This is a genomic window from Dietzia sp. B32 (assembly GCF_024732245.1).
Taxonomy (GTDB): Bacteria; Actinomycetota; Actinomycetes; order Mycobacteriales; family Mycobacteriaceae; genus Dietzia.
The window spans coordinates 457,093-513,685 of the sequence record NZ_CP093845.1; the positions used below are offsets into that span (position 1 = coordinate 457,093).

At 71.4% G+C, this 56,593-nt stretch carries 57 protein-coding genes and 3 tRNA genes (2 of these 60 running past the window's edge); 13 read left to right on the forward strand and 47 right to left on the reverse strand.

From position 1 onward, the window contains the following. The 5 genes from L8M95_RS02200 to rpsB all read right to left on the reverse strand — a co-directional run. Positions 1-283: the 5' end (the start) of a phosphatidate cytidylyltransferase gene (locus L8M95_RS02200; RefSeq protein ID WP_260487712.1), read on the reverse strand. The gene continues 596 nt to the left of window position 1, outside the view; 283 of the gene's 879 nt are visible here — the first part of the coding sequence; its start codon is at positions 281-283; its stop codon lies off the left edge, out of view. A gap of 41 nt (positions 284-324) precedes the next feature. After that, positions 325-882, reverse strand: a complete 558-nt coding sequence (gene frr, locus L8M95_RS02205; RefSeq protein ID WP_260487713.1) for a ribosome recycling factor — start codon at positions 880-882, stop codon at positions 325-327. Between the two features lie 50 nt (positions 883-932). Then, positions 933-1,658 carry a UMP kinase gene (gene pyrH, locus L8M95_RS02210; RefSeq protein WP_260487714.1) on the reverse strand — a complete coding sequence of 242 codons (726 nt, stop codon included), beginning with the start codon at positions 1,656-1,658 and terminating at the stop codon, positions 933-935. Positions 1,659-1,899: 241 nt separating this feature from the next. Continuing rightward, entirely contained in the window at positions 1,900-2,724 is an 825-nt protein-coding gene (gene tsf, locus L8M95_RS02215) for a translation elongation factor Ts (protein ID WP_260487715.1), read from the reverse strand. Positions 2,725-2,932: 208 nt separating this feature from the next. After that, on the reverse strand, positions 2,933-3,829 hold the full coding sequence (gene rpsB, locus L8M95_RS02220; protein WP_260487716.1) for a 30S ribosomal protein S2: 897 nt from the start codon (positions 3,827-3,829) through the stop codon (positions 2,933-2,935). Positions 3,830-4,334: 505 nt separating this feature from the next. On the opposite strand from rpsB, the gene L8M95_RS02225 reads away from it, so the two are divergent. Next, positions 4,335-4,865, forward strand: coding sequence for a M23 family metallopeptidase (locus L8M95_RS02225; RefSeq protein WP_260487717.1), 531 nt, complete (start codon positions 4,335-4,337; stop codon positions 4,863-4,865). 26 nt (positions 4,866-4,891) lie between these two features. On the opposite strand, the gene L8M95_RS02230 is transcribed toward L8M95_RS02225, so the two are convergent. The 17 genes from L8M95_RS02230 to ftsY all read right to left on the reverse strand — a co-directional run bounded on the left by L8M95_RS02230 (position 4,892) and on the right by ftsY (position 21,505). After that, a complete protein-coding gene (locus L8M95_RS02230) occupies positions 4,892-5,860 on the reverse strand; it encodes a tyrosine recombinase XerC (protein WP_396119288.1) in 969 nt (322 codons plus the stop codon). A gap of 122 nt (positions 5,861-5,982) precedes the next feature. Beyond that, entirely contained in the window at positions 5,983-7,179 is a 1,197-nt protein-coding gene (gene dprA, locus L8M95_RS02235; protein ID WP_260487719.1) for a DNA-processing protein DprA, read from the reverse strand. A gap of 5 nt (positions 7,180-7,184) precedes the next feature. Then, the gene (locus L8M95_RS02240) at positions 7,185-8,702 is read right to left on the reverse strand and encodes a YifB family Mg chelatase-like AAA ATPase (RefSeq protein ID WP_260487720.1); all 1,518 of its coding nucleotides are present in this window, start codon (positions 8,700-8,702) and stop codon (positions 7,185-7,187) included. 2 nt (positions 8,703-8,704) lie between these two features. Then, the gene (locus L8M95_RS02245) at positions 8,705-9,139 is read right to left on the reverse strand and encodes a YraN family protein (RefSeq protein WP_260487721.1); all 435 of its coding nucleotides are present in this window, start codon (positions 9,137-9,139) and stop codon (positions 8,705-8,707) included. A 143-nt stretch (positions 9,140-9,282) separates the two neighbouring features. Beyond that, positions 9,283-9,588: a DUF2469 domain-containing protein gene (locus tag L8M95_RS02250; RefSeq protein WP_007632861.1), complete on the reverse strand. Its 306-nt coding sequence runs from the start codon at positions 9,586-9,588 to the stop codon at positions 9,283-9,285. Further along, positions 9,585-10,232, reverse strand: a complete 648-nt coding sequence (locus tag L8M95_RS02255; RefSeq protein WP_260487722.1) for a ribonuclease HII — start codon at positions 10,230-10,232, stop codon at positions 9,585-9,587. Before L8M95_RS02255 ends, L8M95_RS02250 begins: the two co-directional genes overlap by 4 nt. A 53-nt stretch (positions 10,233-10,285) precedes the next feature. After that, complete coding sequence (gene lepB, locus L8M95_RS02260; protein ID WP_396119293.1) at positions 10,286-11,050, reverse strand: signal peptidase I; 765 nt, start codon at positions 11,048-11,050, stop codon at positions 10,286-10,288. A 62-nt stretch (positions 11,051-11,112) separates the two neighbouring features. Then, positions 11,113-11,454 carry a 50S ribosomal protein L19 gene (gene rplS / locus L8M95_RS02265; protein ID WP_260487723.1) on the reverse strand — a complete coding sequence of 114 codons (342 nt, stop codon included), beginning with the start codon at positions 11,452-11,454 and terminating at the stop codon, positions 11,113-11,115. Positions 11,455-11,616: 162 nt separating this feature from the next. Next, positions 11,617-12,399, reverse strand: a complete 783-nt coding sequence (gene trmD / locus L8M95_RS02270) for a tRNA (guanosine(37)-N1)-methyltransferase TrmD (protein ID WP_260487724.1) — start codon at positions 12,397-12,399, stop codon at positions 11,617-11,619. 32 nt (positions 12,400-12,431) lie between these two features. Continuing rightward, on the reverse strand, positions 12,432-12,965 hold the full coding sequence (gene rimM / locus L8M95_RS02275; RefSeq protein WP_260487725.1) for a ribosome maturation factor RimM: 534 nt from the start codon (positions 12,963-12,965) through the stop codon (positions 12,432-12,434). Positions 12,966-13,006: 41 nt separating this feature from the next. Beyond that, complete coding sequence (locus tag L8M95_RS02280; protein WP_260487726.1) at positions 13,007-13,249, reverse strand: RNA-binding protein; 243 nt, start codon at positions 13,247-13,249, stop codon at positions 13,007-13,009. 5 nt (positions 13,250-13,254) lie between these two features. Next, a complete protein-coding gene (rpsP, locus tag L8M95_RS02285) occupies positions 13,255-13,749 on the reverse strand; it encodes a 30S ribosomal protein S16 (protein ID WP_260487727.1) in 495 nt (164 codons plus the stop codon). 195 nt (positions 13,750-13,944) lie between these two features. Continuing rightward, a complete protein-coding gene (gene ffh / locus L8M95_RS02290) occupies positions 13,945-15,513 on the reverse strand; it encodes a signal recognition particle protein (protein WP_260487728.1) in 1,569 nt (522 codons plus the stop codon). 66 nt (positions 15,514-15,579) lie between these two features. After that, positions 15,580-17,955, reverse strand: a complete 2,376-nt coding sequence (locus L8M95_RS02295) for a [protein-PII] uridylyltransferase (protein ID WP_260487729.1) — start codon at positions 17,953-17,955, stop codon at positions 15,580-15,582. A 187-nt stretch (positions 17,956-18,142) separates the two neighbouring features. Continuing rightward, entirely contained in the window at positions 18,143-18,481 is a 339-nt protein-coding gene (locus tag L8M95_RS02300) for a P-II family nitrogen regulator (RefSeq protein ID WP_260487730.1), read from the reverse strand. Positions 18,482-18,509: 28 nt separating this feature from the next. Then, the gene (locus L8M95_RS02305; RefSeq protein ID WP_260487731.1) at positions 18,510-19,877 is read right to left on the reverse strand and encodes an ammonium transporter; all 1,368 of its coding nucleotides are present in this window, start codon (positions 19,875-19,877) and stop codon (positions 18,510-18,512) included. A gap of 158 nt (positions 19,878-20,035) precedes the next feature. Further along, a complete protein-coding gene (gene ftsY / locus L8M95_RS02310; protein ID WP_260487732.1) occupies positions 20,036-21,505 on the reverse strand; it encodes a signal recognition particle-docking protein FtsY in 1,470 nt (489 codons plus the stop codon). A 98-nt stretch (positions 21,506-21,603) separates the two neighbouring features. On the opposite strand from ftsY, the gene L8M95_RS02315 reads away from it, so the two are divergent. The 3 genes from L8M95_RS02315 to L8M95_RS02325 are packed head-to-tail and all read left to right on the forward strand — an operon-like array spanning position 21,604 to position 25,048. Then, entirely contained in the window at positions 21,604-22,335 is a 732-nt protein-coding gene (locus tag L8M95_RS02315; RefSeq protein WP_312027438.1) for a succinate dehydrogenase cytochrome b subunit, read from the forward strand. Further along, positions 22,332-24,308 carry a fumarate reductase/succinate dehydrogenase flavoprotein subunit gene (locus tag L8M95_RS02320; protein ID WP_260487733.1) on the forward strand — a complete coding sequence of 659 codons (1,977 nt, stop codon included), beginning with the start codon at positions 22,332-22,334 and terminating at the stop codon, positions 24,306-24,308. Before L8M95_RS02315 ends, L8M95_RS02320 begins: the two co-directional genes overlap by 4 nt. Beyond that, positions 24,305-25,048, forward strand: a complete 744-nt coding sequence (locus tag L8M95_RS02325; RefSeq protein ID WP_260487734.1) for a succinate dehydrogenase/fumarate reductase iron-sulfur subunit — start codon at positions 24,305-24,307, stop codon at positions 25,046-25,048. Before L8M95_RS02320 ends, L8M95_RS02325 begins: the two co-directional genes overlap by 4 nt. Before the next feature lie 78 nt (positions 25,049-25,126). Here the strand turns inward: L8M95_RS02325 and L8M95_RS02330 are convergent, their stop codons facing one another. From L8M95_RS02330 to L8M95_RS02385, 12 genes are all read right to left on the reverse strand, one after another. Beyond that, on the reverse strand, positions 25,127-25,444 hold the full coding sequence (locus L8M95_RS02330) for a helix-turn-helix transcriptional regulator (protein ID WP_260487735.1): 318 nt from the start codon (positions 25,442-25,444) through the stop codon (positions 25,127-25,129). A gap of 46 nt (positions 25,445-25,490) precedes the next feature. Further along, positions 25,491-29,057: a chromosome segregation protein SMC gene (gene smc / locus L8M95_RS02335; RefSeq protein WP_260487736.1), complete on the reverse strand. Its 3,567-nt coding sequence runs from the start codon at positions 29,055-29,057 to the stop codon at positions 25,491-25,493. A gap of 16 nt (positions 29,058-29,073) precedes the next feature. Next, complete coding sequence (locus L8M95_RS02340; protein ID WP_260487737.1) at positions 29,074-29,364, reverse strand: acylphosphatase; 291 nt, start codon at positions 29,362-29,364, stop codon at positions 29,074-29,076. After that, a complete protein-coding gene (locus L8M95_RS02345; protein WP_260487738.1) occupies positions 29,361-29,852 on the reverse strand; it encodes an OsmC family protein in 492 nt (163 codons plus the stop codon). The genes L8M95_RS02340 and L8M95_RS02345 overlap by 4 nt, the downstream gene beginning before the upstream one ends. Before the next feature lie 4 nt (positions 29,853-29,856). Further along, positions 29,857-30,795, reverse strand: coding sequence for a bifunctional DNA-formamidopyrimidine glycosylase/DNA-(apurinic or apyrimidinic site) lyase (gene mutM, locus L8M95_RS02350; RefSeq protein WP_260487739.1), 939 nt, complete (start codon positions 30,793-30,795; stop codon positions 29,857-29,859). A 1-nt stretch (position 30,796) separates the two neighbouring features. After that, positions 30,797-31,495, reverse strand: coding sequence for a ribonuclease III (gene rnc / locus L8M95_RS02355; RefSeq protein WP_260487740.1), 699 nt, complete (start codon positions 31,493-31,495; stop codon positions 30,797-30,799). Further along, complete coding sequence (locus L8M95_RS02360; protein ID WP_260487741.1) at positions 31,492-32,091, reverse strand: DUF177 domain-containing protein; 600 nt, start codon at positions 32,089-32,091, stop codon at positions 31,492-31,494. The genes rnc and L8M95_RS02360 overlap by 4 nt, the downstream gene beginning before the upstream one ends. A 23-nt stretch (positions 32,092-32,114) precedes the next feature. Continuing rightward, positions 32,115-32,906, reverse strand: a complete 792-nt coding sequence (locus L8M95_RS02365) for a DivIVA domain-containing protein (protein ID WP_260487742.1) — start codon at positions 32,904-32,906, stop codon at positions 32,115-32,117. Positions 32,907-33,034: 128 nt separating this feature from the next. After that, on the reverse strand, positions 33,035-33,508 hold the full coding sequence (coaD, locus tag L8M95_RS02370) for a pantetheine-phosphate adenylyltransferase (protein WP_260487743.1): 474 nt from the start codon (positions 33,506-33,508) through the stop codon (positions 33,035-33,037). Further along, positions 33,505-34,092 carry a 16S rRNA (guanine(966)-N(2))-methyltransferase RsmD gene (gene rsmD / locus L8M95_RS02375; RefSeq protein WP_260487744.1) on the reverse strand — a complete coding sequence of 196 codons (588 nt, stop codon included), beginning with the start codon at positions 34,090-34,092 and terminating at the stop codon, positions 33,505-33,507. Before rsmD ends, coaD begins: the two co-directional genes overlap by 4 nt. 20 nt (positions 34,093-34,112) lie before the next feature. Continuing rightward, positions 34,113-36,401 carry an ATP-dependent DNA helicase RecG gene (gene recG / locus L8M95_RS02380; protein WP_260487745.1) on the reverse strand — a complete coding sequence of 763 codons (2,289 nt, stop codon included), beginning with the start codon at positions 36,399-36,401 and terminating at the stop codon, positions 34,113-34,115. Then, positions 36,398-38,101 (reverse strand): DAK2 domain-containing protein, encoded by a 1,704-nt coding sequence (locus tag L8M95_RS02385; protein WP_260487746.1) that lies wholly within the window; start codon positions 38,099-38,101, stop codon positions 36,398-36,400. Before L8M95_RS02385 ends, recG begins: the two co-directional genes overlap by 4 nt. Before the next feature lie 126 nt (positions 38,102-38,227). On the opposite strand from L8M95_RS02385, the gene L8M95_RS02390 reads away from it, so the two are divergent. Then, a complete protein-coding gene (locus L8M95_RS02390) occupies positions 38,228-39,022 on the forward strand; it encodes an enoyl-CoA hydratase/isomerase family protein (RefSeq protein WP_260487747.1) in 795 nt (264 codons plus the stop codon). Positions 39,023-39,045: 23 nt separating this feature from the next. Here L8M95_RS02390 and L8M95_RS02395 read toward each other — a convergent pair whose 3' ends face one another. The 3 genes from L8M95_RS02395 to thiL are packed head-to-tail and all read right to left on the reverse strand — an operon-like array spanning position 39,046 to position 41,316. After that, entirely contained in the window at positions 39,046-39,750 is a 705-nt protein-coding gene (locus tag L8M95_RS02395) for a uracil-DNA glycosylase (RefSeq protein ID WP_396119304.1), read from the reverse strand. A gap of 3 nt (positions 39,751-39,753) precedes the next feature. Then, positions 39,754-40,275 (reverse strand): gamma carbonic anhydrase family protein, encoded by a 522-nt coding sequence (locus L8M95_RS02400; protein WP_260487748.1) that lies wholly within the window; start codon positions 40,273-40,275, stop codon positions 39,754-39,756. 9 nt (positions 40,276-40,284) lie between these two features. After that, a complete protein-coding gene (thiL, locus tag L8M95_RS02405) occupies positions 40,285-41,316 on the reverse strand; it encodes a thiamine-phosphate kinase (protein ID WP_260487749.1) in 1,032 nt (343 codons plus the stop codon). Positions 41,317-41,431: 115 nt separating this feature from the next. Here thiL and L8M95_RS02410 point away from each other — a divergent pair, with 115 nt between their 5' ends. Further along, on the forward strand, positions 41,432-42,052 hold the full coding sequence (locus L8M95_RS02410; protein ID WP_260487750.1) for a DUF3515 domain-containing protein: 621 nt from the start codon (positions 41,432-41,434) through the stop codon (positions 42,050-42,052). A gap of 46 nt (positions 42,053-42,098) precedes the next feature. On the opposite strand, the gene L8M95_RS02415 is transcribed toward L8M95_RS02410, so the two are convergent. Next, positions 42,099-43,205, reverse strand: coding sequence for a D-alanine--D-alanine ligase family protein (locus tag L8M95_RS02415; RefSeq protein WP_260487751.1), 1,107 nt, complete (start codon positions 43,203-43,205; stop codon positions 42,099-42,101). Between the two features lie 10 nt (positions 43,206-43,215). Continuing rightward, positions 43,216-44,214, reverse strand: a complete 999-nt coding sequence (locus L8M95_RS02420) for an NAD(P)H-dependent glycerol-3-phosphate dehydrogenase (protein WP_260489134.1) — start codon at positions 44,212-44,214, stop codon at positions 43,216-43,218. Positions 44,215-44,323: 109 nt separating this feature from the next. Between L8M95_RS02420 and cofC the strand changes: the two genes are divergently transcribed. The 3 genes from cofC to L8M95_RS02435 are packed head-to-tail and all read left to right on the forward strand — an operon-like array spanning position 44,324 to position 48,038. Beyond that, a complete protein-coding gene (gene cofC / locus L8M95_RS02425) occupies positions 44,324-45,043 on the forward strand; it encodes a 2-phospho-L-lactate guanylyltransferase (protein WP_260487752.1) in 720 nt (239 codons plus the stop codon). Next, the gene (locus L8M95_RS02430) at positions 45,022-47,136 is read left to right on the forward strand and encodes an RNA degradosome polyphosphate kinase (protein ID WP_396119731.1); all 2,115 of its coding nucleotides are present in this window, start codon (positions 45,022-45,024) and stop codon (positions 47,134-47,136) included. Before cofC ends, L8M95_RS02430 begins: the two co-directional genes overlap by 22 nt. Next, the gene (locus L8M95_RS02435; protein WP_260487754.1) at positions 47,133-48,038 is read left to right on the forward strand and encodes a bifunctional NUDIX hydrolase/histidine phosphatase family protein; all 906 of its coding nucleotides are present in this window, start codon (positions 47,133-47,135) and stop codon (positions 48,036-48,038) included. The genes L8M95_RS02430 and L8M95_RS02435 overlap by 4 nt, the downstream gene beginning before the upstream one ends. A gap of 22 nt (positions 48,039-48,060) precedes the next feature. Here the strand turns inward: L8M95_RS02435 and L8M95_RS02440 are convergent, their stop codons facing one another. The 3 genes from L8M95_RS02440 to leuC all read right to left on the reverse strand — a co-directional run bounded on the left by L8M95_RS02440 (position 48,061) and on the right by leuC (position 50,645). Then, on the reverse strand, positions 48,061-48,441 hold the full coding sequence (locus L8M95_RS02440) for an HU family DNA-binding protein (RefSeq protein WP_260487755.1): 381 nt from the start codon (positions 48,439-48,441) through the stop codon (positions 48,061-48,063). Positions 48,442-48,575: 134 nt separating this feature from the next. Continuing rightward, complete coding sequence (gene leuD / locus L8M95_RS02445; RefSeq protein WP_260487756.1) at positions 48,576-49,172, reverse strand: 3-isopropylmalate dehydratase small subunit; 597 nt, start codon at positions 49,170-49,172, stop codon at positions 48,576-48,578. A 6-nt stretch (positions 49,173-49,178) separates the two neighbouring features. Beyond that, positions 49,179-50,645 (reverse strand): 3-isopropylmalate dehydratase large subunit, encoded by a 1,467-nt coding sequence (leuC, locus tag L8M95_RS02450; RefSeq protein WP_260487757.1) that lies wholly within the window; start codon positions 50,643-50,645, stop codon positions 49,179-49,181. 68 nt (positions 50,646-50,713) lie between these two features. Between leuC and L8M95_RS02455 the strand changes: the two genes are divergently transcribed. After that, a complete protein-coding gene (locus L8M95_RS02455; protein ID WP_260487758.1) occupies positions 50,714-51,415 on the forward strand; it encodes an IclR family transcriptional regulator in 702 nt (233 codons plus the stop codon). Positions 51,416-51,463: 48 nt separating this feature from the next. On the opposite strand, the gene L8M95_RS02460 is transcribed toward L8M95_RS02455, so the two are convergent. Both L8M95_RS02460 and L8M95_RS02465 read right to left on the reverse strand, forming a co-directional pair. Beyond that, entirely contained in the window at positions 51,464-52,318 is an 855-nt protein-coding gene (locus L8M95_RS02460) for an ABC transporter substrate-binding protein (protein WP_260487759.1), read from the reverse strand. A 76-nt stretch (positions 52,319-52,394) separates the two neighbouring features. Further along, positions 52,395-52,467: transfer RNA gene (locus tag L8M95_RS02465), tRNA-Glu, on the reverse strand. A 112-nt stretch (positions 52,468-52,579) separates the two neighbouring features. On the opposite strand from L8M95_RS02465, the gene L8M95_RS02470 reads away from it, so the two are divergent. From L8M95_RS02470 to L8M95_RS02480, 3 genes are all read left to right on the forward strand, one after another. Continuing rightward, on the forward strand, positions 52,580-53,278 hold the full coding sequence (locus L8M95_RS02470; protein ID WP_260487760.1) for a TetR/AcrR family transcriptional regulator: 699 nt from the start codon (positions 52,580-52,582) through the stop codon (positions 53,276-53,278). Next, complete coding sequence (locus L8M95_RS02475; protein ID WP_260487761.1) at positions 53,275-54,885, forward strand: MDR family MFS transporter; 1,611 nt, start codon at positions 53,275-53,277, stop codon at positions 54,883-54,885. The genes L8M95_RS02470 and L8M95_RS02475 overlap by 4 nt, the downstream gene beginning before the upstream one ends. 121 nt (positions 54,886-55,006) lie before the next feature. Beyond that, entirely contained in the window at positions 55,007-55,957 is a 951-nt protein-coding gene (locus tag L8M95_RS02480; protein ID WP_260487762.1) for an acyl-CoA thioesterase, read from the forward strand. A gap of 134 nt (positions 55,958-56,091) precedes the next feature. Here L8M95_RS02480 and L8M95_RS02485 read toward each other — a convergent pair. From L8M95_RS02485 to gltX, 3 genes are all read right to left on the reverse strand, one after another. Then, positions 56,092-56,164 (reverse strand) — tRNA-Glu (locus L8M95_RS02485). 54 nt (positions 56,165-56,218) lie between these two features. Continuing rightward, positions 56,219-56,290 (reverse strand) — tRNA-Gln (locus L8M95_RS02490). Between the two features lie 106 nt (positions 56,291-56,396). Continuing rightward, positions 56,397-56,593, reverse strand: the 3' end of a protein-coding gene (gene gltX, locus L8M95_RS02495) for a glutamate--tRNA ligase (protein WP_260487763.1). The gene runs 1,288 nt beyond the window's last position; 197 of the gene's 1,485 nt are visible here — the last part of the coding sequence; the start codon falls outside the window, past its right edge — the gene reads right to left on this strand; the stop codon is at positions 56,397-56,399.

A 56,593-nucleotide genomic window follows, 5' to 3' on the forward strand; every position in this document is an offset into this window, starting at 1 on the left:
GGAACCCCGCCCAGACCATCGCCTGCCCACCGGCCAGGAGCGGGATCAGGGGGAGACTGAACCGCGCCTGCCGCAGACGCTTGAACACCTCCCAGGTACCGATGGCCACCGCGCCCGCAGCGACGAGGTACCAGGCTCGCGGGGTGAACGCGATGCTCGCGATCACGAGCGCACCCAGGCCGACCCCGACCGGGATGGCCCGGGTCAGGTCGCGGCCCGCGCGCGACGGAGGTGCGGCGGCCGCGGCGGTGGGCCCGGGCGGGCCCTGGGGAGCGGTGTCCACGGCGTACTCCTCGGTTCTCGGGTGGTGGTTACTGGAGGAGGTCAGACCTCCATCAGGTCGCCTTCCTTCGCCTTGACGAGCTCGTCCACCTCGCCGACGAAGCGCTGGGTGAGCTTGTCCAGCTCCTTCTCGGCGGCATTGACCTCGTCCTCCCCGGCCTCGCCGTCCTTGTCGATGCGCTTGAGCTCGTCCATCGCCTTGCGCCGGACGCCCCGGACCGCGATACGGCCGTCCTCGGCCTTGCCCTTGGCCTGCTTGACCAGGTCGCGGCGCCGCTCCTCGGTGAGCTGCGGAACGGTGACCCGGAGGACCTGACCGTCGTTGGTCGGGTTGACCCCGAGATCCGAGTTGCGGATCGCGTTCTCGATCGGACCGATCTGCGACATCTCGTACGGCTTGATGATGAGCATGCGCGGCTCGGGTGCCGTGATGGTGGCCATCTGGGTGATGGGCGTCAGCGAGCCGTAGTACTCGCACAGCACGCGGTTGAACATGCCGGGATTGGCGCGACCGGTGCGGATGGCGGTGAGCTCCTCGCGGACGTGCTCGATCGCCTTCTCCATCTTCTCCTCGGCCTCGAGCAGAGTGTCGTCGATCATGTCTGTCTCTTTTCGTTGGGGTCGGTGGCTGTCGTCCGGTGAAGGGCGGGTCAGGAAGTACTGCTCACCAGGGTCCCGATCTGCTCACCGGCGACGGCGCGCGCGATGTTCCCCTCGGTGAGGAGATTGAAGACCAGGATGGGCATGTCGTTGTCCATGCACAGGCTGAACGCCGTGGCATCGGCCACCTTCAGGCCCCGCTCGAGGCATTCGCGGTGTTCGATCCGGGTGAAGAGCTCCGCCTCGGGATTGGTCCGTGGGTCGTCCGAGTAGACGCCGTCCACGGCCTTGGCCATGAGCAGGACGTCAGCCTTGATCTCCAGCGCGCGCTGCGCGGCGGTGGTGTCGGTGGAGAAGTAGGGCATGCCCATCCCGGCGCCGAAGATCACGACGCGGCCCTTCTCCAGGTGGCGCTCGGCCCGCAGCGGGATGTACGGCTCCGCGACCTGCCCCATGTGGATGGCGGTCTGGACGCGGGTCGAGACCCCCTCCTGCTCGAGGAAGTCCTGGAGCGCCAGGCAGTTCATCACCGTGCCGAGCATGCCCATGTAATCGCTCCGGGCGCGGTCCAGGCCACGCTGCTGGAGCTGCGCCCCGCGGAAGAAGTTCCCGCCACCGATGACGATCGCGATCTGCGCGCCGGTCCGGGACACCTCGGCGATCTGCCGCGCGACGGACTGCACCACGTCGGGATCGATCCCCACGCTGCCGCCGCCGAACATCTCGCCGCCGAGCTTGAGCATCACACGTTTGTAGCCGTCCCGCGGGTCGGTCATCCCTCTCCTCGTCCCGGGCGGATCCAGCCCGTGTCGCGCGCGTTCACGCCCCCGCCGTCGAGTGGTCGACGGTGGCGAGTGGTCCGTGGTGGGACCGCGTTCATTCTGCCCTATCGACACGCGCACCACACTCCAGCCCGCCGGGTACGGGCGCACCCGCCCGCACGGACGCGGACGGCGGCACCCGGGAATCCGGGTGCCGCCGTCGTCAGTGAACCCGCGCCGGCGGGTTCGGCCACTGTCAGGCCTGGCCGACCTCGAAGCGCAGGAAGGCCGAGACCTTGGCGCCGGCCTCGTCCAGAAGGGCGCCGACGGTCTTCTTGCTGTCCGTGACGGACGCCTGGTCGAGCAGACAGACGTCCTTGTAGAAGCCGTTGAGTCGGCCTTCGACGATCTTCTGCAGCGCCTGCTCGGGCTTGCCCTCCTCGCGCGCGGTGGCCTCGGCGATCTCGCGCTCCTTGGCGACGATGTCGGCAGGCACCTCCTCGCGGGAGACGTACTGCGCCTTGAGCGCGGCGATCTGCATCGCGGCGGAACGGGCGGCCGCCTCGGCGGCCTCGCCCTCTCCGGTGTACGCGACCATGACGCCGACGGCGGGCGGCAGGTCGGAGGAGCGCTTGTGCAGGTAGACCGCGACGGGGCCGTCGAGCTTGCCCACGCGACGCAGGACGAGCTTCTCGCCGGACTTGGCGGAGAAGGACACGACCGAGTCGGCGACGGTGGAACCGTCGAGCTCGGCGGCGTTGAGCGCGTCCAGGTCGGAGATGCCGTTGGCCGCGGCGACGTCGACGATCTTGTCGGCCAGCGCGATGAACTCGGCACTCTTGGCGACGAAGTCGGTCTCGGAGTTGAGCTCGATCATGACGCCGTCCTTGATGGCGACCAGGCCCTCGGCCGTGGTGCGCTCGGCGCGCTTGCCCACGTCCTTGGCTCCCTTGATACGCAGGACCTCGACGGCCTTGTCGAAGTCGCCGTCGGTCTCCTCGAGAGCCTTCTTGCAGTCCATCATCCCGGAGCCGGTGAGCTCACGCAGACGCTTGACGTCGGCAGCGGTGTAGTTCGCCATGGTGGGGCGACCCTCCTTAAAGGGGTTCGTGATGTGTCGGGAAAAGTGTTCTGAGTCGGTCGGCGGGCGCGATCGCCTCCACCCTAGACGCCGGGGCGTCGGTGGATCGTCCGCCCACCGCCTCCGACACCTCGGGCCCGGCCCCCGGAAGATCCCCGTGGGGATCGTGGGCGGCCGGGCCCGACGGTGCTCGAGCTGGTGGCGAGGATCAGGCCTCGGTGGCCGGCGCCTCGGTGGTGGCGGCCTCGGTCTCCTGGGCGTCGGCCGCGGGGGCTTCGGCGACGGGGGACTCGGTGCCGGTGACCTCGGCAGGCGCCTCGGCACCCTCGGTCGTGGCGGCCCCGGTGACCTGGTCCAGCTGCTCGGCCTCCCACTCGGCGAGCGGCTCGGCCTCTTCACCGGTGGTCTTGCCGGCCTGCGAACGGGCCTTGAGGCCCTCGGCGACGGCGGAGGCGATGACGCGGGTCAGCACGGTGACCGAGCGGATCGCGTCGTCGTTCGCCGGGATCGGGTAGTCCACGACGTCCGGGTCACAGTTGGTGTCGAGCAGCGCGACGACCGGGATGTTGAGCTTGCGGGCCTCACCGACGGCGATGTGCTCCTTGTTGGTGTCGACGACCCACACCACGGAAGGGACCTTGCTCATGTCGCGCATACCGCCGAGGGTGCGCTCGAGCTTGTTCTTCTCACGCGTGAGCATGAGGATTTCCTTCTTGGTGCGACCCTCGAATCCGCCCGACTGCTCCATGGACTCGAGCTCCTTGAGGCGGACGAGCCGCTGGTGCACGGTCTGGAAGTTGGTGAGCATGCCACCCAGCCAACGCTGGTTGACGTACGGCATGCCGACCTTGGCGGCCTCCTCGGCGATGGCCTCCTGGGCCTGCTTCTTGGTGCCGACGAACAGGACGGTGCCGCCGTGGGCGACGGACTCCTTGACGAACTCGTAAGCCTGGTCGATGTACGTCAGGGTCTGCTGCAGGTCGATGATGTAGATGCCGTTGCGGTCGGTGAAGATGAACCGACGCATCTTCGGGTTCCAACGGCGGGTCTGGTGGCCGAAGTGGGCACCTGCGTCGAGCAGCTGCTTCATGGAGATGACTGCCATGATGGGTTGAGGGCTCGTCCGGCTTGGAAGCAGCCGGACCGCGAGGCCCTCGTCCTCGCTTTCTGTGTATCGGGTTATGCCCTCGAAGCCGGGTGGCCTGAAGGCCCTGGTGTCCGCCCCGGGCCGGACCCCCGCCTGGGCGGGGGCACCTGCGGGTCCGGGGTCCGGGTGGCCGGGGCTGGTCGCCCCGGGGCCCGGATGCGGCCTCCCGTCACCGGGTTGCCGCAGGACACGCGAAGTCGATCGACGCAGAGTCGACCGCACCGGAAGCATATCCCCTCCGGCGCGTGCCTCCAAGGTGGGCCACCCACCCAGCACCCGCGCGGGGTGCCACAGCTCGCGCCGGGAACCGCCGGGGCCGACCCTTCCGTCCTCCGCTGGGCCTGGGGATGGTCGTCCACTTCCTCCACAGACTCCGGACTGCCCATGGCGTCCGGCCGCTGCGCCACGGTGGACTGTCGGTATGGAGTTGATCCGGTTCGGCCCACGGGGAGTGCGGGGGCGTGTGTCCGCCGGCTTGGCCTGCGCGGTCCTCGTCGTCGTCCCCGTCGCGGGTGCGGCACCCGGGCCGCCGCCCGGGCACATGCGCAACCCCCTGTCCGGTCCGGTGTCGGTGGCGACCCCCTTCGATCCCCCGGCCCGGCGTTGGCTGCCGGGTCACCGGGGGGTCGACCTGGCGGGAGCGCCCCTCGCCGTGGTGCGAACGCCTGCCGACGGGACGATCCTCTTCGCGGGCGACGTGGGTGGGAGGCCTGTCCTGTCGATCGGCCACGGGGACGGCCTGCGCACCACCTACGAGCCGGTGCGCGCGTCTGTCCGGGTCGGTGATTCCGTCGCCGCGGGCGAGGAGGTCGGCCGATTACTCGCCGGCCACCCCGGGTGCCCGGTCGCGGGTTGTCTGCACTGGGGCGCGAGGGTCGCGACGGGGGGCCCGTCGGGTGACGACGACGAGTACGTCGATCCGCTGACACTGCTCGCCGCCGCCGAACGGCCGATCCGCCTCAAACCCACGCTGCCCGGAGACGGGGCCGGCTGACCCGCGGCCCGCACCCGTCGCTCCTGTCAGGCGCGGGGATGGGCACCCCGGTAGGCGGAACGGAGCCGGTCCGCCGAGACGTGCGTGTAGATCTGTGTGGTCGCCGGAGTGGAGTGCCCGAGCAGCTCCTGCACATGCCGTAGGTCCGCCCCGCCCTCGAGCAGGTGCGTCGCCGAGCTGTGCCTCAGTGCGTGCGGTGAGACCCTCGGCGCGCCGGGAGTGGCGTCGGTGACCTCGTTGACGATCCGCCGTGCCGTCCTGGGGTCGAGTCTCCCTCCCCGCGCCCCGACGAGCAGGGACGGGCCGGACCGGGCGGTGGCCAGTGCCGGTCGCCCGCCCTCGAGCCAGGCGCGCACGGCACGCTCCGCGGGGGCGCCGTACGGGACGGCACGTTCGCGGTCCCCCTTGCCCACCACCCGCAGCAGCCGCCTTTCGGTGTCGATGTCGTCCACATCGAGCCCACACAGCTCGGCCACCCGGACCCCGCAGGAGTACAACAACTCCACCACCAGCCGGTCGCGGAGGGCGATCGGATCCCCCTCGCTCGCACCGAGCTCGGTCGTGCGCATCGTCTCGGCGGCCTGGGCGACATCGAGAACCTCGGGCAGGTGGCGCCGGGCGCGGGGCGCCTCGAGACGGGCTCCGATGTCGGTGTTCACCAGACCTGTCCGGGCGGCCCACCCACTGAAGGAGCGGGCGGCGGCCACCCGGCGGGCGACCGTCGACCGTGCCGCCCCGGCGCCGACCTGCGCGGCGAGCCACCCGCGCAGGGCCGGGAGGGTGAGCGCCGCCCGCAGGTCCGCGGCGGTGGTGCGTCCGCCGGCGTCGCCCGCGAGGTGGGTGAGGAGACCACGGACATCGGACTGATAGGAACGGACAGTCGCCTCGGACCGGCCTCGGCTGGTGCGGAGGTACTCGACGAAGTCGTCGACCACGCCTCCGAACAGCGCCGACGGGCCGCCCCCACCACTCTCCGTCGTGCTCACCTGCCCCATGAGTACCAATTGTCACCGGCTTCTCGGAGGCGCGCAAGCGTGCCGGGCCGGGCATCTGGTCACGGTGGTGCAAGGGGCGGTGGTGCAGTGCTGCGGTGGTTCAGCAGTGCCGAGGGGAACCGTCACCCCACCGGGAAGCTCATCTGCACCCCGCCGCCGGCCCTGCGCCACCCTTCCGGGCCCCGCACCGCGGCCCCAGTGGACAGGAGCCGACCGAGCACCGCCCTCGTGGTGACGGGTGCGATGCCCGCCGACGCCGCGATCTCGGCAGGCGCAGCACCCCCTCGGGTGGGCAGCGCCTCCATGATCCGTCTGGTGGAGTCGTCCAGACCGTCCCACGCCCCGTCCTCGCCCCGGGGCACCGGGGATGTCTCCCCCATCCGGCCAGCGAGCTCGACCACGTCGGACGAACGCCCGACCAGCACCGCACCCCGCTCCCGGAGCAGCAGATGGCACCCCACCGAGGCGACCGAGGTCACCGGCCCCGGTACCGCTCCGACCGGACGGTCCAGCGCTGACGCCCACGCCGCCGTGCTGAGGGCGCCGCTGCGGGCGGCCGCCTCCACCACCACCGTGGCGCCGGTCAGGGCGGCGATGATCCGGTTCCGGTCGAGGAAGCGGTAACGGGTCACCCCGGTCCCGGGCGGTTGGGCCGAGACCACCGCGCCGGTCGCCGCGACCTCCCGCAACATCGCGTCGTTGCCTCGCGGGTAGAGCCTGTCCACCCCGCCCGCCAGCACCGCGATCGTGGTGCCGCGGACGCCGAGCACAGCACGGTGAGCCGCGGCGTCTATCCCGAAAGCGCCTCCCGACACCACGGTGAACCCCTCGGCGGACACCCCGGCGCACAGGTCGGCGGTCACCGCTCTCCCGTACGGAGTGGGCGCCCGGGTCCCGACGACTGCGACGGCTCTGCCCAGCACCCGCGCCGGGTCGGCGGGGCCACGCCACCACAGTCCGAGCGGGCGCAACGCGGTGGGCACCCCTCCCGTCCCGTCACGCCGCCGTCCCCGCGGCCGGTCCAGAGGCTCGAGTGCGTACTCCGGCCACCCCGGGTCCCCGGGCACCACGAGCCGGGCGCCCACCTCGTCGGCCGCCCCCAACAGCTGTGCCCCGTCGACGAGGTCCCGCCGCGCCGCGGTCTGGCCGGTCAGGGCCTCGTCCACCTCTCCGGAGCGGATCAGCTCCCGAGCCCGCACCGGCCCCACCGCGTCCACCAGGTCCCACAACTGGGCAGTCGGACGCTCGGCCACCGCTCCCAGATAGGCATAGGCCTCGCGCACCTCCGACGGAACCGCCACCCCGGATTCAGACCCCACGGGTATCACTCCTCCCCTCTCAGCACGAGCGCCTCCGCCACGTGTTCCTCACCCGGCACGGTGGCGCCCTCCAGGTCCGCGACCGTCCACGCCAGGCGCAGGCACCGGTCGACCCCGCGCGGGGACAACACCCCGTGCGCCAGGGCCCGGTCCAGCGGGTGCAGCGCCCGGCGGTCGAGCCCCCACACCGATCGCAGGACCCGTCCGGGAACCTCGGCGTTGGCCCGCGCCCCTGCGGCATCCGGGCACCCCGCCCACCTCTCCGCGGCGGCCGCCCTCGCCGTCGACACCCTCCGCCGGACCGCGGCGGTGTCCTCGCCCTCTCCCACGGCGAACAGTCCGGAACCGATGGGGAGCGTCCGCGCGGCGATGTCGATGCGGTCGCGCAGCGGTCCGGTCAGCGACCGGCCGTAGCGTCGCCGGGCATCCGGGGTACACGTGCAGGCGTCCGGCCGCGCACTCCCACACGGGCAGTCATTGGCCGCCATCACCAGTTGGAAGCGGGCCGGGAATACCGAGATTCCGTCACGCCTGGCGATCCTGACCTCCCCGTCCTCGAGTGGAGTGCGCAGGCTGTCCAGCACCCGGCCGGGGAACTCGGCGCATTCGTCGAGGAACAGCACCCCCCGATGGGCGAGCGTCACCGCCCCGGGACGGGCGACGTTGTTGCCCCCGCCCACGAGAGCGGCCACCGACGCCGAATGGTGTGGCGCCACGAACGGCGGGCGTCGCAGCAGCGGGTCGCGGGGAGCGAGCTGTCCCATCACCGAGTGGATCGCCGTCGCCTCGAGGGCGTCCCGCTCCCCCAGGTCGGGCAACAACCCCGGAAGGCGACGCGCGAGCATGGTCTTGCCCGTACCCGGTGCACCGCGTAACAACACGGCGTGCCCGCCGGCCGCCGCGACCTCCACAGCGCGCCGGCAATCGTCCTGCCCGTGCACCTCGGCGAGATCGGTGTGGGGTCGTCCGTTCACCGCGCGGGGCTCCGGGGCGTCCGTGACCAGGGAGCCCGCACCCCGGCACCACGCCGCGAGCGTCGCGAGCGAGTCCGCGCCGGCGGTGTCGATGCCCCCGACCAGCCGGGCCTCCGCGAGATTCGCGGCAGGGACTATCGCCCGTCGCAGCCCGGCCTCCCGCGCCGCGAGCACCGCGGGCAGGACCCCGCGTACCGGCCGGACCCGGCCGTCCAGTGCGAGCTCGCCGACCAGCAGGGTGCCGTCGACCCCCGCCCCGGGCAGTTCCCCGCTCGCGATGAGGGTGCCCACCGCGAGCGGCAGGTCGAAACCAGATCCCCGCTTGGGTAGCGCCGCCGGGGACAACGACAGGACGACCTTGCCCGCCGGCCAGGTCAACCCGCTGTTGATCACGGCGGCCCGCATCCGCTCCCGCGCCTGCAACACCGCCGAGTCCGGCAACCCCACGATGCTGACCCCGGGAAGCCCGCGGCCCACGTCGGCCTCGACCTCCACCAGCTGTCCCCCGACCCCCTGCAGCGTGACCGCCCAGGTCCGACCGAGCGCCACGGCTACAGCACGTCCTCGAACAGCTCGAGCCGAGGACGAGAGGGGTCGGCCAGGTCCACGCCCACCACGTCGAAGCAGACCTGGCGCCACCGGCCCGGGTTCTCCGACAGCCAGTGGGCGGCCAGACGGCGTAGCCGCCGTCGCTTCTCCGCGGTGACCGACTCGGCGGGCGTGCCGAAGCGCGTACTCGTGCGGGCTCGGACCTCCACGAACCGCAGCCGCCCCGCGGCGTCCAGGACGACGAGATCGAGCTCGCCGGCCCGGCACCGCCAGTTCCGGCTGATCACCACGCCGCCCCGGGCTTCCATCAGCCCCGCCGCGTGGTCCTCGCCGAGCCGCCCCGTCCGTCGGCGGGGATCCACACCGCCCCCTGCCACACCGCTGCCCACCGCACCGTCGCCCGCCGATCGCCCGCCAGGCCCCTGGTCCCCCGTCATCGCCAGCCCTCCCCGGCAGCCCGGTCCGTCCGGGCCCGCCGGGGCACACCCTGCCGGACGACGACGGCCCGGTCCGCGGGTCGCGGACCGGGCCGTGGGTCCCCTGTGGAGGGGACGTGGGCTGTGGATGACGGGGCGGAGGGTTACTCCGGGAGCCGCAGTTCCGGCTTGTCGAGCTCCTCGATGTTGACGTCCTTGAAGGTCAACACCCGGACGTACTTCACGAAACGCGCAGGACGGTACATGTCCCACACCCAGGCGTCGGACATCCGCACGTCGAAGTAGACCTCCCCGTCCGCGGACCGCGGGATCAGCTCCACGGCGTTGGCGAGGTAGAAGCGCCTCTCCGTCTCGACGACGTAGGTGAACTGGCCGACGATGTCGCGGTACTCGCGGTAGAGCGAGAGCTCCATCTCGGTCTCGTAGTTCTCCAGATCCTCGGCGCTCATCTCGTGCTGCTCCTCGAATGCGCCTGCGCGGCGCGACGGACGTTGGCGTACGACATCCGATGGACGTCGCTGGGACCGAGCTGCTCGATCGCCCTGGCGTGACTCGTGGTGCTGTATCCCTTGTGCGCGGCGAAGCCGTATCCCGGATACCGCGAGTCGAGGTCCACCATAATCCGATCCCGCGTCACCTTCGCGAGGACACTCGCGGCGGCGATGGATGCGACGACCGCATCACCCCCGATCACTGAGGTGGACTGACACCCGAGCCCGTCGACGGCGAACCCGTCGGTCAGGACGAAACCGGGCGCCGGGTCCAGCGCGGCGACCGCACGACGCATCCCCTCGAGGTTGCACCGGTGGATCCCGCGCTCGTCGATCCGGTCCGATTCGATCACCACCACGCTCACCGCCGAGGCCCTCCGCAGCACCACGTCGTGCAGACGGTCCCTGGTCGCGGCGGAGAGTTTCTTGGAATCATCGAGATCTGCCAACTCGGGGTGGAGTCGATCGCCCAGCACGCACGCCGCCACCACGAGCGGACCGGCGCAGGATCCACGCCCCGCCTCGTCGACGCCGGCGACCGGCCCGAGGCCCCGTCGCGACAGTGCGGCCTCGAGCGCCAGACGTCCGTCGCGCCGGGTCACCCGCACCCGCCCGGGAAGGAGACCGTCCCGTGGTCGCTGCGGTCGCGTCCGACTCACTCCGCGGTGATATCCGGGGAGGACACCGTCCCGATCCGGTTGAACGGGAGGATGATCGCCCGGACCTTGCCGATGATGTTCTCCCCGGGCACCGTTCCCTGGAACTCGTCCCCCATGTGGAATCGGGAGTCCGCGGAGTTCCCGCGGTTGTCCCCCATCACCCAGTAGTTGCCCTCCGGGACGGTCACCGGCCCGAAGGCACAGTTGAGGGGGTTCTTGACCGGCGAGGGGTCTTCCTTGAGGTACGGCTCGTCCAACGGCTGGCCGTCGACCAGCAGCCCGCCGTCCGGGGAGCACCCTCCGACGGTCTGACCCCCCACGGCGATGACGCGCTTGACCATGTCGTTCTGGTCGGGCGGGACGATGCCGATGACGCCGCCGATGTTCTGGAGGGTTCTGATCGCCGGGTTGTCCGAGCGGATGGACTGGTAGCCCTCGTTCCACGAATCGGGCCCCTTGAACACCACCACGTCCCCGGGTCGTGGGTCACCGAACCGGTAGGTGATCTTGTCCACGAAGATGCGGTCGCCGGTACACCCCGCGCACCCGTGCAGCGTGGGCTGCATGGATTCGGACGGAATCTGATAGACGCGACCAACGAAGGTCTGGAACACGAACACCAGGACCAGTGCGATCACCACCAGTAGCGGGATCTCGATGTACCAGGGCTGGCCCTTCTTCTCGACGCCGTGAGCCGGGGCCCCGTCATCACGGGACCCCGGCTCGGCGGTGTCATGTCCAGGCGTATCGGTGCTGCTCACCCGGATGAGCGTAGTCGATCCCGCACCGCCGACGGCGGCCGAGTCTGACCCGCTCTAGACGATCAGCGCTTCTCCTTGATCTTCGCGGCCTTGCCGCGGAGCTCACGCAGGTAGTACAGCTTGGCGCGGCGCACGTCACCGCGGACGAGGACGTCGATGCGGTCGATGGTGGGCGAGTGCACGGGGAACGTGCGCTCGACGCCGACGCCGAACGAGACCTTGCGGACGGTGAACGTCTCGCGGACGCCGCCGCCCTGGCGACGGATCACGACACCCTTGAAGACCTGGATGCGCTCCTTCGAGCCCTCGATGACCTTGACGTGAACGTCGAGGGTGTCACCGGGACGGAAGTCCGGGATGTCGGACCGGAGTGACTTGTTGTCGATGAAGTCGAGAGTGTTCATTGGGTTCCTTGCATGTCAGGAATGAGGACAGAGGACCCTGGCGCCCGCCTGCAGGCGGGACGACCGGTTCGTGCCCCGGATCAGCGCGACCGTCAGCGCGCGCACGTGGCGCCCACAAGGTCAACCTCGCTAGTGTGCCATCCTCCCCGCGGCCGACCCAAATCAGTCGGTGGGGGTGACCCAGCCGACCTCCGAGAGGGTGGCCAGGTCGGCACGGTTCAACTCGACGGACCGGAGGAGGTCAGGCCGCCGCTCGGCGGTGCGTCTCAGCGACTCGTCCCGGCGCCATCGCGCGATCTTCGCGTGATCACCGGTCTTGAGGATCCCCGGCACCGGACGGTCGCGCCACACCTCGGGCCGGGTGTAGCTGGGCCCCTCGAGCAGACCATCGGAGAAGGAGTCCTCTTCGTGGCTGCGTCGGTTCCCCAGCACCCCGGGCAGGAGTCGGGTGACCGCTTCGGCGATGACGAGGACCGCCACCTCTCCCCCTATGAGGACATAGTCGCCGATGCTCACCTCTTCGACGTCCATTCGCGTGGCCGCCTCGTCGACGACACGCTGGTCGATCCCCTCGTAGCGGCCACAGGCGAACAGCAGGTGGCGGCGTCGGGCGTATCGGTGCGCGTCCGGCTGGGTGAACGGTCGACCCGCGGGGGTCGGGACGATCAGGAGCGGCCGCGCGTCCGCGTCCTCGGTGTCCGGGGCCGCGGGCGGCGACGTCGGCACGAGATCGTCCAGGGCCTCGCCCCACACCGTCGGCCGCATGACCATTCCGGGCCCGCCGCCGAACGGCGTGTCGTCGACCGACCTGTGGACGTCGTGCGTCCAGTCGCGCAGATCGTGGATCCCGACCTCGACGATGCCCCGGTCTGCGGCGCGACCGATCAGCGCCAGCCGGAGCGGGGCGAGATAATCGGGGAAGACGGTGACGACGTCAAGCCGCATGCGTGGACCGTCCCCGGCGGCGGGGCGTCCGGTCACGACGTTCCCAGGTCGAGCAGTCCCTCCGGCGGGTCGATGACGCACGTCCCCGCGGCGATGTCCACCTCGGGGACCATCTCGGAGACGAAGGGCACCAGGGCGTCGGTTCCGACGGCCAGCCGGATGTTCAGGAGCTCGCCGGCCGGAGTGTGCACGATCTCGGTCACCTCGCCGAGGACGGCGCCCGCCGTGTCGAGCACCCGGAGTCCCACCAGTTGGTGATCGTGGAACTCGTCCGGGTCCTCCGGGTCCTGCAGGGCGTCCGAGTCCACGAGCAGGAGCATTCCGCGGAGGCCGTCCGCGGTGTCCCGGTCCGCGACGCCGACCAGACGCACCAGAAGCCGCCCGGAATGCTGCCGGGCGGCTTCGATGGTGACGTCGCGATCGGTGGCCTGGTCCCCACGGCCCACACGCCCGACGAGACGGGTCCCGACCGCGAACCGCTCGTCCGGGGAGTCGGTGCGGACCTCCACCACGAGCTCCCCGCGGACGCCGTGCGACTTGACGACACGTCCCACGACGAGTTCCATGGCGGTTCCAGTCCTCCGATTACCGATGTGTGCGGGCGGGGTCAGCGGTCGGTGTCGACCACGTCGACCCGGACGCCCTCCCCGCCGACGGCGGAGACGATCGTCCGGATCGCGGAGGCGGTACGGCCGCCCCGTCCGATGACACGGCCGAGATCCGCGGGCGCGACGGCCACGCGGATCACGGTGCCGCGCCGACCACCACTCGACCGCACGGACACCGCGTCGGGATCCGACACGATTCCGCGGACGAGGTGGTCGACGGCGTCGACGACCATGTCGTTCATCTGACTCAGGCCTCGGCGGTCTCGGCGTCGGCCGAGGCGGACTCGCCCTCGCCGGACTCGGCCGCCTTGGCGGCCTCCTGCTCGGCCTTCTTGGCCTCTTCCTTCTTCGCCTTCTCGGCCTTGCGCTTGGCGGTGATGGCCTCGGCGGAGGGCTCGCCCTGGGCGTCCTCGAGGGCCTTGTTGAACAGGTCCAGCTTCGAGGGCTTGGGCTCGGCGACCTTCAGGGTGCCCTCGGCGCCCTCGATCCCCTTGAACTTCTGCCAGTCACCGGTGATCTTGAGCAGCTGCTCGACGGCCTCGGTGGGCTGGGCCCCGACTCCGAGCCAGTACTGCGCGCGCTCCGAGTCGATCTGGATGAAGCTCGGCTCCTCCTTGGGACGGTAGAGGCCGATGGTCTCGATGGAGCGCCCGTCGCGGCGCGTGCGGGCGTCGGCGACGACGACGCGGTACTGCGGGTTGCGGATCTTGCCGAGGCGGGTGAGCTTGATCTTGACGGCCATGAGCTCGTCTCACTTTCTGTAGCGGGTCACGTGGCGATTCGGCGGCGCCCGCCCTGGTGGCGGGGCCCGGTTTCGCCTTCCGGGTGACCGCCGTTCGGCACGGACCCACGAGGGGTCCACCGGTGACGGCGTCCAGCGGACCAGTCTAGACAGCCCGGGATGGTGCGCACCAATCGGCACGCCCCCTCTGCCTGCTCAGCGCTTCGGGAACTTGAGGTCGTTGAGGTCGATCCCCTCCAGCCCCGGTGGGAGCTGGTCGAGTCCGGGCGGCAACTGGGACAGGTCCGGCATCCCGCCGGGCGGCATCCCGGGCATCCCCGGCATACCGCCGGGCATCATCCCCCGCTGCTTGGGCTGGGTGGGACCGCGGCCCTTGCCCTTCCCCTTGCCCTTCTTGTTCTTGCGCTGGTTCTTGCGTCCCGCCCCGGGCATACCCATCTGGCCTGCCATGCGGCTCATCATCTTGCGGGCCTCGAAGAACCGGTCGACCAACTGATTGACGTCGGTGACCGTGACCCCCGAGCCGTTCGCGATGCGCTGGCGTCGCGACCCGTTGATGATCTTGGGGTCGGCGCGCTCCTCGGGGGTCATACCGCGGATGATCGCCTGGATGCGGTCGAGGTACTTCTCGTCGATGTCTCCGACAGCGGCCTTCATCTCCTTGCCGCCGGGCAGCATGCCGAGAAGGTTCCCGATGGGCCCCATCTTGCGGATCATCAGCATCTGGTCGAGGAAGTCCTCGAGCGTGAGCTCGCCGGAGCCGATCTTCGCGGCGGTCTTCTCCGCCTCCTGCGCGTCGAAGACCGTCTCCGCCTGCTCGATGAGCGAGAGGACATCGCCCATTCCGAGGATCCGGCTGGCCATCCGGTCGGGGTGGAAGACATCGAAGTCCTCGAGCTTCTCGCCGTCCGACGCGAACATGATCGGCGTCCCGGTGAGCTCCCGGACGCTGAGCGCGGCGCCACCGCGGGCGTCACCGTCGAGCTTGGTGAGCACGACGCCGGTGAAGCCGACGCCCTCGCGGAACGCCTCGGCCGTGACCACCGCGTCCTGACCGATCATCGCGTCCAGGACGAAGAACGTCTCGTGCGGCTGGACGGCGTCCCGAATGCCCCGGGCCTGGGCCATCATCTCCTCATCGATACCGAGGCGGCCGGCGGTGTCGACGATCACGACGTCGTGCATTTTCGCGCGGGCGTGCGCCAGACCGCGCTGCGCCACGGACACCGGCTCCTGCACCCCGATCACCGCACCATCACCACCGACGGAGGTCCCGGGGTGCGGGGCGAAGGTGGGCACACCGGCCCGCTCACCGACGATCCGAAGCTGGTCGACAGCCCCGGGTCGCTGGAGGTCGCAGGCGACCAGGAGCGGGGTGTGCCCCTGTCCCTTGAGCCAGTGCGCGAGCTTTCCGGCCAGGGTGGTCTTACCCGCACCCTGGAGGCCGGCGAGCATGATCACCGTGGGGGGCTGCTTGGCGAACTCGATCCGCCGCTCCTCGCCGCCGAGGATGGCGGTGAGCTCGGCGTCGACGATCTTGACGACCTGCTGGGCCGGGTTGAGCGCTTCGGAGACCTCCGCGCCCTTGGCCCGCTCCTTGACCCGCGAGATGAACTCCCGCACGACCGGCAGGGCGACGTCGGCCTCGAGCAACGCGAGGCGGATCTCGCGGGCCGTCGCGTCGATGTCGGCCTCGCTGAGCCGACCCTTTCCGCGCAGGTCCTTGAGCGCACCTGTGAGGCGGTCGGACAAGGATTCGAACACGGCAACAGCTCCCTGGTTCGCGGCCCGGGAGCGCGCATGGTTCCCGGCGTCGTCGGCGACGACTGATCACAGGGTATCGGCATGCGCTCCGGCAGGCGTCGTGGGATCGCGTCGCGGCAACAGCGCCTCCACCTCACCGGCCGTACTCAGCACGGCCCCGGGGCCGGAGAGGGCGAAGACGTCCTCCACCGCTGCACCCCTGGTCCGCACCACCACCCAGTCGATCCGGGCCCCGGCGTCGATGATCGCGGTCACGACCCTGGCGAACAGGCCCGGGCGATCCTCGGAGCGCACCTCCATCAGAACGCCGTCGGCGTCGGTTCGGTGGGAGATCAGGACCGACGATCTGGCCTGCGGGGGCCCGATCGGGAGAGTCGCCCCCCGGGACAGTGCGGCGCGCAGCGGCGAGGGCAGACCGGAGTCGATCGAGCGGCGTAGGTCCTGTCGCAGCACGCGGGGGTCCACCGGGTCACCGAAGCGGGTCGAGACCGTCATCCTCGCCCGGATACCCCCCGGGGGACGCAGGTCGATCTCGGCGTCCACGATCTCCAGCCGATGCGCGGCGAGTACGTCCGCGGTCACGGCCAGCGACCGCCCCCCGCCGGGGACGACGAGGGTGACCTCGTGGGTCGTCCCCGTCCCGGCCGCCCGGAGATCGACGACGACGTCCGGCGGTCCGTGACGACGCGTGGCGTTGACCGTCGGGGCCTGGACGGCCGCGGGCCGGGGTCCGAGCGCCCGTCGGCACGCCGCCACCAGCGCTGCATGTGCCCCGGCACGGCCGTTCGTCCAGACCGTCGGTCCGGTCGCGAGCGAGTCCGCCTCGGTGAGCGCGGCCAGGACGTCGAGGGCGACGGCGTCGCCGTCCAGCGCGTCCAGGACGCCCCGGGCGGTCGCGGGGTCGGCCGGGTCGCGCCTCGTGGCGGTCGCCGGGAGCAGCAGGTGGTGTCTGACGATGCGGGTCAGCGTCTCGGTATCGCGGTCCCCGAGGCCCATCCGCGTGCAGATCGGCCGTACCATCTCCGCCCCCTTCTCGCTGTGGTCACCGCCCCGGCTCTTGCCGATGTCGTGCAGGAGCGCCGAGAGCAGCAGGAGATCCGCGCGGGCCACCGAGGTGGTGAGCCGGGAGGCCTCGACGGCCGTCTGCACGAGGTGCCGGTCGACGGTGTAGACGTGTGCCCGGTCCCGCGCGGGCAGATCCCGCACTCCGGACCACTCCGGCAGGATCCGTTCCCACAGACCGCACCGGTCCAGGGCCTCGTGAACGGGGATCTGGGCCTCACCCGAGCCCAGGAGCACCAGGAGGTCGGACAGAGCCTCCGCGGGCCACCGCCCGGTCGGCACGACGCTGCGTTCGGCGAGCACGCCGAGGGTCGAGCTGGCGATCGGCAGTTCGAACCGGGCCGCGGCCGCCGCGACCCGCAGCGCCAGCCACGGGTCGTCGGCGACACGGGCGGCGCGGGCGAGCGCCACCTCCCCCGCGTGCTCCACCACCCCGTCGTCGAGGGGACGCCGGACCGGCGATCGCCGCAGTAGTCCGGTCAGGCCCCGAGAGGACAGCGCCGCGCACGATCCACGGATCGCCTGGTCCGCGGTGAACGCGATCGTGCGGGAGGCGTCACTCAGTGCCCGGGCGAGGTCGAACCGGTCCCCCAGGCCGAGCGCCTCGCCGACGTCGTCCCCGTACTCGGCGTGGAGCACCTCCCGCGGGCGTCCGCTCACCCGGTGGAGTTCGGTCCGGGCGTCCAGCACCAACCGGTGGGCGCGTGCCATCCCCCCGGGGACCACGGGCCGGCCGTCGCTGAGGTGGGCCAGGCCGAGTGCCGCGACGAGCTGGGCGTCACGCAGACCGCCCGCCCCGTTCTTCAGGTCCGGCTCGCTGCGGTGCGCGATCACCCCGGCCCGGTGTCGTCGGGCGGCCGCCGCCTCGACCAGCTCGTCGAACCGGGAGGCGATCTGGTCCCGCCACTGTCGGCGGGCGCCGTCCACGACCAACGCCCCCAGGTCCGCGTCTCCCGCGATGACCCGCGCGTCCAGCAGGCTCAGCCCGACCGAGACGTCGGCCGCGGCCACGGCCAGGCACTGGTCGACCGTGCGGACGCTGTGGTCGAGGCCGACCCCGGAATCCCACAGCGGGTACCACAGTGCGTCGGCCAACTCCCCCACGTCGCGCTCGGGGCGTCGCTCATGGACCAGGACGAGATCGAGGTCGGAATGGGGAAGTACCTCCCGCCGGCCCAGTCCGCCGAACGCGATCAGGGCGAACCCCGACCCGGGTCCGATCCCGGCCTCCTCGGCGAGCCGCCCGAGCTCCATCTCGTAGAGCTCACACAGGGCATCGCGCAGCGATGCGGCCGGCAGGCTCTCCCGCGGGGCGGAGAGGATCCGTTCGCGTCCCTCCCGCAGCGCCGTGGCGCGCTCACCGTCCGCCGTGACCGCCATGGCACTCCCCTTCCCTCATCCGTCGCGTTCCAGACTGTCGGTTCCGTGTCACCGCGTCGGGGCGAGCAGGTTTCACTTCTGTGAACGGGTGCGCACGTGGCCGTCGGAGGCGGGAGCGGTGGCGCGCACACGGCAGCGCGCGACCGCCCCAGGTCGGGGCGACCGCGCGCCGGGTGGTCGAAGGGCGTCAGATGGCGTCCGTTCCCTCCTCGCCCGTGCGCACGCGCACGATGCTCTCGACGGGGGTCACCCAGACCTTCCCGTCCCCGATCTTCCCGGTCCGGGCCGCGTCGACGATCAGCTGGACGGCGGTGTCCGCGGTCTCGTCGTCGACCACCACCTCCACCCTGATCTTGGGGACGAAGTCCACGGCGTACTCGGCGCCGCGGTAGACCTCGGTGTGGCCCTTCTGTCGGCCGTAGCCCTGGACCTCGCTGATGGTGAGGCCGTGGATTCCGGCTTGCTCCAGTGCGGCCTTGACGTCATCGATCGTGAACGGTTTGACGATCGCGGTGACGAGCTTCATGGCGTGGGTTCCTTTCGAAGTGGTCGGCTCAGCGGATGAGCGCGTTGGTGGAGGCCTCGTACGCGCTCTCGGCGTGCTGGGCACCGTCGATCCCGGCCTGCTCGTCGGACTTGTCGATCCTCCAGCCGAGCGGGCGGCAGATCGCCCAGGCGATCGCGGTCATGACGGCGGTGAACACGAGGGCGGCCACGGCGATCGCGATCTGGACCACCAGGAGTCGCCAGCCGTCGGCGGAGTAGAACACGCCCGCGTCCGTACCGAAGGTGCCGGTGGCGAACAGGCCGATCGCCACGGTGCCCCACAGACCCGCCACCAGGTGCACGCCCACGACGTCGAGGGCGTCGTCGTAGCCGAAGCGGTGCTTGAGCCCCACGGCGAGCGCGGAGAGCACGCCGGCGATCGCACCGAGGGCGACCGCGCCGAGCGGGTGGACGGAACCGGCGGCGGGGGTGATGGCCACGAGTCCCGCGACCACACCCGAGGCGGCGCCGAGGCTGGTGGCGTGTCCGTCACGCAGACGCTCCGCGAGCAGCCAGCCGAGCATCGCGGCGGCGGTGGCGGCGGTGGTGTTGACCCAGGCCAGGCCAGCCGCGCCGTTGGCACCGAACGCCGAGCCCGCGTTGAAACCGAACCAGCCGAACCACAGCAGGGCGGCGCCGAGCATGACCAGCGGCAGGTTGTGGGGGCGGTACGCGGTGCGGCCGAACTCCAGTCGCTTGCCGATCAGCAGGACCAGGACGAGCGCGGCCATTCCGGCGTTGATGTGTACGACCGTTCCGCCGGCGAAGTCGACGGGCGCCACGGCGGCGGTCAGACCGCCCTCGCCGTCGTCGACGGTGCCGAAGATCATCGCCGCGAGCCCGCTGTCGGAGTGCGAGAGCAGACCCCCGCCCCAGACCATGTGGGCGAGCGGGAAGTAGGCCAGGGTGACCCAGACGCCGACGAAGGCCAGCCACGTGCCGAACCGTGCGCGCTCGGCGATCGCACCCGAGATGAGGGCGACGGTGATGATCGCGAACGTCACCTGGAAGGCCACGTCGACCACCTGCGGGTAGGCGCCGGACCCGGAGACGACCCATTCTTCCGCGTCCCCGATCACGCCCGACAGTCCGAACATCTCGAAGGGGTTCGCGAACATGCCCAGGACCGACTCACTGCCGTAGGACATCGACCATCCCCACAGCAGGTAGATCACGCCGACCACGCCCATCGCGCCGAACGACATCATCATCATGTTCAGCACGGACTTCTGCCGGGACATCCCGCCGTAGAAGAGCGCCAGAGCCGGGGTCATGAGCAAGACCAGGGATGCTGCCATGAGCATCCAGGCCGTGTCTCCCGTATCGATCTCCGGCGTCGCCTCATGGGCGAGCAACGCGACACTGTCACCTATCACGGTGCGGTCCTCCTCGTCTCGTACGTGGTGAGCGACTCTTCGCTCCCCGTCGACGTGAAGATTTCCTTGGTCGTGTTGCACGAGATGTGCGGGGGTGTTTCGGGATTGTTACGCGCCCGGGCCCCCGGTTCCGGTCATGTGTCCGGGGGCCCGGATGCCTACGTGCCGAGCAACGCGTCGACGAACGCCTCGGGGGTGAACGGGGCGAGGTCGTCCGCGCCCTCCCCCAACCCGACGAGCTTCACCGGGACGCCGAGTTCGTGCTGGACCTGGAAGACGATGCCACCCTTGGCGGTGCCGTCGAGCTTGGTGAGGACGACGCCGGTGATGTCGACGACCTCCTTGAACACGCGCGCCTGCATGAGGCCGTTCTGGCCGGTGGTCGCGTCGATCACCAGGAGGACCTCGTCGACGGGGGTCTTCTTCTCGACGACGCGCTTGACCTTGCCGAGTTCGTCCATGAGTCCGGTCTTGGTGTGCAGCCGGCCGGCGGTGTCGACGAGCACGGCGTCGACGCCGGTCTCGACCCCGCGGGTCACCGCGTCGAAGGCGACGGAGGCGGGATCGGCGCCCTCCTTGCCGCGCACGACCTCGGCACCCACCCGCTCGGCCCAGGTCTGCAGCTGGTCCGCCGCGGCGGCGCGGAACGTGTCCGCGGCGCCGAGCAGGATCTCGCGACCGTCGGCGACCAGGACCCGGGCGAGTTTGCCGGTGGTGGTGGTCTTGCCGGTGCCGTTGACGCCGACGACGAGGAGGACGGCCGGAGTCCCGTCGTTCGGTAGCGCGCGCAGCGATCGGTCGAGTTCGGGGTGGAGGTTGTCGATGAGGGTCTGCCGCAGCAGGTCGCGCACCTCGGCCTCGGTGCGGACCTGACGGGTGGCGATCTCCTCGCGGAGTCGGTCGACCACGAGCTCGGTGGTGGCCGAACCGAGGTCGGCCATGATCAGCGTGTCCTCGATCTCCTCCCAGGCGTCCTCGTCGAGATCGCCCGCACCGAGCAGGCCCAGCAGGCCCTGGCCGACGGTGTTCTGTGAGCGTGCGAGCCGGCCCCGCAGACGGTCGAGGCGGCCGGCTGCCGGGTCGATGCGCTCGACCGGGGCGACCGGCTCCGGGGTCCCGGTGACCGTCTCCGGGGGCGCCGGGATCTCCTCGTCGGGCACCTCGGGCGGGACCACGACGGGTTCGACCGGGGCCGCCTCCACCACTTCGGTCGCCTCGCTCGGGCCGGGGTCGACGTCCGGCTCGGGCGCGGGGACGGCAGGCTCCGGTGCGACGTCGGGAGCGGTCGCGGGTTCGGCCACGGGGACCGCGCCCGCGGCCGGGGACGACGGCGCGGGGGGCCGTGGGGCCGGTGCCGCCGGCGGCAGGTCCTCCCGCGGCGCCGGGTCACGACGCACCGGCTCCCTGGGCGGGGCCGCCGTGGCGCCGCCCCCTCCCTGGGCGAACGAGAATCCCGTCCCGGCCTGATAGTTACCGGAGCGCTCCTCGCGGGTGAGTTCCTTGCGCTCGGCGGCCCTGGTGAGGGAGATCTGTCGCTTCTTGCGCAGCTGGAGACCCACGACGAGCGCGATGATGGCCAGCAGCAGCACCGCGGCGACGGCGATGATGATCCAGGTGGTGGTAGTCACGATGCCAGTATGGCCGACCGCACCCGTCTCCATCTCGGTCCCGGGGGGCGGTGACGGACCTAGACTGGCGTCTGTCGCCGTCCGAGGGAGGAGCCCACGTGGTCGAGGTCGCCACCCAGCACGGGGGTACCCCCGCCCGTCGGCGGCCACTGCGCCGGGCCCCGGCCCCGCCCACCTGGCTCGCCAAGGCCGTCATGGCGGTGACGGGGTTGCTCTTCACCGCGTTCGTGGTGGCGCACATGGTCGGCAATCTCAAGGTGTTCGGCGGGGCGTCGGGCTTCGACGCCTACGCCGGGTGGCTGCGCACGCTCCTGTATCCGCTCGTCCCTCGCGAGGGCGTCCTGTGGGCGTTGCGCGTCGTGCTGGTGCTGAGCCTGCTGGCGCACGTCTGGCTCGCGGTGGTGTTGGTTCGGCGCTCCCGGGCGTCCGCGGGCCCGCACCGTCGGCGTACGGGGCTGACGGCCGGCGCGTTCGGCGCCCGCTCGATGCTGGTCTCCGGAGTGGTCCTGCTTCTCTTCGTCGTCTTCCACGTCCTCGACATGACCACGGGCACCGCCCCTGTCGCGTCGGAGGCGTTCGAGCCCGGTTCGGCGTACGCCAATCTGGTCGCCAGCTTCTCGCGGCCCTGGGTCGCGACCTTCTACGGCATCACCATGGCGCTGCTGGCGCTGCACGTCGCCCACGGGGTCCGCACGGCGGCCGGCGACCTGGGGGTGACCGGCGTCCGGAGCCGGGCCGTGATCACGACCATCGGGGGGCTCGCCGCGGTCGCCGTGCTGCTGGGCAACGCCGCGATCCCTATCGCGGTCCAGGCCGGGTGGCTGACATGACCTTCACACCGCCCCCCGTCCTCGCCCCCGACGCCCGACAGGGGCGGGTGCTGAGCTCCGGCACGCCCGGGGGCGACCCCGCCTCCGCCTGGGCGAGGCGTCGTGACGCCTACCGTCTGGTCGCTCCGGCCAACCGTCGCCACTTCCACGTGGTGGTGGTCGGCACGGGCCTGGCCGGGGCCGGCGCGGCGGCCGCCCTCGGCGAACTCGGCTACCGGGTCACGGCGTTCACCTACCACGACGCCGCCCGGCGCGCGCATTCCGTGGCCGCCCAGGGCGGGATCAACGCCGCTCGCGGCCGCCGGGTGGACGGCGACTCGGTGGCCCGGTTCGTCGCCGACACCGTCTCGGGCGGGGACTTCCGTGGGCGGGAGGCCGAGGCGTTCCGGCTGGGCGAGGAATCCGCGCGGCTGATCGATCACTTCTCCGCCATCGGGACCCCCTTCGCACGCGAGTACGGCGGCGTCCTGTCCACCCGGTCCTTCGGCGGGGTGCAGGTCTCGCGCACCTACTACTCCCGCGGGCAGACCGGCCAGCAACTCCAGATCGCGGGCGTCTCGGCCCTGCAGCGACAGATCCGAGCGGGCACCGTGACCCTGCATACCCGCCACGAGATGCTCGACCTCGTCGTCGACGATTCGGGGTGCCACGGTGTGGTCGTGCGCGACCTGGTGTCCGGCCACATCCGGGCCGAGACCGCGCACGCGGTCGTCCTCGCGACCGGCGGTTACGGGACCGTCTTCCACGACTCCACGCTCGCGATCCACTCCAACGCCTCGGCGGTGTGGCGCGCGCACCAGCGGGGGGCCCTGTTCGCGTCACCGTCGTTCGTGCAGTTCCATCCCACCGCGCTGCCCAAGGACAACGACTGGCAGGCCAAGACGATCCTCATGAGCGAGTCGCTGCGCAACGACGGCCGCGTCTGGGTCCCGCTCCACGACGGCGACGACCGGCCGCCCGGTGAGATCCCGGACGCCGACCGCGACTTCTTCCTCGAGCGCCGCTATCCCGCCTTCGGCAACCTCGTGCCCCGTGACGTGGCGTCCCGGGCGATCACCGCCGAGATCCGCGCGGGGCGCGGGGTGGGGCCGCGCCGTAACTCCGTGTACCTCGACTTCCGTGACGCGCTGGCCCGCGACGGGCGCCGGACGATCACCGAGCGCTACGGCAACCTGTTCGAGATGTACGCCCACGCCACCGGCGAGGACCCGTTCGCCGTACCCATGCGCATCGCGCCGACGTGCCACTTCACGATGGGCGGGCTGTGGAGCGACTACGACCTGCAGACCTCGATCCCCGGCCTGTTCGTCGGTGGCGAATGCGGGTGGGCGTATCACGGCGCGAACCGGCTCGGCGCCAACTCCCTGCTCAGCGCGAGCGTCGACGGGTGGTTCACGCTCCCGTACTCGGTGCCGGCGCACCTGGCCACCCGCCTCGGGGACGATCTACCGGGCGACGACGACGAGGTGGTCGTCTCCGCCGTGGCCCGCGCCCGGACGCGGGTGCGGAACCTGCTCGCGGTGGGCGGTTCGACCGGGCCGGAGCACTTCCACCGTGAGCTCGGCGAGATCCTCTACGCGGGGTGCGGCGTCACACGGACGGCCGACGGCCTGACCCGGGCGATCGAGCGCATCCGTGACCTGCGAACCCGGTTCTGGACCGACCTGCGGGTCACGGGCGCGGGCGGTCACCTCAACCAGGTGCTCGAACTGGCCGGGCGGGTCGCCGACTTCCTCGAACTGGCGGAGCTGATGTGCGTGGATGCGCTGGACCGGGACGAGTCGTGCGGCGCCCACTTCCGCGACGAGCACCAGACGCCCGACGGCGAGGCCCTGCGGGATGACGGGACGTGGGCCTTCGCCTCCGTCTGGGCCTCCGAGGGCGATGACCGTGGCGGGCGACGGTCGTTCACCCGCCATGCCGAACCGCTGGAGTTCTCGGTGGTCGCACCCACGGCGAGGGACTACCGATGAGGCTCACCCTGCGAATCTGGCGGCAGTCCGGGCCCGACGCGACCGGACGGTACGAGGAGTTCGAGGTGCGCGACGCACGGCCGGAGATGAGTGTCCTGGACCTGCTAGACGTCCTCAACGCCGATCTGGTGGACGCGGGCGTCGAACCGGTGGCGTTCGACTCCGACTGCCGCGAGGGGATCTGCGGGGCCTGCGGCGTCACCGTCGACGGACGCCCCCACGGTCCCGCGGAGAACACCCCGTCGTGTCACCAGCGGCTGACCCCCTACTCCGACGGGGACACCCTGCGCATCGAGCCACTGCGCGCCGCCGTGTTCCCGGTCATCCGCGATCTGGTGGTGGACCGCTCAGCCCTGGACGGGGTCGTCGAGTCCGCTGCCCATGTGGGGATACCGGCCGGCTCCGCCCCGGACGCGGACTCGATCCTCCAGGGCCATGATGCCGCCGAGACCGCGCTGGACTTCGCGGCGTGCATCGGGTGCGGGGCGTGTGTGGCGGCCTGCCCCAACGGCTCGGCCAACCTGTTCGTGGGCGCCAAACTCGGGCACCTCGCCCTCATGCCCGTCGCGGGCGCCGACCGCGCGGCCCGCGCCCGCGAGATGGTCAGCGCGGCCGACGAGGAATTCGGGCCCTGCTCGCTGTACGGGGAGTGCTCGCGGGTGTGCCCTGCGGGGATCCCGCTGCGGGCGATCGGCGTGGTCAACCGGGAGCGCCTCCGGTCGGTGTTCAAGCGCTCGTGAGCGAGCGGCGACGCCTCGGGCACGCGCACGGAGGTCGGCACGTCGCACTCGGAACGACGACCGGGGCCGTCAGTGACCTTAGACGTCGTCCTCCCCGACCGGGCCTCCCTCTGCCTCCCACGCGTCGATCATCTCGACCTTGGTCCGCGTGAACTTGCGACGCACACCCACTCCCCCTCGGTCGCTCTCCGGGATGAACCGAGCACCGAAGTAGGCCAGGGCGTCGGCCAACGCCTGCACCTCGGCCGCGTCGAGTGCGCCCACTCCTCGTTCGTACTCGCGGATCCGTTGCTCCTCCAGTCCGGAGCGCAGCGCCACCACCTTGGTGGAGACGAGGCACAACGCGCGCGCCGCGCGCGCCAGACTCGGGTCCATGAACAGTTCTCTCTGAGGCATGACCCCATGGTGCCAAATCTGACACCGCAGGGCCGCCCGCGAGGAGTCAGCGCATCCTCTGGGAGATGACCTTGGAGATACCGTCGCCCTGCATCGACACGCCGTAAAGCACGTCGGCCACGTCCATGGTGGGCTTCTGGTGGGTGATGACGACGAGCTGGCTGGTCTCCCGCAGCTGTTCGAACAGCCCGATGAGCCGCCGCAGGTTGGTGTCGTCGAGCGCAGCCTCGACCTCGTCCATCACGTAGAACGGGCTGGGGCGGGCCTTGAAGATCGCCACCAGCATCGCGACCGCGGTGAGCGACTTCTCGCCGCCGGACAGCAGCGACAACCGCTTGACCTTCTTGCCCGGGGGTCGTGCCTCCACCTCGATTCCGGTGGTGAGCATGTCGTCGGGCTCGGTGAGGATCAGCCGGCCCTCCCCGCCGGGGAAGAGCGTGGAGAAGACACCCCGGAACTCGCGTTCGACGTCCACCCACGCCTCGGTGAAGATCTGTTCGATGCGCTCGTCGACGTCGTCGATCACGCCCTCGAGGTCGGCACGCGCCTTCTTCACATCGTCGAGTTGGGTGGACAGGAACGCGTAGCGCTCCTCCAGGGCGGCGAACTCCTCCAAGGCCAGGGGATTGACCTTGCCGAGCGTGGCCAGGTCCTTCTGCGCCGACCTGAGACGACGCTCCTGTTCGGCGCGCACGAACGGCATCGGCGGCGGCGGGGTCACGTCCTCACCGCGCTCGCGGGCGGCCTCGTACTCCTGCATCTCCAGTGCCGACGGAGGCAGGTCCTGGTCGGGGCCGTACTCGTCGACGAGAGCCTCCGGCTCGATGCCGTGGCGTTCGAGCACCGCCGCCTCGAGTTCCGAGACCTTGACCTCGAGCTGAGCCCGGACGATCTCGTCGCGGTGGGCGGCGTCGCCCAGGCGCGAGACCTCGGACTCGGCCGCCGCGAGGTCGCTGCGCAGCGCGGCGACCGTTGCTGTGGCCTCGGCGCGCGCCGTCGAGAGCCGATCCCGCTCGGCGCCGGCGGAGGTGATGAGTTCATCGAGCCGGGCGAGCAGCCGCCCGCTGAGTTCGTCGACCACGCCGGCGACCTCCGCACCCCGGCGCCGCTGCGCCGCCGCTCTGGCCGCCCGGGCCCGGGACTCCCGTTCCGCCTGCGCGGCCCGCCGCAGGGAGGCCGACTTCCCACGGACTCCGGCGGCCCGCTCCTCCGCGGACCGGTGCGCGAGCCTGGCCTCGAGTTCCGCGGCCCGGGCCGAGGCCACGGCGGCCTGCGCGGCACCGCGCCCGTCGTCCTCGGGTGGCCGGACCTCGTCGTCGTCATCCCCGGCCCTGGCGAGTCGGTCGGTCAGCTCGGCGTGTTCGGCGCGCGCGGCGTCGAGTTTGTCCACGGCGATCCGGCGGGTCTGCTCCAGGCGCCGCACCTCGGCCTCGGCACGGCGGCGCCGCTTACCGATACGGGCGAGCTCCGCGTAGATCTCCTCGATCGCGGCGTCGGACTCGCTGATGGCGGCGAGCGTCTCGGAGAACCGGTCCGCCCGCTCGGTGTCCTCGGCCGCGGCACCCGCCAACTCGGCCCGGGTGGTCTCGATCTCGGCCCGCACGGCGTCACGCTCGACGACAGCGGAGTCGATCGCCGACTGGATCTCCAACCCGGTCCGCCCCGACGCAGACCCGCCAACGGTCCACCCCGCGCCGGCCAGCTCCCCGTCGCGGGTCACCGCGCGCACGCGGCGGTCCGCCTCGACCTGGGCGTGCGCGGCGGCGAGGTCGTCGACCACGACCACGTCGACCAACAGGGCGGTCACCGCCGCCACGAGGTCCTCCGGGACGTCCACCACGTCCAGCGCCCAGCGTGCTCCGCCGACCAGGTCCACCTCCAGTCGGTAGTCGCCACCCGGCGCCCCGGCTCCCACGAGACCGGCCCGGCCCGCGTCGGCCTCCCGCAGCGCCGCCAGGACCTGCCGGCGGTCCACGGAGGTGTCCACGACCACCGCGTCGACGGCCGGCCCGAGGGCGACCCCCACGGCGCGTTCCCAGCCGTCCCGGACGCCGAGCATCTCCCCCACCGTGCCGGCGACGGCGTCGGATCCGAGGTGTCGCAGGACCCATTCGGCGCCGTCCCCGGCGCCCTTGTTCTGCTCGAGCGTCTCGATCCGGGCGGCCAACCGCGCGATCCGCTGGTCGGCCTCCCGCTCGATCGCCTGCAACTCCGCCAGCCGGGCCCGGGCCGCCAGGTGGGCGCGCTCGGCCCGCCCCAGGTGCTCGTCGAGGGTCCGCTCGCTCTGCTCGTGTGCTCCCACCCTGGCGTGAACGGCGTCGAACTCGGCCTCGGCGTCGATCACGGCGGTGCGGGCCACCTCTGCCTCCGCGTCCACGCGCGCGATCTCGGCCTGCGTGGACTCCACTCTCGCGGCGAGAGTCTCGACCTTGCCCGCGAGCCTGGCCACCCCCTCCCGGCGGTCCGCGATCGCCCGGACGGCCTTGAGGTGCTCGGCCTCGAGCGCGGCGAGCGTCGACTCGGCCCGGCCCAACGCCTCGGTCGCGAGACGGGCCTTCTCGGCGGCGGCGTCGACCTGCGCGGCGAGGTCCTCCTCGTGGGCGGCGGCCCGCTCGGCCTGTCGGTCGAGCTCGTCGGGGTCGGTGCCGTGGTGCACGGCGACCTCGGCGGCGAGCGAGCGCGCGCGGTCGGCGGCGATGCGGGCGGTGGCGCGCGCCCGCTCGGCCAGGGTCGACAGGGCGAACCAGCGTTGCTGCGCGGCGTCGGCATCCGGGGTCAACCGATCGAGCTCGGCCTGTGTCTCCGCGACGGCGCGCGTCAGTTCGTCTCTGCGATCGACGGCCGCGGCCACCCGCTCGGCCAGCCGTGAACGCACGCTCTCGGCGTCGGCGAGTTCACGTCTGCGGGTCACCAGGTCGTCGGCGGCCAGTCGGAACGTGGCGTCCCGCAGGTCGGCCTGGATGGTCTGTGCCCGGCGCGCGACCTCGGCCTGCCGACCCAGCGGCTTGAGCTGACGCCGCAGTTCGGTGGTGAGATCGCCCAGCCGGTCCAGGTTGCCCTGCATCCCGGCGAGCTTGCGCTGGGCCTTCTCCTTGCGGCGCCGGTGCTTGAGGATGCCGGCGGCCTCCTCGATGAACGCGCGCCGCTCCTCCGGCTTGGACTCGAGGATCTCGGCGAGCTTGCCCTGCCCGACGATCACGTGCATCTCACGACCGATGCCCGAGTCCGACAGCAGTTCCTGCACATCCATCAACCGGGCGCGGTCGCCGTTGATCTCATACTCCGCCGCGCCGTCGCGGAACATCCGGCGGGTGATCGACACCTCGGCGTAGTCGATCGGCAGGGCGCCGTCGGAGTTGTCCAGGGTGAGGGTGACCTCCGCGCGCCCGAGTGGCTGCTTTCCCGCGGTCCCCGCGAAGATGACGTCCTGCATCTTGCCGCCGCGCAGCGACTTGGCGCTGTGCTCACCCATCACCCAGGTCAGCGCGTCGACGACATTCGACTTCCCGGACCCGTTGGGCCCCACCACGCAGCAGATGCCGGGTTCGAATCTCAGGGTCGTGGGCGCCGCGAAGGACTTGAAGCCCTTGAGCGTCAGCGACTTGAGATACACGGTTGTCGATCCTAGGTCAGCGTTCGACGAATCCCGGGAGTCCGCCCCGGGCCGGCTCCCAGGTGTCGACGACGAGGTCCACATGGCCGGGGGTCCCGCCGCCGCGGAGGAGTTCCAGCAGCGCACGGCACGCTGACTCCGGTCCCTCCGCGACCACGTGGACGCGACCGTCCGGCTTGTTGGCCGCGTACCCGCTCAGGCCAAGCTCGAGGGCCCGACTGCGGGTCCACCAGCGGAATCCCACGCCCTGGACGCGGCCGTGGACCCAGGCCACCATCCGCACCATCTCGGGTCCCGGTGCGCTCATGCCGCGCCGCCGCCGGTCTCGAACCCCAGCGCGATCTCGGTGCCGGCGGTCAGGGTCCGGCCGACGGTGCACGCCTTGTCCACCGAGCGTCGGATCATGCCCACCAGTCGCTCGGCCATCGCCGGGTCGAGCCCGGACAGGTCGAGTTCGTAGGTCTCCTCCAGCAACGGGTACCGCTCGTTCTCGCGGTCGGCGTCGCCGGAGACGCGGACGGTTGCGGCGTAGTCGTCGCCCAGCCGCCGGGAGATCGTGAAGTCCGAGGCCATGGCCGTGCACGCGCCGAGGGCGATCTTGAGCAGCTCGCCCGGGGTGAACACCCCCTCGACGTCGGCCGATCCGATCTCGACCCTGGCCCCCCGGGCGGACGTTCCCACGTAGCGCCGGGTCCCGATCCGCTCGACGCGGAGGTCGGGGTCGGGGTGTGCGGCCTGCGGCGCGGGCGTCTGCGGCGTGGTGTGCGGGGTGGTGTGTGAGGTCGACTCGGTCATGCGGTCATCGTACGACCGGACCGCCGGCCGACCGCCCCGCGGCAGCGCCCCGCCGCGGTGCACGACTCCGGCGCGGCGCGGGCTGACAGACCGGGCAGAAGTGCGAACCGCGGTTCATGAAGTCCTCCCGCACCAGGGCCGCCCCACATCGCGCGCAGGGCAGACCCGCGCGGCCGTAGACGTCGAGGGACCGATCGAAGTAGCCCGACGCGCCGTTGACGTTGACATAAAGCGCGTCGAACGAGGTGCCGCCGGCCTCCAGCGCTTCCGTCATCACCTCACGCGCGTGCTCGAGCACCCCGGTGACGACGCGGAGCGTCACCCCGCCGGAGCGCCGGCGGCCGTGGAGTCCGGCACGCCACAGCGCCTCGTCGGCGTAGATGTTGCCGATCCCCGACACCACGGTCTGGTCCAGCAGGAGTCGCTTGATCTCGGTGTCCCGGCGCCGGATCGCACGCGCGGCCGCGTGGGGATCGAAACCGGTCTCGAAGGGGTCCGCCGCGATGTGGGCCGCGGGCGCCGGCAGCAGCGCACCGGTGCCGTCGAGTGCCTCCGCCAGCGGCACGACGGTCCACCCCCCGAACGTCCTCTGGTCGACGAACCGCAACTCCCTGCCGTCGTCCAGTTCGGCACGGGCGTGCAGGTGGCGCACCGGCGGCGCCCCACGGTCGGTGACCAGCATCTGCCCGCTCATCCCGAGGTGGACCAGCAGACAGTCCGCGCCGACGGCGTGGTCGGAATCCAGGGTGAGCCACAGGTACTTGCCGCGCCGACGGGCGCCGCTGACGGTGCGGCCGGTCAGGCGTGCGACGATCTCCGCGGCCCCGCCGGGCTGCCGACGCGCGGTCCGGGCGCCCGTGACCTCGACCGCGGTGATCTCCCGGCCCACGACGTGGTCGGCGAGACCCCGGCGCACGACCTCGACCTCGGGTAGCTCCGGCACGTCAGTCGGCGGTCCCGTCCAGGGCGGCCCACGCCTGCTCGGCGGCCTTCTGCTCGGCCTCCTTCTTGGTGCGTCCGCTCCCCTCGCCCAGGGCCCGGTCGCCGATCGACACCACGGCGGAGAAGACCTTGGCGTGGTCGGGACCGGTGGAGGTGATGTCGTAGTGCACCCTGGGCCTGCCCAGTGAGGCGCACTTCTCCTGCAGGCTGGTCTTCCAGTCCAGGGCCGCCCCGAGGTGCGGGACCACCTGCAGCCGCTCCCCGATGATCCGTTCGATCAGCCCGCGGGCCGCCTCGAGCCCGTGCGTCAGGTACACGGCCCCGAACACCGCCTCGAGGGTGTCGGCGAGGATCGAGTGCTTGTCGTGACCTCCGGTCAACTCCTCCCCTCGGCCCAGACGGAGGTGGCCGCCGAGGCCACCGGGGCCGAGCTCGCGGGCGATGTCGGCGAGGACATAGGTGTTGACCAGGCTGGCGCGGATCTTGGCCAGATCCCCTTCCGGCCTGTCCGGGTAGGACTTGTAGAGGTACTCGGTCACCACCAGCTCGAGCACGGCGTCACCGAGGAACTCCAACCTCTCGTTGTGGGGCAGGCCGCCGTGCTCGTAGGCGTACGAGCGGTGGGTCAGCGCCTGGGTGGCGAGGTCGGTGGGAAGGTCGACACCCAGCACGGAGTCCAGCGGCGACGGTTGCTCCGTCACGCGCGGTCCTCGCCGGCGTCGCCGGCCCCCACGGACCCGAACTTGTCGGCCAGGCCGGCCCAGCGGGGATCGATCCGTCCCTCGTCTGCGCCGGAGACCCCGTCCGGGGCGGGGGTGTCGGGATTGATGCACTCGTCGTGCCCGTAATCGGTGCAGGTGGGCGACATGGGGAACTCGAGTCCGAACGCGTCGACGAGCGCGGGCTCGAGATCGAGCAGATCGCCGTCCAGCAGGCGCACCTCGTCGTGCTCGGCGGCCTCGGCCGCGGCAGTGCCCTCGGCCGCGTACATCTCGGTCAGATCGACGCCGACCGGGGCGACGAACTCGCCCAGGCAGCGCGCGCACTCGACCTCCGCGCGGCCGGAGACCGAGCCGGTCACGAGCACACCCTCGTCGACGAACGTCAGGGTGAGGTCGAGCTCCACCTCGGAGCCCTCGGGGATCCGGATGAGCTCCACGCCGATGGCCGAGGGCAGGACGGCGGCGCGTTGCACCGGCGCGGTCGAGCCGGGCGCACGTCCGAGGACGCGGGTGTCGAGGACGAGCGAATCAGCGGCGGGGCGGCCGTGGCGGGGGGTACGGGAGGTGGAGGACACGCCCAGCAGACTACCCGCCGCCGTCAGTAGTCCCCGTAACCGTCACCCGGGCGGTCGTCCTCGCGGACCCCCCGCCGCCCGGCGGACTCGCGCCGTCCGGTCGGGGTGACCCCGTGCAGTTCCTCGCGGCCCCGGCTGACCGTGCGGATCGTGGTGCCGAGGAACTCCTCGAACCGGGCCATCTTCTCGTCGATGTAGGCGTCGCACTCCTCGCGCCGTCGTTCGCTCTCGGCGTGCGCGGCGTCGCGCACGCGCGCCGCCTCCTCGTCGGCGATCCGGACGACCTCGGACTCGGACAGCATGCGCTGCTGCTCCTGCCGCGCCTCGGTGATCGTGCGGTCGTAGAGAACGTTGGCCTGCTCGACCAGCCTGTCGGCCTCGGCACGGGCACGACTCGTGGTGGACTCCGCGTCGCGCCGGGAGCGGTCGAGCAACTCCGCGGACTCGGCGCGGGCGTCACCCACCAGTTCGTCGGCGTGCGCGGTGGCCTCGGCGACCATGCGGTCGGCGCGGGCCTTGGCGTCGGCGAGCATGGCGTCCGCGTCCTCGCGGGCCTCTCGCAGGGTCCGGTCCGCCTCGGCGTCGGCGGCGGTGACCGTCTCGCGGGCCGTGGCGTCGGCCTCCGCGAGCACCCGGTCGCGCTGGTCGAGCACGTCCTGCGCGTCATCGAGTTCGCCCGGGAACGAGTCGCGGATGTCATCGAGCAACAGCAGGGACTCGTGCCGGGGCACCACGCAGTTCGCGGTCATGGGCAGACTGCGGGCGTCCTCGATCATCGCGTTCAGCTCATCGAGGGCCTGGAACACTCGGTACACGCTCGTCCCTTCACCGGATCGTCACACTTGCCCCACCAGTGTGCCCGCAACACACTGCGGCGGTCCGGTACGCGGGCGGTGTGTCCGGAAGGTCCGGGCCGTACGGCCGCGTGCCCCCTGGCGCGCGCTCAGGCCAGTCGCTCCCTCAGTGCCCGCGCGACCGGGGCCGGCAACAGGTGCGAGACATCGCCGCCGAGCCGGGTGACCTCGCGACACAGGGAGGACGAGACGAACGCCAGGTCCGCTCGGGTCGGGAGGAAGACGGTGTCGACCTCCGCGATCGACCGGTTCATGTGGGCCATCGGCAACTCGTAGTCGTAGTCGGTGGAGTCGCGCAGACCCTTGATCACGGCGGTGGCGCCCTGATCGCGGCAGTAGTCCACGAGCAGTCCGTAGAAGCTGTCCACCCGCACCCCGGGCATGTCGGCGCAGACCTCGTCGATCATCGCCTTGCGCTCGTCGATCGTGAAGGTGCCCTGCTTGTTGGGGTTGGCGACCACGCACACGATCACGTCGTCGAACAGGTCTGCGGCGCGCCGGATGATGTCGAGGTGCCCGAGGGTCACCGGGTCGAAGGAGCCTGGGCACACGACGGTCGTCATGGGGCGACCGTATCAACCGGGCGGGCCATCTCCACGGCGGTCTCGCCGTAGGTGCGCTCGAAGACCACCTCGTACCCGCCCGGCCACCGCACGGCGGGGTCCCGTTTCGACCGCTCCCACACGATGAGCGCGTCGTCCGCCAGCCAGCCACCGGCCGACAGGGCGGCCAGCACCGGTTCGTCCAGTTCCGCGGACCGCTCGTACGGGGGATCGGCCAGGACGAGGTCGAATCCGCCGTCGACCGGGCACGACCCCCTGACCGCGGCGGGTAGCGCCGCCCGTCGCACCGTCGCGCGGAGGGAGGGCGATGACGACGAGGCCCCCGCGGTGTTCTTCTTCAGGCACGCCACCGCCCGGGCGTTCTCCTCGACGAACCACGCCACGTCGGCACCCCTGGAGACCGCTTCGAGCCCCAGTGCGCCGGAGCCTGCGAACAGGTCGAGAACGGCGGCGCCGTCCAGGTCCACCCGGCTGCCGATGGCGCTGAACAGCGCCTCCCGGACCCGGTCCGTGGTGGGCCTGGTCCCGGCCGGCGGCACGGTGAGCGACAGCCCGCGCAGGCGGCCGGAGATGATGCGGGTCATATCTCCCCTGTGGTCGTGGGTCAGTATCTGAACAGGTAGTCGGATTCCTCCGAGCCGGCCAGGCGGCGGACCCGCTCGGCGAGCGCGGGATGGTCGTGCAACCCCGGGTCGGTCCCCAGGATCTCCTCGGCGTGGCGGCGGGCGATCTCGATCACCTCACCATCGTCCACCACCGACAACAATCGCAGCGCCGACAGTGCACCGGACTGGGCGTCCCCGAGCACGTCGCCCTCGCGACGCTGCACCAGGTCCAACTGCGCCAGCACGAAGCCGTCAGAGGTGGCCGCCACAGCGTTGAGCCGCTCTATCGACCGGCCGCCGGTGCGGGAATTCGTCACCAGCAGGCACAGGCCGGGCAGCCCGCCCCGCCCGACGCGACCGCGGAGCTGGTGCAGCTGGCTCACCCCGAACCGTTCGGCGTCCATGACCACCATGACGGTGGCCTGGGGCACGTCCACGCCCACCTCGATCACCGTCGTGGAGACGAGGACGTCGAGGGCGCCGGCCGCGAACGCCGCCATGGTGGCGTCCTTCTCCTCGGGTGGGAGTCGGCCGTGCATGAGTCCGATCCTCAGCCCGGCCAGGGGTCCGGTGGAGAGGTGCTCGTGCAGGTCCACGGCGGCGGCCAGCGGGGGTCGGTCGCCGTTGGTGTCGTCGCCGCCCTTGTCACCGCCGTTCTTATCACCGCCACCGTCCTTCTCCGCGTCGTCGCCGTCGATCCGCGCGCACACCACGTACGCACGGTGCCCGGCCTCCACCTCCTCACGGACGCGCTCCCAGGTCCGCTGGAGCCACCGCGGCTTCTCCCTCGCCGGGACGACGGAGGTGGAGATGGGACGGCGCCCCCCGGGCAGCTCCTGCAGTTCGGACACCTCGAGGTCACCGAAGACTGTCATGGCGATGGTCCGCGGGATCGGCGTCGCGGTCATCACCAACAGGTGCGGCACCAGACCCGCCCGCCCCTTGGCACGGAGGCGGTCGCGTTGTCGGACGCCGAAGCGGTGCTGCTCGTCGACCACCACCAGGCCGAGGTCGAAGAAGTCCACCGAGTCCTGGATCAGCGCGTGCGTCCCCACGACGATCCCGGCCTCCCCGGTGACGATGTCCAACAGGGCCGCGCGCCTCTGGGCCGTGGACATGGACCCGGTGAGCAGCACCACCCGGGTCGCCTGCTCAGCTGCGCCCAATCGTCCGTGCTCACCGAGATCGCCGAGCATCGCGGTCAGGGAGCGGTGGTGTTGGACCGCGAGCACCTCGGTGGGCGCCAGCATCACGCACTGCCGCCCGGCGTCGACCACCTGGAGCATCGCCAACAGCGCGACCACCGTCTTGCCGGACCCGACCTCGCCCTGCAGCAGCCGGTTCATGGGCTCGTCCCGGGCCAGGTCCGTCGAGATCTCGTCCAGCACCGACGCCTGCCCGTCGGTGAGCTCGAACGGCATCCGGGACTCCATGGCCGCGCGGAGCCCGTCCCCGCGTACCGGGCTGGCCGGGGCCGGGTCCCGCGCCACGAACCGACGCCGGGCACCGAGCAGCAGCTGCAGGGCGAGGGCCTCGTCGAAGCGGAGGCGGTACCCGGCCTGGTCCTTCTCCTCCGCGGTGTCGGGCAGGTGGGCCTTGCGCAGGGCGTCGTCGAGGTCCATCAGGCCCGCCACCGACCGGACCGTGTCGTCGAGTGGGTCGACCACCGGCACCAACGCCCGCAGGGCGGTGACCACCGCGCCGAGCAGGTCCCAGGAGGTGACGCCCTCCCTGGCGGCGTACACCGGCAGGAGCGGCCGGTCAAACAGACTGGGTCCTCCCTCCGCGTCGATCTCCGCGGCCAGGCGCGCCAGCGCGGCGAGGTCGCCGGATCCCTTGAGCTGGCCACCCGGACCGGTCGTCGCCCGCAGGACGAGGAACTCGGGATGTTTGAGGTCCAGCGACCGCCGGAAGCGCGACACCGTGCCGTCGAACATCGCCAGTGTCCCCACGGGGAGCATGAACTTGATCTTGCGCCCGGCGAAGAACACCACCCGGAACGTGGTGTCGCCGTCCTCCACCGTGAGGGTGAGCATCTCGCGGGTCTGCCGCTGCTTGGTCTGGTACGTCCGGGTCTGCGCGGTGGTGACCTTGCCGATCACCGTGACCCGCTCGCCGTCGACCAGTTCCCGCTTGTCGTAGCGCTGCCCGTGCTGCCGGTAGCGCCGCGGCAGGGTGTGCAGCAGATCCCCGACCGTGCGGTGCCCCAGAGCCGTGGTGATCCGCTCCGCCAACCCGGGGTCGAGGACCTCGGCGAGCGGGGTGTCCGTGGTGGCGAGGGACGTCATTCGACCCCGACGTGGGCCACGGCCCGTCCGGGGCCGGCCTCGTACCCGACCACCTCGATATCGGGGTGCCGGGACCGGATCCGGGCCAGCGCCGATTCCGTGGCCGCGGCGTCGTAGTCGTCCCCGAGCAGAACGGTCACGAGCTCGCCCCCGGAGGAGAGCATCCGGTCGACGAGTGCGCACACCGCGTCGACGGCGTCCTGCTCGATCAGTGCGACGTCGTGCCCCACCACGCCGAGTAGGTCGCCGGCCGCGCAGCGCCCGACCAGGGTCAACGCGTCCTGCTGCGCCCGGACCAGGTGGGCGTGACGGGTACCGGACGCGGCGTCGGCCATGGAGAACCCGTCCAGTGACAGGGTGGTCGTGGGGTCGTGCACGGCCAGCGCCGCCAGTCCCTGGACGACGGAATTGGTCGGCAGGATCAGCGCGTGCCCGTCGACGTCGCGCAGTGCGGCGTCGAGGGCGCCGATCTGGTCGCGGGACAGTTCGCCGTTCGGCAGCACGAGGAGTTCGTCGGCGTCGACGGCGAGTACCTCGTCGATCACCCCCTCTCCCCGGTCACCCGGGTCGACGGTGTCGGCCCCGGCCTCGGAGAACAACTCGGCCAGCGGTCCCCCCGGCACGATCGCGACGACCCTGCGCAGCCCGGGGTCGCCGGGGCGCGGATCCGCGGTGTCGTGGGCGGGGCCCCGGGCGGGCCGGGTCCCCACGGGGTCGAGCATGTCCGTCACCCGGATCTCCGTGACCCGCCCCAGCGGCAGCGCCGCCTCGATCGCGGCGCCGATGTCGTCCGAGTGGACGTGCACGGCCCACCTCGCGTTGGCGCCGGACCCGCCGTCGCCGACCACGCCCACGCTGTCCCCCACCATGCGAAGCGCGGTCCGCAGTTCGTCCGCGCGCGCGTCATCGGAGTGGGTCAGTGAGTACATCACCTCGTAGCGGGTGCCGTCGGCCTCATCCTGGTCGGTCGAACCGGGCCCGGACGGTGCAGCCGACGCGGCGGGGTCCGGCGGGATGTAGTAGTCCGGGCGATCGGGAGTCTCCCCCACGAGCACCTCGACCATCGCGTCCAGCAGCACCAGCAGGCCGCGACCCCCGGCGTCGACGACGCCGGCCCGGGTCAGCGCCGGCAGTTGGGAGGTGGTCCGGTCGAGAGCGTCCGCGCCGGCGTCCGCGGCCGCCCGGGCGACCTCGATCAACGAGGAGGATGACGAGCGGCCTGCGCCTGCGGCGGCCTCCCGGAGAACGGTGACGATGGTCCCCTCGACCGGGTCGCTCAGCGCATGGTCCACGAGGGTCACCGCGGTCCGCAGCGCGCGCCGGTAGGTGGACGCGTCGACAACGGTGAAGGTGGCCGCTTCACCGACCGCCCGCAGCACCTGGGACAGGATCACGCCGGAGTTACCACGCGCCCCGTGGACGGCGCCGTGACCCAGGGCCACGGCGATCTCACGAGCGCCCGCGGTGCCTCCGCCCTCGGCGATCCACGCGTCCTCGCCCTCGGCGCGATCCACTGCCGCGCGCATGGTGTACAGCAGGTTCGTCCCGGTGTCGGAGTCGGGCACCGGGAAGACGTTGAGGGCGTTGATCTCCTCGCGGCGCGCGGCGAGCTGCTCGACGCACCGCCGCGCCCAGGTGAGCAGACCGTGCGCGTCGAGGGTCGAGGGTCGGTCCTCGACATGTGTCGACTCCTGCGTCATCACCCCTCCTCACCGCGCGCCCACCCCTGCGGTCATGTTCCCGGTCGGCGCGGCCAAGCCTAGTACCCTCACCACTCGACAGCTGTCCGACTAGCCGAGACGGCCGACACGACACGGGAGCACCACATGACCACAGCACTCACCGACACCCCGCTCGTCACCCTCGCCGACGGGGTCCTCACGGTCCCCGTCTCGTTGGAGGGCAAGGGGAACTCGCTCGACTCGGATGCGGTCGACCAGGCGGGCATCGCCCTCCGCGCGCTCCTGGCCGGCGAGATCGACGCCGGAGCGGTGCTGCTGGTGGGCCTGGGGAAGAACTTCTGCAACGGCGGCAACGTCCCGGGTTTCGCGGCCGCCGAGAATCGTTCGGAGCATGTGCGAGAGCTCGCGGACAGGCTGCACGCGGTCGTCCGCATGCTCGATGAGGTCACCGTCCCGGTGGTCGCCGCGGTCGCCGGGTGGGCGGCCGGCGCGGGCGCCTCGCTGGCCATGTCCGCGGACTTCTCGGTCTGCGGGCCGGCCACCCGCCTGTTGGCGGCTTATCCGGGAATCGGGCTCTCCCCGGACGGTGGCATGTCGTGGCGTCTGCCGCGCGCGGCCGGTCAGGCCGTGGCGCGGTCGTTCATCCTCGGGAACGAGCCGATGGACGGCGAGCGCGCGTACCAGCTGGGTCTGCTCACGATGTTCGTCGAGGGCGATGTCCGCGACGCCGCCCGCGACCTCGCGGTGCGACTCGCCGCCGGGCCGCGCGAGTCCTACGCCGCCACGAAGGCGCTGCTGCGTGCCTCGGAGAGCGCCACGCTGTCGGACCAACTCGACGCCGAACGCGATTCGATCGCCCGCCTGGCCGTCTCCCGGGACGGCGTGGAGGGGGTGGACGCCTTCGTCGCCAAGCGCTCCCCCGAGTTCGGACGGGGCTGACCTCCCGGCACTGCTCGCTACATCTATAGAGGGCTGGAGGGGAGACGCCAGTCCACCGGTTCGGCGCCGAGCCGTCGCAACTCCTCGTTCGCACGGCTGAACGGTCGCGACCCGAAGAACCCCCGCGACGCGGACAGTGGCGACGGATGCGCTGACGCGATCACGGGGGTGTCCCCCAGCATGGGCGTCAAGGACTGGGCGTCGCGGCCCCACAGGATCGCCACCATCGGTCGGTCCCGCCCGACCAGTGCCTCGATCGCCGTGGCGGTCACCGCCTCCCACCCCTTCCGACGGTGGGAGGCGGGCTCCCCGGGGGCGACGGTGAGCACCCTGTTGAGCAGCAGGACCCCGTCGCGGGCCCAGGCCCCCAGGTCACCGTGTCCGGGGGCCTCCAGGCCCAGGTCGTCGGTGTACTCGCGGTAGATGTTGACCAGGCTGCGTGGGAGCGGACGCACGTCGCCGTCGACGGCGAAGCTCAGTCCGACCGCATGGCCCGGCGTCGGGTACGGGTCCTGCCCCACGAGGAGCACGCGCACGTCGTCGAACGGCTGGGTGAACGCCCGCAGGACCCGCTCCGCCGCGGGCAGGTATCCCCGCCCGGCGGCCTTCTCGGCGCGGAGGAAATCGCCCATCCGGTGGATCCGGTCCTCGACGGGGGCGAGCGCGCGGGCCCAGCCGGGGTCGAGGAGATCGGCCAACGGGGTGGGCGCGATGTCTCGGTCGTTCATTGCTCAGTCGAGCCGGCGTAGTTCGGCGCGGTAGCGCATGGCGTTCTCGTGGTACATCTGCGTGTTGCCCTCGAGCATCGCGGGGTCCACCTCGTGGCCCTCGCGGATCCTCGCCGGCATCCCCATGGCCATCCGGCGGGCGGGGAGCTCGAACCGCGGCGGCACCAGGCATCCGGCGGCCACGACCGCCCCGGCCCCGATCACCGATCCGTTGAGCACGATCGAGCCCGACGAGATGAGGGCCCCGTCGCCGATGGTCGCCCCCTCGATGTGCGTGTTGTGCCCCACCACGCAGTGCTCGCCGATGATCGTCGGCTCGGTGGCCGTGCAGTGGACGATCGTGCCGTCCTGGATATTGGTCATGGCGCCGATCTCGATGCGCCCGTAGTCACCGCGCAGGACCGCGGTGGGCCACACCGAGACGCCGGCGGCGAGCGTCACCCGGCCGATGACCACCGCATCGGGGTGCACCCACGCATCGGGGGCGATGTCTGGTTCGAGGTCTCCGAGCGCATAGACGGCCATGCCGCCAGCCTAGTTCGCGCCCCTTGCGGAGTCCCAGCCTCCCGGGGTGCGGGGCTCGCCGTCGAGGGTGACCCGGCCGGGATCACCGTGACGGATGGTCCCGATCACCGTGAACTCGGGGGGGACCGTCGCCCCGGGCGGGAAGGTGGCCAGCAGCCCGTGGTCCTCCCCGCCGTCGAGGATCCAGTCCAGGACCTGCCCCCGGGGGTCCGCTGCACCGAGCATGACGGCCGCCTCGACGAGGATCGGGTCGACGGGCAGATCGTCGGTGACGAGCTCGGCCTCGACCCCCGAGGCCCGGGCGAGCCCCGACAGGTCGCGGAGCAGGCCGTCACTGACATCGGTGAGGGACCGCGCGCCGGCCAGCCGGGCGGCGGTGCCGGAGCCGATCGGCGTGACGGGCACCCGGTGAGACTGTTGGAGCGGGCCGTCGGGCTGGCCGGCGAGGAGGAGCGCGAGTCCGGCGGCGGAGCGCCCGGGCGCGCCGGTGAGGGCGACCGTGTCACCCGGCTGCGCGCCGTCGATCCGTAGGGGGCGGGCGCCGTCCGGCAGGGTGCCGATCGCCGTGACTCCGACGACGACGAGGTCCGCCCTGGTGAGATCCCCGCCCACCACGACGGCACCGGACCGCGCGGCTTCTCCGTGGACGCCGGCGGCGAGGTCCTCGATCTGCCCCATGGTCGTCCCGGCCGGCACGGCGAGGGCCACCAGGACACGTGAGCACTCGGCGCCCATCGCCAGGACGTCGGAGACGTTCTGGGCCACCGCTCTCCTGCCCAGGTCGCCCCAGCCGGTGAGGTCGAGGCGGAAGTGGGTGCCCTCGACGAGCATGTCGGTGGTGACCACGGTGGCGGCGGCGGGCCCCAGGACCGCGGCGTCGTCGCCGTTGCCGACCGGGTCCTCCACCCCCGGCCGGTCCACCCCCGGCCGGTCCGTGCCCCGGTGGCTCACCGCGACCCCGCCCGCGTCGCTCAGGACGGCGAGGACCGCGGCCTCGCCCGCCTCGGCGACGGTCAGCGCACGGTCGATCACGGCGGCCACCTCGTCCTCCCGTGCTGTCTCGTCACCGGGGGTACCGGTGTGGGTCTGTAGCGTTGCCGTCAGGCTAGCGGCCGCCTCCGACGACGGCCGCCTGTGGGAGGAAGGACGACGCGACGTGGCTTCGACGGATGCGGATCCCGGGAACCGGTACGACGCGGGCCCGCGGGAGACCGGGGATCCTGCTGCGCGGACGGTTCCGGTCTCGAGGATCGTGGTGGTCCTGGCGGTCGTCATCCCGTTGATCATGCTGGCGGTGGTGTTGGTCATGGTCCGCTCGGTGGGCGACGAGGCCTCGGAGGCGGCGGCGAGCGAGCCGGTGGCCGCGGTACCCATCCCCTCCCCCGGCGCCGGGTCCGAGGAGTGCGCCGCCCTGGTCGAGGCACTCCCGGAGGCCCTCGGTGACGCCGGCCGGGTCGCACTCGTCGAACCCGCGCCGGAGGGCACCGCCGCGTACCGGATGCCCGACGCCGAACCGGTGATCGTCCGCTGCGGGTTGCCGGCTCCACCGACGTTCACGGTGGGCGTGGGTCTCCAGGAGGTCAACGGCGTCCAGTGGTTCAACGAGCCGGATCCGGACCCCGCGGTCACCGCGTCGACCTGGGTGGCCGTCGACCGCCCGCAGTTCGTCGCCGTCACGCTGCCGGAAGGCAGTGGCACCGGCCCGATCCAGGACCTGTCGGCCGCGTTGGTCGAGACGTTCGAGGCCGTGGAGCCGGACCCGGCACCGGTCGGCTGACCCGGTCGACGGGGGCCGACACCCGGCCGCATCGATCCCGGCCCGGTCAGCCCCGGCCGAGCGCGGTCCGCAGCAGGGTGTCGAGCAGACCCGGGTAGTCCACCCCCGTCGCCGCCCACATCTGGGGGTACATGGAGATCTGGGTGAACCCGGGCATGGTGTTCACCTCGTTGATCACCGGCCCGTCGGCGGTGACGAAGAAGTCGACCCGGCTCAGCCCCCGGGCGTCCAGGGCGTGGAACGCCTCCACCGCCATCGCGCGCAGTCGTCCGGTCTCCTCGTCCGACAGGTCGGCGGGCAGGTCGAAGGTGGTGACGTCGTCGAGGTACTTGGTGTCGAAGTCGTAGAAGGCGTCGCCGTCCGACTCCCCGGCGGCACCGGTCGGTTCGCCGGGGATGTGCAGTTCGGCGGGCAGACTCGCCTCGACCCGGCCGTCGGGGTACTCGAGGACCCCGCACTCGACCTCACGGCCGACGATGGCGGCCTCGACGATCACCTTCGGGTCGAAGCGTCGCGCGGCCGCGATGGCCGCGTCGAGTTCCTCCGCACGGGAGACCTTGGTGATGCCGATGGACGAGCCACCGCGGGCCGGCTTGACGAACAGCGGGAGACCGAGGTGGTCGCGGTCCGCGGCCGAGAGCGTCTCCGTGCCCGGCCGCAGGACGACCTGCCGGCCGATCGGCAGGCCCGCCGCGCCGAGTACGACCTTGGTGAACTCCTTGTCCATCCCGGCCGCGCTGGCGAACACGCCGGGACCGACGTACGGGATCCCCGAGAGCTCGAGCAACCCCTGGATGGTCCCGTCCTCGGCGTGGGTGCCGTGCATGACGGGGAACACGACGTCCACCCGGGCGATCTCCTCGCCGGCGCGGTCACCATCCACGAAGCGCAGTACGCCGCGGTCGTCGACCGACACCCCGAGGGCGACCTGCGGGCGGTGCGGGTCGACCTGCGGCATTCTCCGGTCGACGATGCGCAGGTCGGACACGTCTTCCGGGCCGAGCGTCCACGCCCCGGTCTCGGTGATCCCGACGGGAATCACCTCGTAGGCGGAGCGGTCGAGGTGACTCATGACGGCGCCGGCGGAGACGCAGCTCACGGAGTGCTCGGAGCTACGACCGCCGTAGAGGACGGCAACGGTGATGCGGTTCACCGGGCCGAGGCTACTCGGGCTTCGTGCTCCGCCTCATGAGGCGCACCGCCACCTCGACGGCGTCGCCCCCTTCGTGACAGATCTCGTGGATCGCCTCGGTCAGCGGCATCTCCACCCCGACCCGCCGGGAGAGTTCGCGGATCGACGTGCAGGATTTGACCCCCTCCGCCACCTGGCCGTTGGTGGCCTCCTGGGCCTGCTCGAGGGTCTCTCCCCTCCCCAGACGCTCGCCGAAGGTCCGGTTACGCGACAGGGGGGAGGTGCAGGTGGCCACGAGGTCACCCAGTCCCGCGAGGCCGGCGAACGTCATCTGGTTGGCGCCCAGGGCCACACCGAGCCGGGTGGTCTCGGCCAGTCCCCGGGTGACGAGGGTGGCCATGGTGTTGTCGCCCAGCCCCATCCCGGTGGCGATGCCGCAGACGAGGGCGATGACGTTCTTCGTGGCGCCGCCGATCTCGCAGCCCACGACGTCGGTGTTGGTGTACGGACGGAAGTAGGGGGTGGAGAAGGCGTCCTGGAGTCGGGCCGCGCGCTCGTCATCCGTGCAGGCGATCACGGTGGCCGCCGGCTGCCCCTCGGCGATCTCCCTCGCGAGGTTGGGACCGGACAGGGCGGCGATCCTGCTCTCATCGATACCAGTGACCTCGGCGACGACCTCGCTGATACGCAGTAGCGTCCCGGTCTCGATCCCCTTGGCCAGCGAGATGACCCCGGCATCGGGCTCGAGCAGGTCGACCCAGTTCTCGAGGTTGCCACGCAGACTCTGTGACGGGACCGCCAGCACGACCTCCTCCGCACCCCTCAGGACGCGGGCCGGGTCGGTCGACGCGGTGACAGTCGCCGGGAGGACGATGTCGGGGAGGTACTTGGAGTTGCAGTGCTCCTCGTTGATCCCGGCCGCCACCTCGTCGCGTCGGGCCCACATCACGACCTCGGATCCGGCGTCGGCGAGCACCTTGCCGACCGCGGTCCCCCAGGATCCCGCACCCATCACCGCGATCCGCGCCATCATCGCCTCCCGACCGTCGTCATCCACCCGACCGCCCCAGAGGCGGATCGTGGTCAAACGCTACCCGGCGTCGGACGCGCGCGAGGCGCGGCTGGCAGGATGGCGGTCGATGAGCACAGCACGGCGCGGCCCGATGACGGTTGACGGGTGGACGATCGTCGTCCCCGTCAAGTCGCTCGACCGCGCCAAGAGCCGACTGGTCCCCGCCCTGAGCGCCGACGGCAGGCGGTCACTCGTCGTGGCGATGGCCGACGACGTGCTGAGGGCGTGTCGGGACACCCCCGGTGTCGCACGGGTCCGGGTCGTCTCGGCCGACCCCCGCGTGGAGGATCTCGCCGTGCGGTCGGGGGCGGAGTTCGTCCGGGAGCCCGCCGACACGCGCCGCCCGCACGTCGACCCCCTCAACCTCGCCCTGGACCTCGCACTCGCCGACGTCCCCGGTCCGGTCGGGGTGGTCGCCGCGGATCTCCCGGAACTGCGCCCGGACCACCTCGCGCGGATCCTGGACGTGGCCGGCAGACACCCGCACTCGACGGTGGCGGACCACCGCGGGGCCGGGACCACGATGGCCTTCTGGACCACCGCCCCCGGCACGCGCGTGTGCCGGTTCGGCATCGACTCCGCGGCTCGGTTCCGCGTCGGGGGCGGGGCGGTTCCGATCCCGGTGGAGGGTGATCTCGGCGCCGCCGCGCGGGATGTCGACCTCCCCGGCGACCTCGCGGCGTTGCCGGGGAGAACGGTCGGGACCGCCACCGCCGGGATGCTACGGGACCCCGCCGTCCGTCTCCTCGCCCACGCGACCGGGGTATCGGACACAATGGTCCCGTGACCGCCGAACCCAGCGCCCTCCAGGGATTGCCCCGACCCCGCGACCGTTACCTGAACCGTGAACTGAGCTGGCTCGACTTCAACGCCCGGGTCCTCGCACTCGCCGGGGAGAAGGACCTCCCACTGCTGGAGAGGGCGAAGTTCCTGGCGATCTTCGCGTCGAACCTCGACGAGTTCTACATGGTCCGCGTGGCCGGCCTCCAGCGCCGCGACAAGACGGGATTGTCGGTACGGTCCGCGGACGGCCAGACCCCCGCCGAGCAACTCGGCCGTATCAGCCGACGGACCCGGGAACTGTGCGACGAACAGACCCGGTTGTTCGAGGACGAGATCCGGCCGGCGTTGGAGGAGCGCGGGATCCGGATCCTGCCGTGGAGCGAGCTCACCGCGGACGAACGCTTCTCATTGGCGGAATTGTTCCGCAACTCGATCTTCCCCGTCCTCACCCCGCTGGCGGTCGACCCGGCGCACCCGTTCCCGTACATCTCCGGCCTGAGCCTGAACCTCGCGGTCATCATTCGCGATCTCGACTCGGGTCAGGAACACTTCGCCCGGGTGAAGATCCCCCACAACGTCCCGCGGTTCGTCCGGGTCGACCGGGGCGGACAGGACGACTACGTGTTCGTCGCGGCCGAGGACATCATCGCCGCGCACCTGCAGGATCTGTTCCAGGGCATGGAGGTCGTCGAGCACCACGTCTTCCGGGTGACCCGCAACGCGGACATGGAGGTCGAGGAGGACCGCGACGAGGACCTGCTGCAGGCTCTCGAGCGTGAACTCGCCCGCCGCCGCTTCGGATCGGCGGTGCGTCTGGAGATCGCGGAGGACACCACCCCGCGGATGCTCCGAATCCTGCAGCGTGAGCTCGACGTCGATTCGGCCGATGTCATCCGGTTCTCGGGCCTGCTGGACCTCACCGGGTTGTGGCAGATCCACGGTCTCGACCTGCCCGACCTCAAGGACACGCCGATGGTGCCGGCCACTCCCCCGGCGTTCGGTGAGCGGGAGACGGCCCGCAACATCTTCGCCTCCCTCCAGGAGGCCGACGTGCTCGTCGAGCACCCCTACGAGTCGTTCGCCACCACCGTCCAGCGGTTCATCGAGCAGGCCGCCGCCGACGACGACGTCCTGGCGATCAAGCAGACGCTCTACCGCACCTCCGGTGACTCCCCCATCGTCAACGCGCTCGTGGACGCAGCCGCGGCCGGCAAGCAGGTCGTCGCGTTGGTGGAGATCAAGGCCCGGTTCGACGAACAGAACAACATCCGGTGGGCCCGCGAGCTCGAGCAGGCCGGAGTCCATGTCGTGTACGGCCTGCTGGGTCTGAAGACGCACTGCAAGACCTGCCTCGTGGTGCGCAAGGAAGGCGACCGACTCCAGCGCTACGCCCACATCGGCACCGGCAACTACAACCCCAAGACGGCCCGGTTGTACGAGGACGTGGGTCTGTTCACCGCCGACGAGGACGTCGTGTCCGACCTGACGGACCTGTTCAACCACCTCACCGGGTTCTCCAACGTGAGCAAGTACCGGCGGCTGCTCGTGGCGCCGGAGGGCATCCGCTCGGGGATCATCGAGCGGATCGACCGCGAGATCGAGTTGGCCGCCGAGGGCCGACAGGCCGGTATCCGGCTCAAGGCGAACGCATTGGTCGACGAGCAGGTCATCGACGCCCTGTACCGCGCCTCCCAGGCCGGGGTGCCGGTCGACATCGTGGTCCGGGGTATCTGTTCCCTGCGGGCGGGTGTTCCCGGACTGAGCGAGAACATCCACGTGCGCTCCATCCTCGGTCGGTTCCTCGAGCACTCCCGGATCCTCCACTTCCGGGGCGCGGACGAGGCCCTGATCGGCAGCGCGGACATGATGCACCGCAACCTGGACCGCCGCGTCGAGGTGATGGTCACGGTCACCGATCCCCGGCTCAAGGCGCAGATCCACCGCATCTTCGACTCGGCCCTCGATCCGACGACCCGAAGCTTCCACCTCCGACCCGACGCGACGTGGACCCGCATGCCCGCGACGGAGGACTGGGCGGAGTCGGTGGACCACCAGGAACGGACGGCGGCCTTGCACGCGGGGTTCCGGGACCGATGAGCAGGAAGACCAAGGTCCGGGTGGTCCCCGCGGCGGGGGCGGTCCTGTACCGCACGGTCGACGACGCCCCCCTGTGTGCGGTGGTCCACCGGCCGCGTTACGACGACTGGTCCCTGCCCAAGGGCAAGGTCGACGCCGGGGAGTCGTTGCCGGTCACCGCGGTCCGGGAGATCGCCGAGGAGACGGGATTCACCGCGGTCCTACAGTCCCGGATCGGCACCACCGGCTACCCCCTCAAGGAGAACACCCGCAAGGAGGTCACGTACTGGTCGGCGAGGGCCTGCGAGGGGACCTTCGTACCGAACTCGGAGGTCGACGAGATCCGGTGGCTCCCGGTGGAGGAGGCCAAGGATCTGGTCTCCTACCCGTTGGACCGCAAGATCCTCACGCGCTTCTGCGCGGCCCGCCCCGCCGCGAAGACCCTGCTCGTCGTCCGGCACGCCAAGGCCGGCAGCAGGAGTCAGTGGAGCGGGAACGACGACCTCCGTCCGCTCGACAAGACCGGACGCGCGCAGGCCGAGATGCTCGCGCCGATGCTCCGGGCGTTCGGCGTGACCCGGTTGTACAGCGCGCCCAGGGTCCGGTGCGAACAGACACTCGCGCCGCTGGCGGACGAGCTCGGGGTGGGGATCGCCGTCGAGTCGTCGCTGAGCGACGAGGCCTACCTCGACGACCCGACCGCCGCCGTGGCGCGCCTGGCCGCGATCGCCAGCGGCGACGGCGTCGCCGTGGTGTCCTCGCAGGGCACCGCCATCCCGGGGATGATCCGGGACCTCGCGGGCCCTGCCGGCCTCGACGTCGGGGAGGCTTCGACCAAAAAGGCCGGGGCGTGGGCACTGGGGTTCGACGACGCGCGGCTGGTCCACGCCGACTACTACCCCAGCCCGCTACCGCTGTTCTGATCAGAGGTAGCGGGCCGGGCGGTCAGCTGACCTTCTCGCGGTGGGTCACGCCGTTCTTGCGCAGCCCCCCGAAGGACTGATGGGAGCTGGAGCGCTTCGCGGCGAGCCTGTCCTCGGGCAACGACTCCGTGCCCTGGATGACGGACTTGAAGTACTGCCCCGGTCGGAACACCGGGGAGTAGGTGGGCGGGACCGGGATGGACTCGCCCGTGTGGGGGTTACGGGCGACCCGGGCCGCACGCGACTTCTTCTCGAAGATCCCGAAACCCATGATGGTGATGGACTCCCCGGACGCGACCGTCCGGACGATGATGTCGAGAGTGTTCTCCAGCGCCTCGGTGGCGAGCTGGTGATCTCCGCCCATCCGGTCCGCCAGTTCGGCGATCAGGTCGGCTTTGTTCACGTGGGGATCCCCCTTCGGGTGAGTGATGCAGGCGCGGTACCGGTCCGCGCCGGACTAAACATAAGCATACTCACACGCTACTGCCAGCCGGGGGTATTTCGGACGTTAGTCCGAAACGACTTCTTACTTGCCGATCAGCGGGGGATCGTGACCGGCTTGAACGCCGGTCGTCCGCTCTCGAACTCCTCGATCCGGTCGGCTTCCCGCAGCGTGAGGCCGATGTCGTCGAGCCCCTCCATGAGTCGCCACCGGGTGTTGTCGTCGATGTGGAACGGCACGGTGACGTCGCCGGCGGTCACCGTGCGTGACACCAGATCCACGGTGAGTTCGATTCCCGGTCGCTCGTCCATGACCTTCCACAGGAGCTCGACGTTCTCCTGCTCCACCTGGGCGGCCACGAGGCCGGATTTGCCGGAGTTACCGCGGAAGATATCGGCGAAACGGGAGGAGATGACCACGCGGAACCCGAAGTCCATCAGTGCCCATACGGCGTGCTCGCGCGAGGAGCCGGTGCCGAAATCGGGACCGGCGACCAGGACGGAGGCGCGGTCGTACGGCGCCCGGTTGAGGACGAAGTCCGGTTCGCCCGCCCGCCAGGAGGAGAAGAGGCCGTCCTCGAAGCCGGTACGCGTGACCCGCTTGAGGTACTCGGCCGGGATGATCTGGTCGGTGTCCACGTTGGAACGACGCAGCGGGGCGCCGATGCCGGTGTGGGTGGTGATGGGCTCCATGAGATGTCAGGCCCCCTTCGCGGGCTCGAGGTCGACGGGCGAGGCGAAATGCCCCAGTACCGCGGTGGCCGCGGCGACCGACGGGCTGACCAGGTGCGTACGGGCACCCTTGCCCTGACGGCCCTCGAAATTGCGGTTGGAGGTGGACGCACACCGCTGCCCGGGCAGCAACGAGTCCGGGTTCATGCCCAGGCACATCGAGCAACCCGGCTGCCGCCACTCGGCACCGAACGCGGTGAAGATCTTGTCCAGGCCCTCCGCCTCGGCCTGCTCGCGCACACGCATGGACCCCGGCACGATCAGCATCCGCACCCCGTCGGCCACCGTGTGACCGTCGACGACCTCGGCGACCGCGCGCAGGTCCTCGATGCGACCGTTGGTGCACGAGCCGACGAAGACCACGTCCACGGGCACTTCCCGCATCGGGGTGCCGGCCTCCAGGTCCATGTACTCCAGGGCGCTCTCGGCGGCGATCCGTGCGCTCTCGTCGGTGAACGACTCGGGGTGCGGGACGGCGGCACCCAGCGGCACGCCCTGGCCGGGGTTGGTGCCCCAGGTGACGAACGGGGTGAGGGCGTCGCCGTCGATCATGACCTCTGTGTCGAACACCGCATCGTCGTCGGTCCGGAGGCCGTTCCAGTACCGCACGGCCTCGTCCCACTCGTCGCCCGTGGGGGCGTGCGGCCGCCCGTGGAGGTAGTCGTAGGTGGTCTGGTCCGGGGCGATCATGCCGGCCCGGGCGCCGGCCTCGATGCTCATGTTGCAGATGGTCATCCGCGCCTCCATCGAGAGCTTCTCGATGGCCTCGCCGCGGTACTCGATGATGTAGCCCTGCCCGCCGCCGGTGCCGATCTGGGCGATGACGGCCAGGATGAGGTCCTTGGCGGTGACACCGGGCTGCAGCTCGCCGGTGACGGTGACGGCCATGGTCTTGAACGGACGCAACGCCAGCGTCTGGGTGGCCATGACGTGCTCGACCTCGGAGGTGCCGATGCCCATCGCGATGGAACCGAACGCCCCGTGGGTCGAGGTGTGCGAGTCGCCGCACACCACGGTCATACCCGGTTGGGTCAGTCCGAGCTGGGGGCCCACCACGTGGACGATCCCCTGCTCGAGGTCACCCATCGGATACAGCCGGACACCGAACTCCTCACAGTTGCGACGTAGTGTCTCGATCTGGATGCGTGAGGTCTGGTCGGCGATGAGGTTGACCGCGCCGCCGACGATGTCGGTCGGGACGTTGTGGTCCTCGGTCGCCAGGGTCAGGTCAGGGCGGCGGAGCCGACGACCGGCCAGTCGGAGACCGTCGAAGGCCTGCGGGCTGGTGACCTCGTGCACGAGGTGGAGGTCGATGAACAGGAGGTCGGGTCCCCGGGACTCGCCCTCGCCCTCCCCCTTGACCACAACGTGGTCGTCCCAGACCTTCTCGGCCAGGGTCCGCGGTCGCGCGCCTGCGGGCACGGTCTCACTCATCACGCCTCCACTCCACGTCCTGATCAGATCCGATGGATTCTCACCATGTAGGACGATATAGTCGAACTGTGAGACAGTATAGCGGGATCGGAGTCCTCGACAAAGCGATGACGGTGCTCCACGCCGTGGCCGAACAACCATGCGTCCTGTCCGATCTGTGTGAGCGGACGGGCCTGCCACGGGCGACCGCCCACCGACTGGCCGTGGGGCTGGAGATCCACCAGCTCCTCTCCCGGGACGACGCCGGTGTGTGGAGCCTGGGGCCCGGTCTGGCCAAGCTCGCAGCGCACGTGTCCGACTCGCTGGCCGAGGCCGCCTCGACCGTCCTGCCCCGACTGCGGGAGGTCACGGAGGAGAGCGTGCAGGTGTACCGCCGGGACGGCGACCACCGGATCTGTGTGGCCTCCGCGGAACCACCGACCGGCCTGCGCGACACGGTCCCCGTCGGCGCGATCCTGCCGATGACGCGGGGCTCGGGCGCCAAGGTACTGGCCGCGTGGGCCGACCCCGCCACCCAGCGCACGCTGCTCGCGGACGCCACCTATACGGAGCGCCAACTCGCGGAGGTCAGGCGGCGTGGCTGGGCACAGTCCGTGGCCGAGCGCGAGGCGGGCGTGGCATCGATCTCCGCCCCCATCCGGGATTCCTCCGGGTCCGTGATCGCCGCGATCTCCGTATCCGGCCCCATCGACCGTATCGGTCGGCGCCCCGGCGTGAAGTGGGCCACCGACCTGCTCGCCGCCGCCGACGCGATACACAAACGGCTCTGACCGGTACGAAACGTCGGCGCGCGAACCCGGCGCGTCAGGCGACGGCGACTAGGCGGATCGCCGCCCGCGGGTGAGTCGCTCGAGCGCCCACGGCAGGCTGGTCACGCTGGGTTGGCGCACGGCCGCCACCAGGTCGCCGTCGCGCGGATCCACCCGCACCACCTGCACGCCCGTCCGCCGGAGGTCACGGTAGGGAACGGGCTCGGGGCGGGAGTCCACGTCGAAGCCCAGCGCGCGGATCTCGGTGCCGAGTGGGGACTCCGCCGCGAGGGTGGCGACGGGGGTGTCGGGCCGGGCGCCTGTCCCGATGACGACGACGAGGGTGTCCACCCCGATACGACGCTGACCCCCGGCCCACTCCTCGAGCGCCCGCCCGGTCGAGGCGGCAGCGGGCGCGGGATCGCGGTCCACGGCACCGGCCACCAGGTCGAGGTGATCCCGCCACCCGGGTCGCCCCTGCGGGTCGACGATCACCGTGGCCAGGCGCTCGTACCCCCGGAGCTCGGACTCGGTGACGTCCGCCGTGGCCAGGACGAACGCGTCGACCCCGAACGGCAGCAGCGACCGCAGACTCGGCAGCCCGGGGCCGTCCCACTCCGGAGACGGCGGCGCCGGCCGCATCCGCCACGGCCGCGGGCCCGTCCCGTCGACCGCCCACGCGGCCGTGGGCTCGCGGTCGAGAGCCTGCAGGACGTCGAGGTCGGCCGAGGAGAGTGCGATGAGACGGCGCGGCGGGGCGTCCGGCGTGGGTGTACGGATCGGACTCGGAGGGGCCAGCGGGTCGCCCGACGTGGTGGCCGGGCTCGTCGTCGTCGACACCCCTCCGGCCCCGCACGCGGTGAGCCCGGCGAGCGACAACCCGCCACCGACGGCCAGGCGGAGGAGGTCGCGGCGAGAGGTCACGACGGAGATCCTGCCACGGCGACAAATGCGAGATGTCCCGGCTCGTCGACGTTGACGAACCGGGACATCTCTCGTGTACCCCCGATGGGATTCGAACCCACGCTACCGCCGTGAGAGGGCGGCGTCCTAGGCCGCTAGACGACGGGGGCTTGGCGCTCGACCACTATATCCGGAACGTGGACGGCGAACCAAATCGCCCCACCACCCCCATTCACCGGGTGCAAACATGCACTCGGTGCACTTAGTCGCTACGCTCGTGCCATGGATTCTCCCCCCGACCCCCACTCACTGCGCGACCGCAAGCGCAGAGCGACCATGGTCGCGATCGAGAACGCGGCCACCGCGCTGGTTCTGGAGAACGGGTACGACGCGGTGACGGTCGACCAGATCTGCGCGGCCGCCGAGGTCTCCAAGCGGACGTTCTTCAACTACGTCCCGTCCAAGGAGGCTGCCGTGATCGGCACGACCCCCGAGGACGTCCCGGAGTCCAGTCGGGCGGACTTCCTCGACCGGCCGGACCGGGACGTCCTCGACGCGTTGCTGCGCCTGTATCTCGCCGCCTTCGCGGCGACCCGCACCGCGGACAAGGACCAGACCGCGACACTGGCACAGCGCAGGCGCGCCATCTTCCGCGCCGAGCCCGAACTGGCGGCCGCGCGGATGACCGCCTCGTCGCGCTTCCAGCTGCGGCTGGCCGACCTGGTCACCACCCATCTCGACCGGCACCCGTCGCTCCGTCGCCTGGTCGGTGCCACCGTCGAGGCCGAGGCCCGGGCGTGTGTCGCCCTGGTCGCGGCGACGGCGAACCTGGGCCTGTCCGCCTGGCTCACCCGCGACTCGGCCACCTTCGACGACCTCGACGACGACTGCGCGACCGCGCTGCGGCAGCTCGCGCTGCTCGTCAGTGCACCCCACACCCCCGCACCCACCACCCCACATCCCGCCGGGAGCCCCGCATGAGCGAAATCGACGTCCGCACCACCTCCGCGGCGCGCGGGCCCGCGCCCGCGCCGGCACCGGGTCCGGCTCCGTCGTCGGCCCAGGTCACCCACAACGTGCCGCTGGTGTTCACCTCACTGTTGTTGGGGATGCTCATCGTCTCCCTGGGGCAGATGATCTTCGCCACCGCCCTGCCGACGATCGTCGCCGATCTCGGCGGCGTGGACCGGATGAGCTGGGTCATCACCGTGTACCTGCTCACCATGACGATCGGCCTGCCGGTCTACGGCAAACTCGGCGACCAGATCGGGCGCAAACCGCTCTTCGTCACGGCGATCCTCCTGTTCTCCGCGGGCTCGCTGCTGGGCGCGATGGCCTGGAACATCGACCTGCTCATCGTGGCGCGCGCCGTCCAGGGACTCGGCGGCGGCGGTCTCATGGTGTTGTCCCAGGCGATCGTCGCCGACGTCGTCCCCGCCCGGCAACGCGGCCGGTACATGGGCATCATGGGCGCGGTCTTCGGACTGTCCTCCGTCCTCGGCCCGCTCCTCGGCGGGTTCTTCACCGAGGGCCCCGGCTGGCGCTGGGCACTGTGGTTCAACCTCCCGGTCTGCCTGGTCGCCCTCGTCGTGGCCGTGGTCTGGCTGCGCCTGCCCAACCGCGGGGCCGGACGCCGCACGGACTGGCCCGGCACCATCCTCATGGCGACCGGCACCACCGCCCTCATCCTCATCTCCTCCTGGGGAGGCAACCGTTACGGCTGGACGGACCCGATGATCCTCGGCATGGGGGCGCTGTTCCTGGTGTGCGCGATCGCGTTCGTCGTGGTCGAACTGCGCTCCGCGCATCCGTTGATCCCCATGACGCTGTTCTCCGAGAGGAACTTCTCGCTGGCGACCTCCGCCGGGTTGCTGGTCGGCGTCGCGATGTTCGGCTGCATGGCGTACCTGCCCACCTACATCCAGATGGTCCACGGTCTCGGCCCCACCGCCGCCGGCCTCATGATGACCCCGATGATGGCCGGGATGATGGGCACCTCCATCATCGTGGGCAACATCGTCAGCCGTACCGGCCGCTACAAGTGGTACCCGGTGGCCGGCACCCTCATCATGGCGGTGGGCCTGTGGCTCATCGGCTCTCTGGAGGCCGGCGATTCGCTCGTCCACCTGGCCGTGGTGCAGTTCGTCTTCGGCTTCGGACTCGGACTGTGCATGCAGCTGCTGGTGCTGATCGTCCAGAACACCTTCCCGATCTCCATGGTCGGCACCGCCACCGCCTCGAACAACTTCTTCCGCCAGATCGGCGGCACCATGGGTTCCGCGATCGTGGGGTCGCTGTTCGTCAGCCGGCTCGCCGATCTCATGAGTGAGCGGATCCCCGCGGCCGCGGCCGAGTTGGGCCCGGAGGGCGCGGCACTGGCCGAGAGCTTCTCGAACGGATCGGGTGCCTCGAACTCCATGACACCGGAGATCCTTGCCGGGTTGCCGGGCCCCCTGCACGACGCGATCGTGGGCTCCTACAACGACGCGCTGGTGCCCATCTACCACGTCGTCGTACCGCTCATCCTGCTCGCCACCCTCTTGTTGCTGTTCGTTCGGGAGGACACCCTGAAGGAGACCGTGGACTGAGCCCGCTCCCCTGCGCGGCACGGCGCGGCTCACCGCCGTGCCGCGCAGGGGTGAGGAGTCCGACACCGAATCCGAACGCGCCGCAACCGCCCCGTCACGCGCCCTCACTAGCGTGCGGGGCGTGACCACACCTCGTCAGACCGTCCTGCGGTTCCTCGCCGCGCCCACCGATGTCGGCACGGGCACGCAGGTGCACACCGGACGCATCCTCGAATGGATCGACAAGGCCGCCTACGCCCTGGCGGCGGGATGGTCCGGCGGCTACTCCGTCACGGCCTACGTCGGGAACATCCGCTTCGCCCGGCCGGTCATCTCCGGCGAACTCATCGAGGTCTCGGCCCGCCTCGTCCACACGGGTTCCACGTCGATGCACATCCAGTGCGACGTCCGCGCGTGCAACCCCACCACGCTCGACTACCGACACTGCGCCGAGTGTCTGGTGGTCTTCATCGCCGTCCGCGACGGCGCGCCCACCCCTGTGCCCCCCTGGACGCCCGCGTCCCGACTGGAGATCCACGAGTCCGACGAAGCGGTCATGCGCATCGGACTGCGCAAGGACATCGAACTGGCGATGGCGGAGCAGACGTATTCCACGCAGGGCACCGCGCCCCGCTCGATCCTCCGCTTCCTCGCGTCGCCAGGCGACGTCAACTGGGGCGGCAACGTACACGGCGGGCGCATCATGTCGTGGATCGACGACGCCGCGAACCTGTGCGCCGCCCACTGGTCGGGTACCCGGTGCACCTCCGTGTACGCCGGGGGCGTGAGGTTCTATCACCCGGTACGGATCGGTGACGTGGTGGAGGTGGAGGCGCGACTGCTGCACACGGGCCACGAGACCATGCACGTCTCGGTACACGTCCGGTCCGGGGAGACCACCTCGCCGGAGCGGACGCTCACCACCCATTGCCTGACCGTGTGCGCCGCGCTGGGGTCGGACGGACGTCCCACCCCGGTCCCCCGGTGGTCCCCGGTCTCGGCCGAGGATCACGCGCTGGACGACCACGCCCGGCACCTCATCCGCCTGCGCGGGCGGGGTCGTGTCACCGGGCCGGTCCGGGCCCCGGTCTGAGGAGCGACGAGCGACCACGACGAGCGACCACGGGGCGCGGGACGCCGCGCCCCCGCATCACCCCGAGCCGCGTCCCTGCATCACGCCGACGAGAAAGGCGCCCGGAGCGATGTGCTCCGGGCGCCTTCCTGTTGTACCCCCGATGGGATTCGAACCCACGCTACCGCCGTGAGAGGGCGGCGTCCTAGGCCGCTAGACGACGGGGGCTAGGACACGGATCCGCGAGGGGATCCGCTGTAGCGAGCGCTGTGACGCGCTCAGCTGGCCTACCAGGACTCGAACCTAGAACGACGGTACCAGAAACCGCTGTGTTGCCAATTACACCATAGGCCACTGCATTCACTTCTCCGCCCCTCGCGGGGCGCCTCGAAGAGACTATCAAACTACCGAGGGTGAATAGCAAATCGCCTGGTCAATTCGGCTGTTTACCGGGTCGGGCCTAGTCCGCGACCGGCGCGGACCGCAGGCGGGACAGCGTCACCTCGCGACCGAGCAGCTCCAGCGACTCGAACAACGGCGGCGAGATATGCGATCCCGTGACAGCCACCCGCACGGGCCCGTAGGCCTTGCGCGGCTTGATGCCCAGGTTCTCCACCAGAGCGCCCGACAGTGCGGCCTCGATGGTCGGGGTCGTCC

Coding starts and splice junctions, on each gene's coding strand:
- L8M95_RS02230 (WP_396119288.1), bottom strand. CDS start 5,860: ATGGGGCAGGTGAGCACGACGGAGAGTGGTGGGGGCGGCCCGTCGGCG.
- leuC (WP_260487757.1), bottom strand. CDS start 50,645: ATGAGTGAGACCGTGCCCGCAGGCGCGCGACCGCGGACCCTGGCCGAG.
- L8M95_RS02245 (WP_260487721.1), bottom strand. CDS start 9,139: ATGACGGGGGACCAGGGGCCTGGCGGGCGATCGGCGGGCGACGGTGCG.
- cofC (WP_260487752.1), top strand. CDS start 44,324: ATGAGCACAGCACGGCGCGGCCCGATGACGGTTGACGGGTGGACGATC.
- L8M95_RS02420 (WP_260489134.1), bottom strand. CDS start 44,214: ATGGCGCGGATCGCGGTGATGGGTGCGGGATCCTGGGGGACCGCGGTC.
- frr (WP_260487713.1), bottom strand. CDS start 882: ATGATCGACGACACTCTGCTCGAGGCCGAGGAGAAGATGGAGAAGGCG.
- tsf (WP_260487715.1), bottom strand. CDS start 2,724: ATGGCGAACTACACCGCTGCCGACGTCAAGCGTCTGCGTGAGCTCACC.
- pyrH (WP_260487714.1), bottom strand. CDS start 1,658: ATGACCGACCCGCGGGACGGCTACAAACGTGTGATGCTCAAGCTCGGC.
- rplS (WP_260487723.1), bottom strand. CDS start 11,454: ATGAACACTCTCGACTTCATCGACAACAAGTCACTCCGGTCCGACATC.
- L8M95_RS02475 (WP_260487761.1), top strand. CDS start 53,275: ATGAGCGAAATCGACGTCCGCACCACCTCCGCGGCGCGCGGGCCCGCG.
- L8M95_RS02435 (WP_260487754.1), top strand. CDS start 47,133: ATGAGCAGGAAGACCAAGGTCCGGGTGGTCCCCGCGGCGGGGGCGGTC.
- L8M95_RS02250 (WP_007632861.1), bottom strand. CDS start 9,588: ATGAGCGCCGAGGATCTGGAGAACTACGAGACCGAGATGGAGCTCTCG.
- L8M95_RS02280 (WP_260487726.1), bottom strand. CDS start 13,249: ATGAACGACATGGTCGTCGACGCCGTCGACCACCTCGTCCGCGGAATC.
- rimM (WP_260487725.1), bottom strand. CDS start 12,965: ATGGAACTCGTCGTGGGACGTGTCGTCAAGTCGCACGGCGTCCGCGGG.
- leuD (WP_260487756.1), bottom strand. CDS start 49,172: ATGGAGCCCATCACCACCCACACCGGCATCGGCGCCCCGCTGCGTCGT.
- L8M95_RS02470 (WP_260487760.1), top strand. CDS start 52,580: ATGGATTCTCCCCCCGACCCCCACTCACTGCGCGACCGCAAGCGCAGA.
- L8M95_RS02320 (WP_260487733.1), top strand. CDS start 22,332: ATGACCTTCACACCGCCCCCCGTCCTCGCCCCCGACGCCCGACAGGGG.
- L8M95_RS02340 (WP_260487737.1), bottom strand. CDS start 29,364: ATGAGCGCACCGGGACCCGAGATGGTGCGGATGGTGGCCTGGGTCCAC.
- rsmD (WP_260487744.1), bottom strand. CDS start 34,092: ATGACCCGCATCATCTCCGGCCGCCTGCGCGGGCTGTCGCTCACCGTG.
- L8M95_RS02400 (WP_260487748.1), bottom strand. CDS start 40,275: ATGGCCGTCTATGCGCTCGGAGACCTCGAACCAGACATCGCCCCCGAT.
- L8M95_RS02390 (WP_260487747.1), top strand. CDS start 38,228: ATGACCACAGCACTCACCGACACCCCGCTCGTCACCCTCGCCGACGGG.
- trmD (WP_260487724.1), bottom strand. CDS start 12,399: ATGCGGCTTGACGTCGTCACCGTCTTCCCCGATTATCTCGCCCCGCTC.
- L8M95_RS02345 (WP_260487738.1), bottom strand. CDS start 29,852: ATGACCGAGTCGACCTCACACACCACCCCGCACACCACGCCGCAGACG.
- L8M95_RS02300 (WP_260487730.1), bottom strand. CDS start 18,481: ATGAAGCTCGTCACCGCGATCGTCAAACCGTTCACGATCGATGACGTC.
- recG (WP_260487745.1), bottom strand. CDS start 36,401: ATGACGTCCCTCGCCACCACGGACACCCCGCTCGCCGAGGTCCTCGAC.
- L8M95_RS02325 (WP_260487734.1), top strand. CDS start 24,305: ATGAGGCTCACCCTGCGAATCTGGCGGCAGTCCGGGCCCGACGCGACC.
- L8M95_RS02295 (WP_260487729.1), bottom strand. CDS start 17,955: ATGGCGGTCACGGCGGACGGTGAGCGCGCCACGGCGCTGCGGGAGGGA.
- coaD (WP_260487743.1), bottom strand. CDS start 33,508: ATGACGACCGTCGTGTGCCCAGGCTCCTTCGACCCGGTGACCCTCGGG.
- rpsP (WP_260487727.1), bottom strand. CDS start 13,749: ATGGCCGTCAAGATCAAGCTCACCCGCCTCGGCAAGATCCGCAACCCG.
- L8M95_RS02385 (WP_260487746.1), bottom strand. CDS start 38,101: ATGACGCAGGAGTCGACACATGTCGAGGACCGACCCTCGACCCTCGAC.
- rpsB (WP_260487716.1), bottom strand. CDS start 3,829: ATGGCAGTCATCTCCATGAAGCAGCTGCTCGACGCAGGTGCCCACTTC.
- L8M95_RS02330 (WP_260487735.1), bottom strand. CDS start 25,444: ATGCCTCAGAGAGAACTGTTCATGGACCCGAGTCTGGCGCGCGCGGCG.
- L8M95_RS02395 (WP_396119304.1), bottom strand. CDS start 39,750: ATGAACGACCGAGACATCGCGCCCACCCCGTTGGCCGATCTCCTCGAC.